Consider the following 57,671-nt stretch of genomic DNA (forward strand, 5'->3'; position numbering starts at 1 on the left):
CCGGGCGATCCCATACTGTATAAAAGTGAAGCGGCGCGTTTTGCCGCTTCACACCTACCGTTCTCACATTACTTAGCGGTCGCTTTCTGGAGGTGGTCGGCGTGACGATCGCCCCATGGCCGTCGGCCAGCAACGAAACGACGTGCCGTCACTGCGGTGCGTACGTCACGAGCCAGTTCTGCCGCGTCTACGGTGACAACGACGATCAGGTCCACCGTTGCGGCGACTGTGACAGCTATCGACGGCTGACCCGCGGGTCCGCCGCCGGCGTCGACCTTTCGATTCCTGATCCGGAGACGTCGCCCGGCCGTCACGGAGGTGAGGCCGATGTGTGACGATTCGTTCGTCCCGGCGAGTCGGCTGTATAACGTCGATAGTCGGACGCCCATAGCCCATCCGGCCCATCAAGCGAGCGACGAGCAGGTTCGACGCGCGCTCGAGCAGCGAGAGATTCGGACTGATGGTGGTTTCTCGAGCGGTACTGACCAAGCCTCGCTATTTCGGAAGCCGGACGAGCGGGAAATCACGCGGCTCGAGCGGGATGGCCGAAAGCCGATGTGTCCCGACTGTGGGTGCTACGTCGGTCACACCAAATCCGGCGGCAAACCGCTACCAGATACGGAGGCAGAAGCGTTCGGATGGTCATGCGCCGACTGTAACCTCACGTTCCCGTCCAACTGTCACGGCCCTAACGCCCCTGGGTTCAACAGCAGCATGGCCGGTATCCAAATCGAGTTCCGCGACGGCGAGACTCGATGGGTCCCGGTTCCTGCGCGGTATGTAAGGCCGGATACTGAACCCGACGACGGGGGTTCGCGATGAGCCGCCTCGTCGAATCTGACGAGTGCGAGCGGTGCGGTGATCGTATCAACGGAATCCGACGACTGTGCTCCGACTGCACGCGCGACGTTCGTGATGCGCGGGAGGGACCGCTATGAGTTCGCGGACGTCCGCCCTCGAGAGTTCGAAAGCAAGCGGTGACGCCCTCGAGGCGGTGCTCATTCAGACCATCGACGCCCTGGAGTACGTGAGCGATCACACCGCGACCTGGCACGACGCGAAGACATCGACGCTCCTCGAGGCGAGTCGATCGCTGACGTTTTTCGGAATCGTACTCGTCGAGCCCGAGACGCCGATCGAGATCAAAGGCTGCCAGATCGAGACGAGCAACGGTGACCGCACGACTCGCGGCCGGTTCTACGTCAAACGCGCTGCTCACGAGCAGCTGCTCGAGGCGGCCGGGATGTACCTGCTCGTCGTCTATCTCCCGCGGCCGGGGCTGCCCCAGGTGGCCCGCGCGATCGTGCCGGCGACGCTCGTCGACGAGTTGCTGGCCGGGCGGTGGTACGACGTCGGCGGGTCGCGCTCCGAACAGGAAGTCGCGAAACTCGCGTGGTCGCACGTAATCGATCCGGCGGGCGTCGACCCGTCGGTAACCGTCGGTGAGTCGCGATGAGTGCCGACGCCAATCACGACGATCGCGACCTCGAGGCCGAACTCTCGAGTTCGGCAGCTGGCCGAACCGGAATTCCCGTCGACGCGATTTGCGTGGGCTGTGGGCGGACGCGAGTCAAACGCGCCCGTCCCGAAGAAATGGATCAACATCCGCACGTCGATCCGACGACCCTCGAGGCGACGGACTGCACGTCGTTCAAACACATCTGCTACCCGTGCCAGGGGGCGACGTGGTGGAATCCGGTGGCTGTACTGACCGGATTGCTCGAGTCGGAGGACGGTGAGTAGTCGTGTCGCAAGTCGAGACGACGCCTCACGAGATCGAGGGTCGTTGGAAGTGGCCCGACTGGGGCCGCGGGCCGTACGATGCGCTGTCCTCGGTGATGCTCGGTCCGCCGTTCGAAGGGTATCTTGAACTGAACATCGAAGTCGACGGCGAGCCCTGGCTCATCAAAGTCAGTTACAGCAAATCCGGATTCGCGCCGCGGCTGTCGGACGGGATCAATGCCGAGCGACTGTACGAATGGGATATTGTGGGCCGTGGGCGCGGCAAGCGAAAGGCGTCATTCAATATCTCGCCGCGGTTTCCGAACATGCGCCACTGGGAAACTGGTGATTCGATACAACTCCCCTGGGAAAATCAGGTGGGCGAGGTCGACGGTGTGGACGTCGAGTTCCACACCAGCAACATCGAAGCCGAGCGCGGTCTCGAGTTGCTACCGGAGTTCTTCGCGGCCATCTTCGAGCACGCCAACGAGCGGATTCATTCCGAGTATTTCCGAACCGAACCGCACGCGGCGAGTCGAATGTGGGCGTACGAGCGCTACGTTCGAATCTGTCGCGAGTGGGCGGAAAAGCTCTCGTCGGCCGGTGTACTCCAGAAGGTCGCGCTTTATCTCTCCGACCTCAAGGGCGTGAAGGCAGAGTTGCACATCGACAACGAGGAAACGATCAACCACCAGAATCGGTTGTTCCTGAATCCAGCGTCAGCGGGGAAACTCATGCCGGGCCATACCTACGGTCGGAAGTTCGAAATCTACCAGCTGAAGGACCCGGACGCGGTATCGAAAAATCACCCATCCTATCACCCGAAAGTAGAGGTACTGGTGAACAAGGCGAGGAACGACGGCGAGGCATGGGCATGGGCCGATCGCCACGAGGTGACCGAGCAGATCGAAGAGACGCTACTGAACGCGCTTCACTGGGAAGACATTCCGCTCGGTCCCGACGGAAACGGCGTGTACATCGCCGACGACCATTTCGACGCCGTTGCTCGAGACGACCTGGTGGAACTCTACGAGGACCCGACGCCGCGCCTCGAGGCGAAGTCGGACCACCTGTTGATGACGACGCTTCGGGATATGGGCGAGACTGCTCGGGACGTCACCGAGACGGTCGCGACCGACGGCGGGGCGACGGTCGACGATCTCGCCGACCAGCTGGGGAAACACCCGGCGACGATCTACCGAGCGATACAGGACCTCGGTGAGATATTCGAGTTAGACCAGGGCGACGTGTCGTTCCGCGCCCGGAAGTACCGCGAGGAACTTCGAGCGCTCGCCGAGTCCGCCGAGTACGCGATCGAGAGCTATGCCGATCGGATGCAGCACATCATGGGGCTGGCCGATCACGTCGCGGAACTGTCGCCCTTCCAGCAGTGGCTCACTGAGAACGGTGCCGACCTCGAGTTCGACGAGAACGGCGAACCCCGACGGATGCGAGTCGATACGATTCTCTCGCAGTTGAAGGCTGATAGCTTCGAGAACCTCGGCACGATCGCCGCGGAGGCCCTCGAGAAGTGGTCGAAGTCGGGGAACGATCCGACGGTACTCCGTGGTGCCGAGTTGACCTGGAGGACTCCCGGCGGCGGAACTGAAACCGGATTCGTCGGCGCTGTCGCCGATCGGTGAACCGGCCAGCGTAGTGGCAACGCTGTCGTTTTGACTGTTTTATGCAAATACACTTGACTAACACGGCTGCTTAGACAAATCTGGTTGTAGTCGAGCCCTCGAGGCCGGGGCCGCCACCGCGATCGCACCGCAACGCCGGCGGGGTCGTTTCGCGCTTCGCGCGAAAGCCCCCTTGGCGGGTGTCCCCAAGGGGACTGAGCCAAAAAATTACAGCGCCCCACCCCATTTCCGCACGATCTCCAGTTGATCCACAGGAAACAGGGCCTACTGGTAATGATGGGTGGGACCTCAGTAACCGGTGTTGTCGAGTCCACTTAGGAGGGGTACGCACGTTTAAATACAATAACGAAGCCACCACCGGCGTGATGCGCCGTCCTCAAGATAATTTACTGATCGTCTTCGCACTCGTCGAACTTGCTCGTGACCAGTGAGAAACACCCACTGAAAACCATGCGCTCAAGCTGGCCGCGGAAATAATACTTTATCTATTTTATCTGCCGACTGTTACGGTTGCAGCGATAATGATACCCAGTACGAACCCGAATATCACTATATCTGCCAGTATATTTTGGATGTAGCCTGTTATTTCGATACCAAGCAGCATCATAATCGGGATTATTCCAACCGCAGCGATTACGATGACTGCAAAGACTGTGTACCCTGGATTTTCACTCATGTTTTCACTTTAGCAGAGCGAAAGATATCTCTCATCATTCTTCCGCTAGTCCCACATATTCGTGTGGTATAGGTCCGCTACCTGTCTTTCGCTCTGTCTAATCAGAGCAGATTCAAATATAAAAGCGTACATCCTTAATAAATCCTAACACTTCAAAATCGCAGGACTGCACCGATATAAGTTATTTGACACATCCGATCATTCTTTATTTCTTTGCCAAAGATTCGTATAGTAATATACATTATGTATGCTGTATACGTGTAGTATATGGTCACAGTTGTATCTGAACAGATAAGTCATGGCTGGGGTGAAACTGTTCACAAGAGACTAGATGGTGAGAGCTACTATTTTGTGTCTTTTGATGAATACAAAGCAAAGCGCCGGGCTGATATATTTGAAAGTCTTTGGCTGGCAATTGACGGTGTAGATATCGTGGATCAGGACGTGATTCCAATAAAAGTAGCACGTGAGGGAAAGGCGGCTATTGCTTCATACCTCTATAGTGTACATCTCAAGTCAATCGGCAATATTGCAGAAATTCTTAAAGTATCACCTTCCACAGTTGAACAATACCTTACAGATGTAAAAGCAGGTAGAAGATTATAGATATAAGACTGATCAGCTAACGATAAATCCTGATGCTTTTCTCTGGCTCAATCCCTACCACTGGTCTTCACCTGTTGAGAGAATCGATTTTCCGAATATGAATACGAGCGATAATCGACTGTTTTCATATCGTGGCAGCTGCCATCGAGATCGGGACTTCAACCGCGCCGATTGGGACGGTCTCCGGTGTCTTCTTAATAGACAATCGGAGTTCCCGTTACCGAAAAACTCCATAATTCCCGATTCATGGTCACGAGATGCCCCCTAAGGGGGCAAGGTAATTGCGCGGCGCGCAGAGCGCGCGCCGCGCTAGCGAAAAATTAGACTGGCCGATACAGGGACTTACGCTGGGTATACCGGCTGGTACAGAGTAGTGGGACCTCGATAACCGATGTTGTCGAGTCCGCTTAGGAGGTAGACAGTGGAACCTTCTTCTTTCGCTCACTACAGGTGCGTACTGAACATCAGCTTGAAACGCGAGAGACTAATGAATCGGCAGTCTGTTGTGCTTGCTCTACAATCGATTCCTCTTCAAGAGTTAGTACTTCACGGTCACGCATGAGGATTCGTCCATTACAGATCGTATGCCTCACATCGCCCCCAACTGCTGCGTAAGCTAGATGACTTACTAAATCGTGCCGAGGCGTCAAGTGTGGCTTCTCAAGATCAATGACGGCTAAATCAGCTGGTTCTCCCTCTTCAATCACTCCTGAATGAAAGCCAAGTGCTGAAGCACTCCCTTGAGTCATCATTTGAACTACCATCTCTGCCGGAACGGCGCTCGCGTCATTAGCAGCAATTTTACCGAGCATTGCAGCATCACGACCCTCATCTAATAACGATAGGTCATTGTTTGCAGCTGCACCATCTGTTCCAAGACCGACCGTCACTCCTGCATCCATCATACGCTGGATCGGAGCCATACCGCTGGCCAACTTCATATTAGAAGCTGGACAATGGATTACACTTGTTCCTGCCTCAGCTAAGAGGTTGATCTCCTGCTCATCAACATGTACTCCATGGGCGACGAAATCTTGAGGTTCCAACATCCCGTGATCTGCGGCATAATCGAGTGGGCGAATACCATGGTTATTGACTACTGGTGTGACTTCGTTCAGAGTCTCATTAGCATGATAGTGGATTGGAATACCTGCTTCACGGACCCGAGGGACGAACTCCTCAAGGTATTCACTTCCCACAGTGACCAAAGAATGTGGCATAAACGCAGTTGAGATTCGCCCTTCTGCCGCACCATCATACTTTTGTGCGAACTCAAGGCTTTTTTCGACATCTGCTAATGCATTATCATCGTCCTTCCCAGTCGTTACAATCCCGTGGCCCAGTAGGGCTCGTACTCCAGCTTGATCAACCGCATTAACGATTTCGGGCACATGGAAGTACATGTCCGCAAAACCAGTTGTTCCAGACTTGATCATTTCTAACAAGCCGAGTTTTGCTCCGGTATGAACATCGTCTGCGGTCATTGTGCTTTCAGCTGGCCAAATATCTTCTTCAAGCCAGCGGTCCAGTGGCTTATCATCTGCATACCCTCGAAGCAATACCATTGGAACATGAGAATGGCCGTTAACAAAACCAGGAGTCACTAGCGAGTTGGAGGCCTGGAGAATGTTCTCTGCTGTAAGACCAGAGCCAATCTTGTCAATCAAACCGCTATCTTGATCAATCAGTACATCTGCTTGAGAGACCGTCATATCGGGACGCAGAACTTGCCCCCCTGCAATTAGAAGTGATGTCATTAGATAGAATGTATATTCGAGGCACATCACAATGTTGCTTTTCGTGTGTTCAAAGAAGCCCCTGTACTTACCGTGATATCCAGGCGAACTCTGACTGAATAGAACTTCCGGAAGCACTGTTTTGATACAACTTCCTGGAGTTACACATAGAATAGTTTGGTCTTCCGTATATACACACGAGCATGGATTATTCGTGTGCACATCTTTCAACCGCTGATCTCACTTGAGACACGCTCATGCACTCATAATCCTTCCCAAATGAGATACAATCAACAATTCTAATCAGTACGGGATAAATTCCGTGTTCACGAGACGGTTTTGAAGCCGTAGATTGGGTGACGAAATCTCGTCACGACGCGTCGGTCGAAGCGTCGAGTTCGCTCGCGTCGAGTTCTTCATCAAGATACGCCTCACCCTCGTCGGTGATCGTATAGAGGCCGGTCACGATTTGCTCGAGAAGGCCGTACCGAGCGAGTTGTTTGCACCTGCGGCTGGCGTGGCTACTTGAGGGGCCACCGAATTCCTCGACTGCTGCAGGGGTGAGATTTCCGCGTTCGCGGAAGATCTCGAGTATTCGGTCGTCGACGGGCTGCATCCACTCCGCAGGTTGTCGAACCACGTTCTCGGTATCTCTGACTGTGCTCATATGCCCTGCGATGTGTATGAAACACTCAGTAGTTTCTATCCTCTGATTAGAGATATAGCGCCTAAACTCAGAGATAGTGATTAACTTATTTAATGCCGACCTGCTATGGGTTGTATGGAAGCCGGTCTATTGGGGACTCATCGAGAAGTGCCCAACGTGTTGGAGCACGTCGGACGCGGCTTCCGATCCTCTCTAGGGATTCTAGAAGCCATGCGACAAGATAGCCTCCGAGCCCATAACTGTAGGGTTCACGAGCCAGATGTATCGGATGACAACCACGTAGGTAGTGACCACGACGAACCAACTCGCCACGCGATCAATCCGGACGACGAAGCCGTCGAACTCCCGCTTCTCGGCCGCGACGCGTGCTTCGTCGCCGGCGAAGACGCGTTTCTCCTCGAGATCCGCCGAGGTGCTCGCCGATGACCGACTACGTCGTCCCCACGGGCCGGGGCTACCTCGGCACGCACGCCGTCAGCCCCGGCCGGACGGTCACGCTTTCGACCGCCGTGCTCGGCGACCGGGACTGGAACGATCGGTCTCGAGTCCACGCCATCGCGCACGAGGACGGCGTCGCGCTCGTTCCCGCGGCCGAGTCGACGGAGCCGTTCACCGCGTACGCGCTGTGCAATCGCCACGACGCCGCTCGAATCACCGTCGGACGGGTCGCCGTGGCCGAACTCGGGCTCGAGCCCGCCGATTCGGTTCGCGTCTACGATCTCGCGGTGATCGACGACCGGCCCGGCGTGTTGCTCGTCGACGCGGCCGACGATCCGCGCCTCGAACCCGACCGCGAACGCGACGCGGGGGCCGAGCCGTGAGCGACGATTCCGGGAGCCCCGATTCGTCCACTCCTTCCGAGGCGATGACCACCGAGCGGTATCTCGACCACCTCGAGGCGCTCGATACCCGCGCGGCATTCCTCCTCGAGTCGATCCCCGACGCGGAGGCGTTCGACGACGAGACGCGCGCCCACGCGAGGCGTCGCCTGCGGGAGATCCGCGCCCAGATCAATCCGCTGCTGGTCACGCTTCGTTCTCGCACCGACGGTGACGCGGGCGACCATCGCTCCCGCGCCGACGCCGACGATCCGCCGCCCGAGTGACGACTCCCGGCGCGGACGACGCCGACCATCTCGCCCGCGGCCGGCCGCTCACGCACGGGCGTTCGCAGTCGGACGCGGGCAACCGCGCCCGGGAGTCGATCACCGACGGCGACGCCCTCCCGTATCGTCGTGTAACCACCTTCCCATTCGACAGCCCAATGCCAACACCGATCGCAGCCGAGACGGACGAATCGACAGCCAGCCAGCAATCCCAGAGCGATCGAGACAGCGACTTCGAGCGGCTCCGCGAGCGTCTCGATTCGCTCGAGGCCGAACTCGAGCGCAAGGACGACCGCATCGCGGCCCTCGAGCGACTCGAAACGCGGACCGAGGATCTCGAAGCCGAAACGGAGCGACTCGAGAGCGTCGCCGACGCCTCGCTCAACAAAGCCGGTGCGAACAAGGAGCGGATCGCGGAGCTACAGTCTCGCGAACTCGAGAAGGGGGCGCACCTCCGCGCGGAGCGCGTCGACGTACGCGCCGTCACCGTCCCGGACGGCCGTCTCGAACGAATCGAGAAAGCGGGCGGGACGACCTACTATCGGCTCCCGGAGAGCGCCGATCCGCTCGAGCGCGGCGGTGACGTCTCGCTCGCCTACGGCGACCTGCTCCCGATTCAGCAACTCGCGCGGATGGACGACGAGCGGCGTCGTGCAGCCGCGAACGCGCTGCCGACGCGGTTGGCGGCGTCGCTCTGGCAGTCGCGAACCGATCCGAGCGTCGGCGATAATCCGTGGGAACGGGGGTGTAAAGACGTCGACGAGTTCGTCACGGCCAGCGATCTCAGACACTGGATCCGTAGGCAGGAGCCCGGCGTTAGCGAGAGCTACGCGAAGAAGTTGGTCTCGCGAACGATCGATGCCCTCCTGGATCTGTCGAAGAACCGGCTCGCGGTACGCAGACGAACTGAACGCAAGAACGGACTCGAGTACACCGAACGACGGGTGATCCTCCCGACGGATGCGGCGTTCCCCGGCGAGTCGAGACGAACCGAGGAGCGCGACGCGACGGATACGGGGACAGCTGACGTCCACGGATAGGACCGTCTCCGGGATCACCACCCCCTCGAAAACTCTCACCGACCGCGCGATCACGCGGCCGCGGTCGGGTGTGTGCCCTGTGGATAGCTGTGCGTCCACCGCTCGAGCGGTCCTCGGCGGTCGGAGTCGGGGGACACCGACACCGCGCTGTCCGGAGACGACAGCCGTCCACGGGCGTCGCAGGAGCGGCCCGGTTCCTGACGTTGCGGCGGGCACGGATGCCGACGCGCGCGGTTCGTTCCCCGTCATAGCCGGGCGGCGGGCACCGTTCTCGAGGCGGTGTTCACCGACGAGCGTCTCGCCGTTCCGGCTACCGTTTAATTATATCTGGCTGGCGCTCCTCTAGAAACGCATGTATCGTGCAATCCTTCCGGAAGGACAGATCGACTGCGAGCGGTATGACCACACCGAGAACGGCGTCGAACTCTACGACGACGACGACGCGTTCATCGCGTTCGTGCCGTACACGAATCTCCACGCGCTCGCGGATCAGGATCTCTATACGGACCGGACGGAAGAAGAGCGCTCGATCATGTGATCACACCGCCGGCTGTTGATCGATCGCCTCGAGCTGCTCGCGATACCGATTCCGCACGGTGACGACCGTCGTCTGTGCGGTGTCGGCGACCGCTCGCTGCGGGATCGTCTCGTCACAGAGGAGTCCGGCGGCGTAGATGGCTGCGGCGGCGAATCCGGTCGGCGATTTCCCCGAGTGGAGTCCCTGTTCCGTCGTCTGATCGATGATCTCGATGGCTTTCGTTTCGACGTCTTTGCTGACGTCGAGTTCGGAGCAGAACCGCGGGACGAACTGTCGCGGGTTCGTCGGCTCCAAATTGATGCTGAGTTCGTCGGCGATGTACCGGTACGTCCGGCCGATCTCTCGCTGATCGACCCGTGAAACGGAGGTTACTTCCTCGAGACTGCGCGGAATGCCCTCCTTTCGACACGCGGTGTAGAGCGCGCTGGTCGCGACGCCTTCGATCGACCGACCCCGTATGAGATCCTGGTCGAGCGCCTGTCGGTAGATGACGCTTGCGGTCTCCTTGACGGGTTTCGGGACGCCCAGCGCGCTGACCATCCGGTCGATCTCCGAGAGGGCGTACTTGAGGTTGCGTTCGCCGGCGTTTTTCGTTCTGATCCGTTCTTGCCAGACGCGAAGCCGATGAAGCTGGCCGTGTTTGTCGGCCGACATCGAGTGGCCGTTGGCGTCTTTGTTACGCCAGTCGATCGTCGTCGTCAGCCCTCGGTCGTGCATCGATTGCGTAAGCGGCGCGCCGACTCGAGAGAGTTCGTCGTGTTCTTGGGCGTTGAACGCCCGCCACTCCGGACCGTAGTCGATCGGATCCTCGGTGAGGACGAGTCCGCACTCCTTGCAGACTCGCTCGCCGCGGTCCGGGTCGTGGATGATCGTATCGGTTTCGCAGTCGGGACAGAGCCCGGGCTCTGTCTTCGCTGATTCGTTCTTGGTGTGTTCAATGATGGACCGCGTCATCAGTAGTAGATGAATCTTTGCCCGCACTGTAAGGGGTTCACATGGTTTCGCGAGAAACGCCGACTTACTGTTTCGGCCGCAGACGTACGAGACGCAGACGAGACGGGCGACGTGTCGCCGTCCTACCCGTCCGAGGGAGTCGGCTGAATCGCGTCGGTTCCGCGCCCCATCGGTAATCGCCGGACGACACGCCGTTGTACTGTCCTTGAACTGTCATGAACTCCGGAAACCCAGCCGATGCGACGCGATTTCGGTTTCGACGTGAACGCTCCGTAAACCCCGAATTCTTTCCGTAAAATCGCCTTTCGGGGCCGAACTGTCGTTCGACTTTATGTCGCAGGCAGCAAACGTTCCGTACCAGTGTCGTGTCGTAACTTCGCCCTTCAGTCCATGTTTCACCCTCTTCACAGCTGTTCCACACGTATGCGGCCAATATCTGTGGACAATCGCTTGATACTGACCGCGTCCGATCACCGTCGCGGTCGAGTATCTCGCCGCCGCCGCAGGTGGTCACGACGCGGCCCAGGTAGTCGGCCTGTACCTGCTTTGCAGCCGGTGCGAAACGTGGCTGTCCTTAAGAGTGTCAGTATTGGTGTACAACTTGGTGTGTCAACCGTGACTGCGACTTGCCGATTGAGAACAATGTGGCTCCCGTCGACCCGACAGTATGGCAGTTGTTCCGTATTCGAAACCTGCCTCGAATGTGGCTCGAATGGGACTCCAACAGTTGGAGGTAGTGCATAATGTCATCCATCGATACCTCGCTTCCCGACGAGATCGCATCGGTGGCTGATTCGGATGAGGAGCAGCGACTCTCGAAGGACGTCATTTTCGAGCTCCTGAAAAACCGACGTCGTCGAGAAGTACTCGCGTACCTACTCGAGGCCGAGGAGACAGTAACCCTCGGTGAACTCGCCGAACAGATCGCCGCGTGGGAGAACGATACCGACGTGAGCGCGCTCAGTTCCGATCAGCGAAAGCGAGTATACGTCGCGCTCTACCAGACCCATCTCCCGAAGATGGACGATGCCGGCATCGTCGAGTACGATCAGGATAGAGGGTTGATCTCGCTCGCGGACAACGCCGACCTGTTGATGATGTACCTCGATACGGATACGCATCGACAGGATCGGTGGGACCGATGGTACGCGACGCTCAGCGTCGTTGGCGCGGCGGTCGTTACCGGGGCCTTTCTCGGTCTCCCGCCGCTGTCGGCTATCCCAACCTTCGGACTCGCTGGAATCGTCGTCGTCTCGTTTTTCCTCCTCTCGGTTGCACACGTCGTGACGAACCGAGAGCAGGAGCGAACCGTCGACGGAAAACTGTCACGCATCAAGTAACTGTTCTGGTGGAACGGGATCGACGGCTCCGCTGACAGCTTCGATGGTTCGAGTGCGTGTATACCGCACGCAGTGACGACGATCGTTTTCACGACTACTGATGGTAGGAAGGACTTTTAATCACGGCTCTCGAACGGACGACTGGCTCCCGACGACCGTCAGCTACTACCGGAGCAGTTCGCGTGCCAGCATCTGTTCCCGTTTCAGGCGCGGGAGCCACTTACTCTCGAACCCGATTCTCGACAGCTGCCGCTCTCCGTACGCACCGCTTTCGATCCCTCTCGGATCGCCTCCGACCGTCTCGTCGTCGGCTCCGGCGGTTCGGCAATTCTGTGGACCGTCGATCCGCTCGGAGGACCGGTATCACGCTGTCGAGGGACGCCTCCCTCGAGAGCGGTCGTCACGACGCTGGCTCACACGCCGTCGACTCGCCGGGTGCCATCCTACAGCTTCCACGACGGCGGCACTACGTTTCGACACTGCACGTCGCGGCCGCCGCTGGCGTTGTTCCTCGAGAGATACCGCTGAGCAGCGGTGTGACCGATCCGCGCGGGATCGCACGGCCACCCGGCGTGTACCGTCGATCGTCGTTACTGATCGCGGACGTTGTACTGTACGTCGACCGCTGCGTCGCCGCGGATCGTGAACTCCGCGAGTTCGCCGTCGAACCAGTAGGCGTCGAGCCAGTTGCCGGCGACGCCGCGAACGGTTTTCCCCTCGATGACGTCGTCTTCCTCGATCCTGGCGTCTCGACAGGTGGACTCGACGACCGGGCCGCTGGCCTCGAAGGAGTACGCGCTCGGCTCCTCGGCTTCGGTGCCGTCGATAACGAGCGCGTGGGGGAGCACTTCGTGCTCGCCGTAGTCGGCGGGATCGATCTCCTCGCCGTCGAGGCTGATCTCGGCCTCGCCGTCGATGAGGGTCACGTCGGTCAGCGCACCTGAGAACCGGAACGTCTGCGTTCCGTCGGTGACCGAACTCTGAACCGTCGAGCCCGAGATCATCGTCGCTTCGTCTTCGGGAGCGCCGTCTCCGTCGAGTTCGATCGTTCCCTCGACCGTGATCTCGAAACTCGTCGGCGAGCCGTCACCCTCGATCTCGAGGACGTGGGGAAGCTCCTCGCCGTAGTCTGCGGGATCGATCTCCTCGCCGTCGACCAGTACGGTTGCCGGGCCGTCGACGGTGAGTTCCTCCAGGTCGCCGCTGAATCGGAAGGCGTCCTTCCAGTCTGCGACGACGCCGTGAGCGAGCGTGCCGTCGATCTCGACGTCGTCGTCGATCGTCGCGCCCTCGTAGTTCGACGGCTCGAGCTCGCCGTCGATCTCGAACTCGTAGCGAGTGACGTCTGAGTCGTCGCCGTCGAAGAGGATGACGTGCTCGAGAAGGTCGTCGAACTCGTCGGGGTCGACTTCGGTTCCGTTGACGCGAACCGTGGCGTCGCCGTCGAGGCTCAGCCGTTCGATCTCGCCTTCGAACCGCCACGCGTCGAGGTGGTCGACGACGGTCCCCCGTGCGTGGGTGCCGTCGACGGTGGCCGCCGCGTCGATCGTCGCACCGTCGTCGGTACTCGCTTCGACCTCGTCGCTGACGACGAACTCGTAGTCGGTCACGTCGGCCGTGCCGTTGCCGTCGAACACGATAGTGTTTGAGGGCTGGTCGGTGCTACTGGTGGTAGCGCTACCGCTCTCGCTTGTTGAGTTTCCCGATGCGGCCGCCTCCGCGGCGGTCGGGACGCCGTCGGGGATGGAGAGGTCGGGATTGCTCCCGGCGTTCGAGGTGTCGACGTTGCCCTGCGTACCGCCGGCGATGGCACCGCCGCTGAGGGCGACCGAGGCACCCTGGTGGGTGAGTACGGCCGCCGCGTAGCCGCCGGCGTCGAAGTGACAGTCCTCGACGGTACAGCCGCCGGGTTGCCAGACCCACAGGGGTCGGCCGGAGCTTTCGCTGTAGTTGCCCCAGCTACCGTAGTCGGTCGAGTAGTCCGTGTCGTCGTTGTACGCGACGCACTCGCGGAGCGTGTCGTTTCCACTGGCGGCGCGGAACGTCGTGACGCCGTTGTTCTTGCCGAAACAGCGTTCCCACGTGATCGACCCGCCGCTGGCGCTGTTAGAACAGTACCAGCCGTTGTTGGGGTAGCCCTGTACGTTGCATTCCCGGAAGACGACATCGGCGCCGGCCTTGGTGTGATAGAAGATCGCTCCCGGACCGTGAACGAAGCCCGCGCCCGATTTGTTCGCGCCGTCGCCGATGTATACGTTTTCGAACTCGACGGTGCCGCTCGAGGCGGTGATCGAGAAAATAAAGCCGTCTCCCTGATACAGCCCCTTGATCCCGATGTTGCGGATGGTCGCTGCGCCGTTGACGACGAACGTGATACCGTTCCCGTTCGTGACGTCGACGAGTTTGTTTTCGAAGGTCTCGTTGCCGATGTTGATAACCTGTCCGCTCGCTTCGATGACGTCGTAGTCACCGTCGCTCGCGCCCGCACCCGTACTCCACAGTGCCGTTGCTGCGGTCGTTGCACCGGCTAGCTTCATATATGATCGCCGATGGAGTAATTCCGAATTACCGTCGTGGTTCGTCGGCTGCTCTTCGCCGCCGACGCAACGATCGCCGTTTGATACCGAAGGTTCGCGTGCCATGCAATCGGGTAATCTGATACTACCACCATAAACTTTCTCCTATACTTTATTTAAAATTTACGTATAATATCTACTACCAGAATATACAGTACGGAAACTATCTACGTATTCACACGAAAGATTATACGTCCTCGCTGGCGCTGCTACCGCGATTAATAGCGTATTACCGCGTTCGTTCGGACCTCCGTCCCTCTCGAGGGGGCTGTGGCGTTCGCCACTCGAGCGGTAATAACCTATTACCACCTGATTTCGACCGATTTCGAGGTGGGACGGGCCGTCGTCCGCCGTCCGAACTCGAGAGTGCCCGCGTGACGAGCTATCGGTCGCGCGAATACCGGGTTTCACCCGGCCGGGAACGACGTGTTGGAAACCGAGTTCGGTGCTCGAGTCTGGTGGCACGAAAAACGGAAAAGCGGCGACGGACCAACGGCGGCGGGTGGAGGAAAAGCGCCAGCGGGGGGAGGGAAAAACGTCAGCGGGGGATTCGGTGGAGGGTGGCTGTGGTAAGCTGCGTCAGCGGGGGCTGATATGTCGGTTCGTTAGTTGCCGCCGGAAGCCGCCGCTTCGGCGCTGGTCGGCGTTCCGTCCGGGACGAACGCTTCGGGGTCGGTTCCCGTGTCGTCTCCGAGTTCGACGGTCGAGCCGCCGGTTTCTGCGATACCGGCTTGCTCGTCGTAGTCGGTGTTCTGGAGCACGACGGTCGTTCCCTGCCCGTTGGCACCCGCGTCGACCGCGGTGTGGTGTCCGTTCATCTCGATCTGGCAGTCTTCGATCTCGATCGTTCCGGGGGCCCACGCCCAGATACCGCGGCCGGCGTAGCCCTCGTCGTCGACGAGGATGCTCGAGTTCGTCACTTTGCTCCCTTCCGTCGCGAGACGGAAGTGAGAGACGCGGCAGTTAGCGGCGAAACTGCTGTCGATGTGGAGCGTGCCACCGCCGCCGTTGCCGGGTGCGGAGCCGTAGATCGCGTTGTCCGCGAAGCCCTGAATGTTGAGATTCTGAAAGTCGATGTGGCCGGAGTGTTCTGGGTTGACCCAGAAGGCGGTCTGTCCGTGGCCGGTCGAACGACCGTTGCGCCCGTCGGAGCCGTCACCGAGATAGACGTTCTCGACGGTGCTCGTGCCACCGGCGTCGGAGACGGCGAACGTGGCGGTGCCGGCACCGGAGTTGTTCTTTCCATCGAATCCGACGTTCCGGACCGTCCAGTCACTCCCTTGGGTCGTGATACTGATGTCCTGACCGGTCGTCATATCGATGAGCTTGTTCTCCCAGGTTTCACCGCTCCCGACGGTGATTTCCTGGTTTCCGGCTTCGATAACCTCGTAATCGTCCTGGGCGGCTGCGGTACCGACTCCGCCTAGGGTGGTCGCCGCAGTCGCGGCCGCCGCGAGCGAACGCACGTAGTTGCGGCGGGTTAATCCGGTGTTACGGCCTGCAGTCGGCGTAGTGTCCGATTCGGACGTACGGGGGTTCTGCGCCATACACTTGCGTAACCTGGGCTTTCATTCATAAACTTTTCCTTGCTAGTATGGGTTAAATTTACAGAATATATTTCTAACGTTGGTCTATGTATCAGAATATACTGCCATTCTTTCACGAATGTATGAACGAAAAACGGGGAGAATTCGCCGCGTAATACCGTCTTTCCGAGTAACGTGGCCGTTTTCGGCCTCGAGAGACGAGCTATAGCGAAACTACGACTGCCGAAAACGCGTTTGAGGCGAGTGGCTCCATCGGGTGTGAGCGTGAAACGAGACGAACAGTCAGGAGTATTTCGCTATTTTCTCCGTTTCACCGGCGGTTCCGCGCTCACCACGTATCCTGCTCGGCGAAGGTTATCGACCAGTTCGACGGGTCGGTGACGGCCCGGCCGGCGACGGTCCACTCGTGACCGCCGTCGTCCGCGAGCGGATAGGTGACCTGCGTCGTCTGTTGGGTGAGCCGGGAGAGCGGGAGCGACTGATCCGAACGGAACCCGAACGCGGTGAGCAGGGACGGCGGGATCGCTCGCCCGCTCGCTGCGAGAACGTCCGCTCCGCGCCGATCGGCGACGATTCGCTCGAGGATCTCGGAGAGTCCGTCTCGACGATGCGGCGTCGTTCCCAGCGGAACCACGTCGGTGAGACAGGTCGTCCGTGAGCCGTCTTCCGTCTTCGTTCCGGTGATCACGCCGGCGACGGGCTCGCCGTGTCGGGTCGCCAGATAGGCGTCGTACGCCCAGTGCGGGTTCTCGAATCGCCAGTCGTAGAAGCGCTCGTCGCGGTGTCCGTGGATCGCTCCGGGTACGGCCGACTCGTAGAGGTCGACGAACCGTTCGGCGGGAACGTTCTCGAACCTGTTGACCGTGATACTCGAGGCGTTTCCTCTGCGCTTCGCACGTGCGCGATGATACACACTAGTAACCGGGCGAGTTCCTTTCGCGAGCGTTTTCAGTCGCTCGCCGTCGACGTCGAGCATGCCGTCCGGCCGCTGGACGCGATAGTACGTCGGGACGTTCTCGACGACCTGCCAGCCGTGTTTGAGGCTTCCCGAGAGCGTCGCGGGATTGGGGAAGTTGAAAAACATCCCCGCCTCCCGGTTCCGGTACCGTTCTTTGAGTCGCTCGGTCGTTCGGGAGTAGAGCCCGCGCCGCCGGTGGTCCGGATGGACCATCACGTCGGACGGCTGAAGCCCCCGAAACGTCCTCGAGCCCGCGCGCAACTCGAGGGCGAAACAGGGTTTCGTCCCGACGACTCGCCCCTCGTGGGTCGCGACGATCATCGGCACGTGGTCGGTGTAGGGGTTGGCCTCGTACTTCCAGCGGAACCACTCGTCGTCGCGCTCGCCCAGCACCTGCTCGTACAGCTCGAGGAAGTCCTCGCGGTCGCCGGGTTCGTACGGCCGGATCACGTAGTGATCGTCCGCGGCCGGTTGCGCCGCGGTGGCGCTGCCGGTCGTCTCGGGTCCCGTCGTGTCGGTCGATTCGTCGGTTCGATCGTCGCGCCTCGGATCGGCGTTTGTTCGGTGGTGTTCTGTTGCCATGGTGTCTTCTTCAATTGGTCGTCTCGTGCGTCTCAGTCGTCATCTAAGCTCCCGTCGGTGAGCCCGACGCGTCCCGTCTCGCCGTCTCGTGGCTCCGGATCGGTCTGCGTCTCGGGCTCCGGTCTGGGGCCGACCGCCGGCTCGAGCAGTTCGCTTCGGTGTTCGTCGAGCAGAGGGGCTCGATCGCCCGGCGTCGGCGGCGTTTCGGCCATTTTGATCGGCGTCCCGGCGATGGTGACGGTTTCGTCGGTCCCCGGAAGCTCCGCCTCGACCAGCATCTCGCGCTGGGAGACGTGATCGCAATCGTAGACGTCGGCGACGTCCTGAACGGGTGCACAGGGAACCGTCCCGCGAAGGGCGTTGATAACGTCCGCGACCGATCGTCGGGCCACCCACTCTGCAATGGCCGGTCGGAGGTCGTCCCGGGCTTCGAGACGTTCGGGACCGCTCGAGTACTCGACGACCCAGCCGGGGCGTTCCATCGCCTCGCAGAGGCCGTGCCAGTGACCGTCGGTGAGTGCGGCGATGACGACGTAGCCGTCGTCGGCCTCGAAGGCGTTGTACGGGAACAGCGTCGGATGGGAGTTCCCGTCTCGGTCCGGCACCTCGTCGGTGTAGGAGTACTGGTAGACCGACCGCTCGGCGAGACTCACCATCGCGTCGTACATCGCCGTATCGACGAACTGTCCCCTGCCCGTCCGCTCTCGGTGGTGGAGGGCGGCGAGGATGTTGACCGCGTGTAACACGCCGGTGAAGATGTCGCCGACGCCGAACCCGACCTTCGTCGGCGGGCCGTCCGCCTGTCCGGTCTGGTGCATGACGCCGCCGAGCGCCTGGGCGACGAGATCGAACGCTGGTTCGTCCTGTTTCGGACTCGAGCCCGTTCGCGGGTCGCCGAAGCCACGCATCGCGGCGTAGACGAGTCGCGGGTTCCGCTCGGCCAACTGCTCGTACTCGAGGTCGAACTTCTCCATCGTGCCGACCCGATAGTTCTCGACGACGACGTCCGCGTCGTCGACGAGCGACCGGAACGCCGCTCGGTCCGCTTCGTCGTCGAAATCGAGCTCGAGGCTTCGCTTTCCCCTGTTAACGCTCTGAAAGTAGCCACCGAAACGCTCGTCGGCCTCGTGAAACGGTGGCGTTTCGCGCACGAAGTCCCCGCCCGGCGGTTCGATTTTCACGACGTCAGCGCCGAGATCGGCGAGCAACATCGTACAGTAGGGACCACCGAGGACCCTCGTCAGATCCAGTACACGTACGTCGTCGAGGGCAGTCATGTGTCGTATCAACGACCATGAGTATCTCGGGCTTTGTTATGGAGCTCGTTCCCGAGTTCGACCGTTCCTACCCGCTGCCGGACACGGAGTACATCCGGAACTCGTCGTTCGAGATCACCTTGTCGACACCCTCGCGGGTCTCGAACTCCTCGAGCGAGTCCTCGCTGTGATGGAGTTCGTCGTAGATCTCGATTTCTCGAGTCAGATCGAACTCGGTGACGACGAAGTAGTAATCGCTCCCGTGATACGCCCCGCTGTAGTTGCCGGCCTCGAACGCCTCGGGATCGACGGTGCCGCTGTCCGCCGTCCCCGCGCTCAGCGTCCCTTCGCGTTCGATGCCGTTGAGACCGTGGTCGTACCGGTAGGGATCGTATCCCATCCCCGCGAGGGGCGTGTCGTCGTCGGTGTGTGTCAGTCCGGCCTCATAGCCGCTGAACTTCTGATCGGTAACGTGCTGATTGGGACTGTAGATGATCGGCGAGGCGAACACCGTCATCAGTCCGAGGACGAGACAGGCCCCGAGTGCGAGCGCGACGACGGCGTTCGCACCCGGTCTCGTGATCACGCTCGAGAGTCCGCCAACGCCGCGTGCGAAAGCGACTCCCGCGAGGATCGTGAGAATGACTGCGAGGAAACCGACCTGTCGAAACGCCATGGTCGGCGTCCCGAAGAAGTAGACGAAGAACATCCCGGTTAGCGGGATCAGCGACAACGAGAGGTAGTTGACGAACGACTTCGTCTCGGGGTCGAGACTGGTCCGACCGAGCCACACCAGCAGGATGAAGACGCCGACGACGAGCGAGATCACTGCGAGTTCGAAGAACATCGTCACGAACAGTTCGCCGAGACCGCCTCCGATCTCCTGGAGCGAGGCCTCGCGTTGGCCGACCTCGGCACCGCCGCCGACGTCGGCGGTGAGGATGCCGGTGAGAAGCCCGGCCAGCGCGTCTCTGAACCGCTCGTTGCTCGTCGCCCAGACGGTGAAGATGACTCCGAGGACGACCGTGTGAGCGTACATCGTCGGATGGTCGAGGATCGGGTGGTCGTCGTAGCGCCGTCGGGCGAGGAACTGGACGGCGCTGATCGCGCCGAGCAGGACGACGACGTTGATCATCTGCTGTGGGTGGACGAACAGGAGCGCGATCCCCGTCAGGAAGATGAGGAGGGTGAACGGCGAAAGGCCGAACGCGAGGCGCTCGATCGCCGCGCGGCGGCGGAGGTACGCGACGAACGCGAAGACGACGACGGGAACCAGAAAGAGGGCGTTCGAGTTCGTGTGGACGCCCATGTGCGTCGCGATGTTGTTGATCGGCAACACCATCCAGGAGATGACCGCCGCGATCCCGACCGCAACGCCGCTCCCGGAGATCTCCCGAACGACGAGCGGAACGAACAGCAGGAACGGCACGAAGAGGATGACGATGCCGAACAGGAGTGCGCGTTCGATCGGGACGCCGCCGACGTAGTGAAAGACCGAGGCGAGCGAGTGAATGCCGGGGTAAAACAGCTCGTGCGGTGCCGTCTGTCCGGTGACGATATCTCGCGTCCAGCCGAGGTGGGTGAGCGCGTCGCCCATTCCAGCAAACCGGTAGTTCCTGATCACCGGGAGACTGACGATCCCCGTGACCGTGGTTGCGCCGAGTGCGATGCCGCACGCCTGCTCGCGGCCACGGCAGGTGAGCGCCGTACTCACGGCGACGGCCAACGCGAGGGCGAACGCGGCCCACGTTATCGTCGGCGTGCCCGTGTATATCGACGGCTCGTAGCTGCTCGCGGGGTTCGATCTCGCGACGAGAAGCCCGACCGCCGTCGCGAGAAAGCCGACGGCGAACGTGATGTTGAGCGTCGATCGTTTCATGATCTTGTAGCTAAATCGCTGTTCAGTCCAGTATCAATACGCATGTCTTGGCCGAAGGTCATCGAACCCAACGTTTGTTATAGGGCTCCTATACCGCCGACTTCCCCGTCTGCGGGGGAGTATATTGCGGGGTTCCGTGCGCTCGACACCGAAACACGACCGCCAGCGTCTCGCTGATGGCATCCCGTCCGTTCCGGCCGTCGGCTCGTCGCTCCTTCGACGACGGTGCGCTCCGCGGTCCATCGATACTGGAGGTTCGCGTGCCATGTCGAGGTGGCCGGGCCGACCGCCTCGAGCGGACCGTCCCCGGAATCGCCGTCGCGTGGCCCGGATCGACCGTCGCCGCGAATGGACCCGTTCGAACGCGCACGCGAGCGAAGGAGGTGTGTCATCGCCTGTGGACCGTCGACCGAGCGTAAATCGGTACTTCTCACACGAGAGGTGACGGAGGTATGCATCCATTATCGACCGTGAATCGATCGGTATCCGTTGCATTCTCACGTTCCGAACGATCAACGGTTCTGATGGTTTTTGTACTAGTTCGTGATCCGTCGAGTCGACAGCGACCAGTGCGTGCAGTAGCCGCTGATCAACGACCCACCCTAACCTATGTCATCCATCGTTATCGACCGCGTCAGCGCCGACGGTACGACCCTCGAGTGTGACGTTCGCACGTCCGCGGACCTCGAGCGTTTTTTCACGACCGAATCGTTTCGAACCGAGTACGACGTCTCGATCGAGGACGTTCCCGAGGGGGTGCTCGCGATCCCGGTCCTCGCGCAGGTCTGTCCCGTCGCGTGGGCGAACGGGGCCGACGTCTACGTCGACGAGGTCGACGCTGCGTTCGCCCGCGCCTTAGAGGACGTGAAGGCGTCGTTGCTCTCAATGTACGACTTCCTCGAGGGCGGTACCCTCTATGCGAAACGAACGATCGACGCCGATCCCGCGGACGGCGGCGAGAGCGGGCTCCTCTTTACCGGCGGCGTCGACTCGACGTGTTCGTACGTCCGCCACCGCGAGGAGAACCCGACGCTCATCAGCATCCGGGGCTGGACGATCACGCCCGACTCGGCCGACGACGAGGACTGGGAGCACCTTCGGTCGCGCGTCTCGTCGTTCGCCGACTCCCACGGCCTCGAGACGGCGTTCGTCGAGTCGAACATGCTCTCCTTCCTCGCCCACCCGATGTTGCTGGCCCACTACAAACGTCACGTCGACGGGGCGTGGTACAGCTCCGTCGGCCACGGCCTCGGCCTCCTCGGCCTCTGTGCCCCGATGGCCTACGCCCGAGGTATCGACGATCTCTACGTCGCCGCCACCCACTGGGAGGGAATCGACCTCGAGTGGGGATCGCGCCCCGACATCGACGATCACGTCCGGTGGGCGGGTACGCAGTGCCACCACGACTCCTACGACCTCACCCGACAGGAGCGCCTCGACGTCATCGCCGACTACGTCGAAACCGAGGAGCCGACGCTCGAACTCCAGACCTGTAACGTCCGGATGGACGGCAACTGCGGCGAGTGCGAGAAGTGCTACCGGACCGCCGTCGGACTGCGACTCTCCGGACTCGAGCCGACGGTACACGGGTATCCGTTCGCTGACGAAGAGTACCGCGAGATCCGGACCGCCCTCGAGGAGGGGCAGTGGGTCCTCGGACAGGACGAACTGCACATGTGGGCGGACATCCGCGATCGCGCGCGCGAAACGGAGCCCGAATCGCTCGAGGAGGAGGTCTTTTTCGAGTGGCTCGAGTCGGCCGACCTCGAGGATCTCGTCTCGGAGTCGGCGTCCCCGCTGTCTCACCGGCTGCTCCGTGCGGGTGCGAGAAACGCACCGACCAGCGTGTACAACACCGTCTACCCCGCCTGGACGACGGCCAAATCGGGGCTGCGGCGCGTTCGATCCGGCCGATAACGGGCTCCCCGTCTCGACCTGTCCGATAGCGCTCGCCGCGTTCTGTCCGTCGCGGGTCTCGAGTATAGGATACGGTTGCATCGCTACGCTGTCAGCTGTCGAAGAAACCGCGTCTCTACTCCGCTCCGTCGAGACTACCGCTTGGGAACGCCGTAATCGACGTGGACGTGCGGAACGCTCGCGGACTCGGGTGCCGGGACGCCGTTCCAGTCGACGAGGCGGACGTTCGTCACCTGCCCGGCGAATCGGAATCGCTGGACGCCAACGTCGATCGTTCCCTCCGCGGCGCCGCCCGAGACGATCGTTGCCTCCTCGACGGGATCGTCCGCGACCATCTCGAGATCCCCGTCGACGGCGATCTCGAAATTCGAGGGAACTCCCCGACCGACGATCGTTACGAGGTTCGGAAGCTGTGCAGCGTCAGTCGTGGAAGCGTGGTTCCGTACTGATGTATCGCGTACCATACTCCGTAACCCGAGCATCTCGGTATAAGCTTTCCTGTCGAATTAATGGTAGCTACTCGAGAAATACAGTCAGACGGATACTGACCACCGCGTAGCTGGTCGCGTACGATGTGATGAATGTAAGATGTGACGGATAGTAGATACTCGCGGGCGGGGTGATGAGTGAAACCGCCAGTGGACGCTCGGTGGCGGATCGTCGGTTATCGTATCTCCGAGAAGGTATTCATGAGGTCGCGAACGAAGGGACGCAGGTCGTCGCGACTGAGGTAGTCGAACCGCGGCTGATCGTAGAGCGATCGCGCGACTGTCGACACCGCGTCGGATATCGACGGCTTCTCGACGAGTTCGATCTCCTTGGTGAGCACCGAGTGGAGATACAGCAGTTCGCCACGGAGGAGGTGGCCGCCGATTCCCGGCCGGTAGCTGTGATCGATCCGGTCTCGTTGTCCGTTGGCCAGCAACCAGTAGTAGTAGGGGAAATCCGCGCCGGTCTGTACGGAGAAGGGGAGCGACGACCAGAACCGGGGATTGACCTCCATGAGCTTGAACTCGCCCGTCTCGTCGTCGCGCAGGAACTCGACCATCGCGAGCCCGTGCCAGTCCAGTTCGTCGAGCAACGCGAGCCCCGATTCCTCGAGCGCGGGAATGTCGACCGATTCTCGAAACGCGCTGGGTCCGCCGGCGTAGCTGTAGCCGCGTCGCTGTCGGTGCTGGAACGTCGCCAGCGGCTTGCCCTCGTCGTAGAGCGCGAAGAAGCCGTACTCCTCGGTCGTCGAGACGTACTCCTGAACGAGGGGGACGTGTTTCATCTCCACGTGGACGTCTTCGGCGGTGGCACCGTGGCACGACTCGAGGTATCGAGTCGACGGCGGGGAAACGCACGTCTCCGGCGTGTACTCGTCGACGTACTCGTCGCCGAGGATCGTGTACCTGGGTTTGACGATCCACTGTCGCTCCTGGTCGGGTGCCGTCGTGAACAGGGCGGTCTCCGGCGCGGCGACGCCCGCGGTTTCGGCGGCATCGAAGAGTCGCATGCGATCCTGCGCGCGCGCCAGCGTCTCGAACGTCGGCCACGGCGTGCGCACGTACTCGGCGAACTCGTCTCGGTACTTCGAGAGAACGTAGACGTCGGGTTCTCGAACGGGAATGATCGTCCGCACGTCCGGACGCATCGCGAGCGAGCGCAACGCGTCCTTGTACGCCACGAGATCGTCGTGCGGCGACGGCACACGAACCGCCTCGTCGCAGTACTTCGACTGAAACGCCGGCGTCGTTTCGTCGCTCGAGACGACGATCGTTCTGATACCGCGTCGGCCGAGCGATCTCACGCAGGCGACGGTACTCGGGGCGGAGATCCCCGGGACGACTACCGATCCGTTCCCGGCCCAGGTGGGATTGTCCATAGCATCACTCTCATATGGAATAGAAATGTTATGACGTGTCTAAACGAGCCTCGCGCGAGGCCGCTCGGTTGTTCGGCAGTTTCGATCGCGATTCCGTCACGGAATCTCGCGCCGTCAGCGTCCGTACGATCGCGTGCATCGGTACCGGGAGCGAACCTCGCGCGGAGGAGAGAACTGACCCCGGACCGGCGGGGGTGTCCGCCCGAACGCGGAAAGCTGCGGATAACCCCCCTTCGAAATCAGCGCGAAAACGAGACCACCAGCAACCGCACCGTCCACGTACTGACCGCTCACTCCATGTAGCCGAGCCCCTTCAGTCGATCCTCGACGTCGGTGAAGTCGTCGTCGACCGCCTCGTCGTTTTCCGTCCGCGACACGCCGGTTCGCTCGACTTTCGTCGAGGAGGGCGTCGCAGCGTCGTCGAAGGCGTCGAACAGTACGCGACCGTCGGCGTTTTCCGGAACGGGTTCGCCGATGCCGTGTAGCAGGGTCGGTGCGATGTCGACGACGCGGGCACCGCGGAGCGTCGCACCGGCGTCGACCGACGGTCCGCGACAGAGGACGATCCCTTCGCTGCGGTGACTCGCCGCGTACGTCCCGGTGTCGCCCGTCGGTTCGCCGGTCAGGGCGTTGCGAGCCTCGTAGACGCCCCGCCCGTTGACGACCAGATCCGGCGAGCCGTCGTCGGTCGGGAACAGCTCGTCGCCGTCGAGTACTTTGAGCATGGGTTCTCCGTCGTCGTTGGTCACCGACTCGAACAGGTCGGTTAGCTCGTCTTTGATCGCTGGGATCTGGCTCGGATCGACGACGCCGCTGTCGAAGCGGTCGGTGTCGTTGATGTACAGACAGCCGGCACCGTGAACGAACGCGACGGTTCGATCGTAATCGACGTCGTAGAGGGCGTGGTCCCCCGGTATCTGTTCGGCGACCGAATCGACGATCGATCGGGGGAGCGTCGAGACGATCATCTCCTCGGAAATCCCGATCCGCTCGAGAGCGCCGGTGATCCGATCGCGCGAGATGCCGAGGCTGGCGAGCGCCCCGCGGGTGCCGTCGTCCTCTTCTCTGAAGAGGTAGCCGTCCCGCTCGAGGTAGTGGTTGACGTAGACGAGTTCCTCGATCGGACCGAAGCCGTGGTCGGAGACCACGTAGAGGTCGGCGTCGTGCTCGTCGGTATACGCCATCACTTCGCCGAGGATGTCGTCGAGTTTCTTGTAGTGTTCGAGGAGCCGATCCATATCCCAGATGAGGTGCTGGAAGCGATCCGGAGCGGTGTAGACGAAGAAGAACAGTCCCCAGTCGTCGCCGGCTTCGTCCATCTGAAGCCGCATGAGTTCGCGACGGTCCGCGAGCATGTCGTCGACCGCGATCTCGAACTCGTCGAGGCGGTCGGCGTAGTCGGGATAGTCGAGGCTGATGCTGTAATCGGGAATTCGCGACTCGATCTCGTCTTTGAGCTCCGGTGGATGGGTGTAGTCCCTGTCCGTCGAGGGCGTCATCATCCCGGTGACCATCGAGCCGTTGATCTCCTTTGCCGGGTACGACATCGGCACGTTGCCGACGTGGGCCGGCGAGAGTTGGTCCCAGAGCGTCGGTTGCCGGATATCGTGGCTCGTGTACATCTCGTGGGAATACCCTGATGAGAGGTTCTGGAAGCCGTAGAGTCCGTGTTTGTCCGGCCAGACGCCCGTCGCAATCGACGGCCACGCCAGCGGCGTCGTCGCGGGTTGGGTACTCTCGAGAGTACCGGACGCACCGTCCTCACGCATTCGGGCGAAATTAGGGAGTTCGCCCTCCTCACTCCATTGTTCGATGAGTCTCCACGGTACGCCGTCGAATCCGAGCACGAATGCGCGCTCGGCTGTCGGGGAAGACATGCTCATGATTGATTATTGAGACGCCAAGGACGCCTGCTGTCCTGCAGATACCGGGACGGCAGCTTTGTTATGGGGAGATTTCACAGGCGCTCGAGTCAGCAGACGGACCGGTTCGGTCGGTTCGCAGCCGAAATACACGGCTCGTGACTGACGGTTCGCGGGACGATATCGCGGACCGTACAGTCCCTGTTACGACCGCGCCCACCGCCACAGGCGATCCATAACAAAACCAGCCCTCGGATACTGTCGCGGTATGAGACGGATGCGTCGGATCACTACCGGTGGTGGGTCCCGTGGGTAGCGTCGTCATCTCCCTCGATGCCGAACTCGGCTGGGGATTTCACGACCTTACGGACCCACCGAGCGAGCGGGTCGAATCGGGCCGCCGCGGCTGGAACGTCATGCTCGAGTTACTCGAGGAGTTCGACGTCCCGGCGACGTGGGCCGTCGTCGGCCACCTCATGCTCGAGTCCTGTGACGGCACGCACGCCGATCACCCTGCACCGCCGGGCTGGTTCGACCGCGAACGCGGCGAGTGGCGCGACCGCGAGGATCTCCGCTTCGGCCCCGACCTCGTCACGGACATCCTCGAGGCCGACGTCGACCACGAGTTCGCCAGCCACTCGTTTTCTCACGTGCTCTTCGGGAGACCCGAGACGGATCGCCAACTCGCCGTCGCCGAACTCGAGCGCAGTACCGAGATCGCCGCCGCGTGGGACCAGACCGTCGACTCGTTCATCTATCCGCGCAACGACGTCGGTCACCGCGACGTGTTGGCCGACTACGGCGTTTCGGCCTACCGCGGCAAATCGCCGACTCGAGACGGCGTTCGCGGCGTCTTCGATTCGACCGTCCGCGATCACTCGATGGTCGTCGAACCCGAGATCGACGAGTACGGACTGGTCAACGTTCCGGCCTCGATGTTCCTCTTCGGCTTCGAGGGGCCAGCACGGACCGTCGCCGAGTCGATCTGGACCGACCCCATGCTCGAACTGGCTCGCCGAGGTATCGACGATGCAGTACGATCGGACGGGATCTTCCACATGTGGCTTCACCCGAACAATCTGACGAACGAACGGGACGATCGTCGCATGCGAGCGATCCTCGCCTATATCGAGCGCCGCCGATCGGAGACCGATCTCACCGTCGAAACGATGTGCGACGTTGCGAAGCGAGTCACGCAGTCGCGCGGGGTCGACGGAACCGAAAGCGGCGTCGACGCGCAGGCGAGAGCGAGCTGGAACTGACCGCCGTCGCCGTCGACGCAACGGTCGAGCAGAGCGCCGTCGTCGGAACCGCTCGCGTGAATGGAGGTGCTACTCGCCGGTTCCGGCGGGTATGGCGACGATAACAAAGCCCGCTGCCGGCCCGGTTTCGGGCAGATGCCACCAACGCTTCTCGGCCGGTGGACCGACTCGAGTGCGCTCTCGCTTGGCGTCCTCGGCGTCGGGAACATCGGCATGGTACACCTCAAGTCGGCACTTCGGATGCCGAACGTCGACGTGGTCGCGGCCGCCGACGCGGTTCCGGAAAACCGCGACCGGGCCGAACGCGCCGGCGCGGCCCGTACGTACGATGATTATGCGGCCCTGCTCGACGCCGAGGACCTCGACGTCGCGGTCGTTGCACTGCCTCCGTTCCTCCACGCCGAGGCCGTCGAGCGAGCCGCCGAAGCCGGCGTCGACGTTTTCGTCGAGAAACCGCTCGCTCGCTCGACCGAAGAGGCAGACGAAATGCTCGAGACGGCCCGCGAGGCGGGCATCGCGGTCGGCGTCGATCACACGCTTCGCTACCAGCCGGATATGGCGGGCGTGAAAGCCGAGTACCAGGACGGCAGCGTCGGTCACGTTCCCTACGCGTCGATCACGAGACTCAACGATCACCCGCTCGGGAAGCCCCCCGCCGACGAGGCACCGCCGGCGTGGCCGATGGATCCCGACGCCGCGGGCGGGGGGTCGCTGGTCGAACTCGGCGTCCACTGTTTCGACGTCCTCGAGTGGCTGTTCGGCGATCTCGAGGTCCGAGACGCGACGATGGGCCAGACGCTCGAGATTCCCGCCGAGGACGCCGCGACGGTGTTGCTGCGAGCGCCGGAGACGGAGACGACGATCACGCTCCACTGTGGCACCTACCAGTGGGAACAGCTCCCCGAGGTCAACACCCGACTGCGACTCGAGGGGGTCACCGGGACGATCAGCAACCAGGATCACCTGCCCGGTAACTTCTACGCAGGGGCGGCCAAGTCCGCACTCTCGAACGTCGCGAGCCGGGTTACGGGCGGCGAGCCGGACGTTTTCGGGCCGACGTTCTACCTCCAGGCCCACTACGACGCCCTCGAGGATTTCTGTGAGGCGATTCGAAACGACGAGACGCCGCCGGTCGACGGTGCCGACGGGCTGCGGACGCTCGAGTTGGCCGAGACCGCGTACGAACTCGCGGCAGAGACTGCCAGCGACGAACTCGAGGTGCCGGAGGTGATGCCGTGAGCGTTCGCGTCGCCGCCGTCGACGGTTCCGACCGACGGGGCGGCTGGCGGCCCGACGTCGATGCACGACTGGCCGCCCTCGAGTCGCCCGTCCGGGAGGTCCTCGAGCCCTACGCGAGTTCGCTGACGGAGACCGACCGGATCACGCTCGTTCCCGACGCACACTACCCGTTCCATCCGTCGACCGGGATGGTGACCGACCCCGCAGTCGTCGGCTCGATCGCCGGTCATCTCGAGCGATGGTCCGAGGCCAACGTCGCCGTTGCGGGGGCGAGCGACGATCGAATCGCGTTCGATCGGACGGCCGAGTACCTCGACTACCCGTCCGTCGTCGAGCGATTCAACGCCGACGTCGTCGACCTCGCCGAGGAATCCCGCCGCGATATCGTCGTCGCGCTCGCAGACGATCGGATTTCGGTGTCCGTTCCGGAACGACTCCTCGAGAGCACCGTCGTCGTCGTGCCGACGCTTCGGCCGAGCGAGGACGGCCCGGTCGCTGGCGGGATACGAACGCTCGGCTCGCACGTCACGGCGGTTGCCGACACCGATCTGACCGCCGTCGCAGCGATGCAGGCCGTCGAACCCGCCGTTTCCGTACTGGACGCGACGACCGCCTACGGCGGCGATCCGGTCGCCGCGGACACCCTGTTCGCGGGACCGACGCCGCGAATCGACGCGATCGGCACGTCGCTGCTCGATCGCTCCATCGAGGAGGATCCGGCGCTCAGACGCGCGTTCGGCGACGAGGATCCGTCGGTTACCCTCGAAAACGGTGCGAACGGCTCCGGCCCGGACGTCGACCTGACGGCGCTCAGACGGCGCCTCCCCGACGGCGAGCTACCGCCGCCGGACGACACCCACCCGGCCGTCACGACCGCTTACCGACTCTACGCGGCGGTGGCCGGCGACGCCGTCCCGCCCCAGCTCGAGAGTAAACGATGACCGGGGCGAAAACGGCCGCCGTCACCGGCGCGACGGGATTTCTCGGCTCGCACCTCTGTGAGCGCTTGCTCGACGACGGCTGGGCGGTTCGCGGCCTCAGCCGACCGACGTCGGATCGCGGTGATCTCGACGGCGTCGACTGGTACGTCGGCGATCTCTTCGACGACGAGACGCTGCGCTCGCTGGTCGACGGTGCCGACGTCGTCTTCCACCTCGCCGGCATCGGCCTCTGGAGCGCCGGCCCCGAGACGGTCGAACGGGTCAACGTCGACGGGACCGAGCGCGTTCTCGAGGCCTGTCGAGAGAGCGATATCGGCCGGTTCGTCTTCACCAGCACGTCCGGAACGCGCCGCCCGCCCGACGGTGCGTCGTTCGCCGACGAGACGGACGTCGCCGAACCGATCGGTGCCTACCAGTCCTCGAAGGCGGAGGCGGAACGGCTCGTCGATCGGTACGCCGAGACGGACGGCGACGCGGTTACCGTCCATCCGACTTCGATCTTCGGCCCCGGCGACGAGGAGTTCACCGCCCAACTGCTGGCGATGGGCGTCGAACCCACGATGCCCGCCCACCTCCCCGGCGGGTTGAGCATCGTCGGCGTCTCCGACGTCGTCGACGGCCTGTTGCTCGCCGCCGAGAAAGGGGCCACCGGCGAACACTACATCCTCGGCGGCGAGAACCTGACCTTCAACCAGGCGGTCTCGCGGATCGCCCACGCCGTCGACGGTTCCCCCGCTCGGATCCGCGTCCCGGCCACGGCGATTCACGCCGCCGGGCCGGTCGCCGAAGCCGCGAGCGCGGTCGCCGGCGTGCGAGTGTTCCCGTTCGACCGCCAGATGGCCCAACTCGCGACGAAGCGCATGTTCTACACCTCGAGAAAGGCCGAGGCGGAACTGGGTTACGAGTACCAGCCGATCGAGGCGCACTTACCGGAGACCATGGCGTGGTACCGGGCGGAAGTGAAGTAGCGGTCGGTACCGATCGCCGTCGAGGGACGCCGCTGCACACTCGATGCGCGGCTACTCGATCAGGGCTTGATTCCCACGTAGGGTCTCGACGTAGGGCTCTCTTCGTATCATCCTACTGAACCGGCTCTGTTGAAATCCTATTATTCAGACGTGTTTTTGCGTGAAACACACGAACACTACACGTGCGAACTGAGCGATTTCACTCAAACCGAACCGACCAGACGATTAAGCCTAACACGGCAAATGCGATAGTTGTCAGCCACACTGCTGTTGTCTCCTCGGAGACGAAGTGAGTCGTGAAGAAGAACCCGAATAGGCTTCCAAACGGTGCGGTAGCGATAACAATTGAAACTGCATTCAGGAGCGATATTTCTGACCGTCCCACAGCGGTCAGAGTATCTCCAACGCTCATACCATACGTATTTGTTGAGATACTATATACTTTGATGGAATGTTGTTTGCTCACTACTTCGCCTGTACTGAACGGTAACTACGTGTGCCAACCTTTTGCTCTGCGCTCCCTCGCTGGCGCTCGGTCGCTCGGCAAAACGTTGATGAAAAGCACTCCTCCCTCCCCTACGGGTCGGTCGTCGGCCCGCTCGCTCCCTTCGCTCGCTCGCGGTGAGTGCACTGTTCTTCGCCTGTACTTACCGCAGAGGGTATTGAGCCTATCACTACCTGAGGGTTTCAACAGAGCCACTGAACCGAATACGCGCCGTACGCGGACGTGCGAATCGAGTACTCGCTACCTCTTGTCCGACAGCGGTTGCTGATTCGTCGCGTTCTTCCCGGCGTCGTTCGGGGACGTTCGCATCGTGCTCCGTGCGACTCGTTCGTAAATTTCGAGCATTCGGTCCGCCGTCCGTTCGATGCTCACCTCTCGAGCGGCCTCTCGGCCGTTCGACCGCTCACTGCGTTCGAGAACGTCCATCAGCCCGACGATCAACTCCTCGTCGGTGGTTCCGATCCGCGACGGCTCGACGCCCTCGAGACGCTCCCGGACGTCGCCGACGTCGACGGCGACGACGGGGAGGTTACAGGCCAGCGCTTCCTTCACCGAGTTCGGCGACCCCTCGCTGTGAGAGGTCAGCAGGAGGGCGTCCGCGGCGTTCATGTAATCGGGGACCGCGTCGTGGTCGACGCCGGAGACGGTCCGGAGTTCGACCGGCCGCTCGAGCAAGTTGTCGGCCGTGGCGACCACTCGTTTCGCCCGCGGGTAGTTCTTGACCTCGCGCTCTGGCGGGTACGGAAAGAGCACCTGGTAGGCGTCACCCGCATCGTCCCAGCCGACTTTCTCGCGGGCGCGGGCCCTGGGTTCCGGTCGAAACGTCTCGAGGTCGACGCCGTCGGGGATCACCCGGCAGTCCCGCCCGAGCACCTCGCGCATCTCCTCCGACATGACGATGACCTCGTCACACAGTGGCGCACACGCGCTGCTTACGGGTTTGACGGGGCCGTGCACGTCCGAACCCCACAGCGACAGGACGACCGGCGTGCCGAACTGGGCGAGCGCCATCGGGGCCATCAGCCCGTAGTGGGCGTGGATCAGGTCGTAGCCGTTGCTCGTCTCCGCGAGGACCCGTGGAACCGTCCGGAGGTAGTCCGTCGGGCCGCGCGCCGTTTCGGCGTCGACGTCCCCCGAAACCGCCAGCGTGGTAAAGGAGACGCCGCGCTCCTCGAGCGCGGTCATCTGCTGGTTCATGAACGGTGCGTCGGCGCTGTTCGTAAGGGTGAGGACGTGCATTACCGACTGGCTGGTCGCTACCAGTCCGCGCCGTTTTGTTATAGACGGAACAGCGACGCTACGACGGCGTTCAATCGTTCAATACGTTCATTGTCACCGCTGAGAATCCGAACAACGACCGGCGGAACGTCGTTTTTATTCACGTACTCTTATGAATCGCGGCGCTCGACGGTACCGCTCGATGGCGGTCGCTAGAGGAGCTGATCCGCCGACCTCGAGGCGCTATCCGCGTCGTATCGAGTTGGTATCCGGACGCTGATCTTCCTCCGTATCGAACTATCACGACGGTAGACCCTCGCTGAATGGCGATCGCGAGACGCCCGCTTTCGACTCGAGCGGGCGACGTACCGCGTCGCTGTGACCCGAAAACGACTCGGATCGGGTAGCGGTGTGATTACAAAGGGTCGATTCCGGGTACAGTATTCCGATGCGGATTCTCGTCTTTGCAAACACACCCGCGCACGTTCATCTGTATCGACACGCAGTCGACCGCCTTGAGACCGCGGGACACGACGTGCTCGTTCTGACCCGAGAGTACGCCTGTACGACGGACCTACTCGAGTTCTTCGAGATGCCGTACCGGGTGTACGGCGAACACGGAACCGACCGCTACTCGAAGCTTCGGTTCGTCCGCGAACTCGGCGACCAGATCCGTACGATCGGTCGCGAGGCGCGTCGGTTCGACCCGGACGTCGTCTTCGGTCGCGGCCCGTACGCCGCCTACGCGGGCACGCTCACGCGGACGTCGATCGTCCTCGTTCTCGACGACGAACCGGGCGAGTTCAACTACGCCGTCTCTCGCCCGTTCGCGGACTGCATCCTCTCACCCGAGGTCACCCGTCGCGATCTCGGGGACGCCCACTACACCTTCGAGGGGTTCAAGGAATGTGCGTATCTCCATCCCGAGGTATTCGAGCGGGACGAAGACGTTCGCAGCGTCCTCCGCGTCGACCCGGACGAACCGTACGTCATCGTCCGGTTCAACGCGCTCGATGCGCTCCACGATACGAATCTCGAGGGGTTCAGAGCCGACCAGCGTCGGGACCTGATCGAACGACTGAGCGAGCACGCCACCGTCTTCGTTTCGGACGAGGGCGACGACATGGACTTCCAGGACCTGCCCGCTCGCTCCTACGACCTCCATCCCGCGTTGATCCACGATGCGATGGCCGAGGCGTCGCTGCTGGTCGCGGACACGGGCACGATGGCAACCGAGGCGGCGCTGCTCGGAACGCCGACCCTTCGGTTCCGCGGCACCGACGATCACGAGTACGGCGAGTTTCAGGAACTCGAGCGCGCCGGCCTCGCCGAGCAGTTCGCCGAGTACGAGACGGTTCGAGATCGAGCGCTCGAGGTGCTGACGGCGGACGACGCATCCGCTCGCTGGCACCGGCGGCGCAAGGCGTACGTGACCGACATGGTGAACCTGACGGAGCTGCTGGTCGAGGTCGCGGAGTCCTGCGGGTCAGTTGACCGACTCAGTTCGTCGACGCGACAGACGTTACGACACCGACGACGGGAGCAACCCCAGATGTAGCCCGCTTCCGATGACCTTCTGATTTCGTCTGTAGACGGTTCATCTCCTCACAGCCGGATGAATTCCAGCAGGAAGTTCAAACGACCACTACTCTCGAAGTAACGCTCGAGGTCGCCACGGTCGTGGTGCGCGTGACGAAGCTCTCGTTCGCTCCGCTTGCGAGGGCACGGAAGACGAACACTGTGGGGCTTCCTGAGAAGCACGTAGCCGGCGGGTGAGGTCTCGGTATGGCCGAACGAGAGGGGTTCGTGCCGCTGATTTTCCAGGGCTGTCCACCCCGTGATCCAGTCTCTGGACACCTGGCCGTTCCGGTCGCGAACGCCCTCACGTGCTGCCGGCACCCGCAAGTACGAAATGTATCCGATTTCCTGTTGATTGTTCGATCACACAATGTATCAGGATCTACTCCTCGCGACGGACGGAAGTGACAGCGCTCGTCAGGCGACCGAGCACGCGATCGCACTCGCCGGACAACTCGACGCGACCGTACACATCGTTTCGGTCTCCGAGGACGGTCCGCACAGTTCGGAAAAACGAGACGAGATGCGCGCCGACCCGGAAGATGAGGCCGTTCAGACCGTCGAGGAAGCCGAACGAGCCGCGGCCAAAGAGGGGCTCGAGGTGACGACGACCGTCCGACACGGCGTCGCCCAGGAGGAGATCGTCGATATGGCCGAGACGAACGGGATGGACCTGATCGTCATGGGAACGCACGGACGCACCGGCCTCGATCACCTGATCGTCGGGAGCGTCGCCGAAGAGGTCGTCCGGAACGCGTCGATCCCGGTCGTCACCGTGCGGGAGGGAACGTAACCGGTTTCACGCCCGTTCCGAGCGCCTCGTTGCTCGATTCGAACCTGTCGGCTCGGCGCCGTTGGAAACCGGGGCCGATCGCGGGTGACCACACTGCCGATTCGTCGCCGCGTTGCGTCGTTGCGGAGCCGCATCAACCGGATCTTACTCGAGGATACGCGATCGATAATTAACCTCCGACGCTCGGAACCCTCACCATCGTGACCGTTCTCCTCGCGGACGGAAGCGCTCGATCGGTCGGCTCCCGGACGGATCGACGGCCGTCGCACGCGCGCGCCATCGAGTACGCGGTCGGTCGACCGTTTCGAACGGAGGTGCCGGTCCGGTGAGCGAAGAGTCCGCGACCGTCGTCGGCGATGTTCTTCGGATTCTGGTTGTCGGCGATTCGGAGTCGATCGAGACCGCGATGGACGCACTCTCCTCGCAGTTCGAGTCCGTCTCGCTCGTCAGGGAGCGAACGCTCTCGAACGCCGTCGAGCGCCTCGCACACCTCGATATTCACTGCGTCGTCTGTTCGTTCGAGACGGTGGCGAACGGGCCGTCGACGATCGATCGCCTCCGGGGCCGGTCCGAAAACTTGCCGATCGTCGCCGTGAGCGACGAGGCGTCGATCGATTCCGCGGCGATCGAGACGGTGCTCGAGGCGGGGGCGACCGACGTCATCGAATCCGACACTCCGCGGTCGCTCATCGCCGCACGCGTCAGAAACGCGGCCGAGCGCTTCCGTCTGGAGAGCGCGGCGGACCGGCGCAAGCGGTCGATTCTCGAGCGATCCGACGCGCTCGTCTGGGTGGTCGACGACGAGGGCTCCATCGAGTACGCCAGTTCGACCGCCGAGGCCCGAATGGACTACACGCCGGACGAACTCGAGCGAACGTCCCTTCCGAAACTCGTTCACCAGGACGATCGCGAGGCGGTTCGCGGGACGCTCGAGACCGTCTCGGCGGCCGCGTTGGGGGCGACCGAACGCGTTTCCGTGCGGATCGGCCACGGAGACGGCACGTGGCGTGCGTACGAACTCACCGCGACCAATCGGCTCGCGGATCCGCTCGTCGACGGTATCGTGCTCACGCTCTCGACGGCGACGGCGGCTGATTCGACGGCCGGCATTCGGGCGGCACTCGACCGACTCGAGGATCCGATCTTCAGCCTGGGGCCACGGTGGGAGCTTCGGTACGCGAACGAGGCCGCGAACCGGCTGTTCGTCTCCGAGACGACCGCCGAGCCCGGAACCGTCGTCTGGGATCTCCTCGACGACACCGTTCGAAGCCAGTTCTACGAACGACTTCTCGAGGCCGAAGCGACGGGGACGGTGGTCGAATTCGAGACCGACCCGTCGACGCTCGAGACTCGGCTCGTCGTGTCCGCCCATCCGGGTGACGCCGGCGTCACGGTGTACGCCCGCGACGCGGCCGACGGCGAACCCGCCGCCGTCGACCAGGACCGATTCGAACTCCTCGAGTCGGTCGTCGACGCGCTCGAGGACGGCGTCGCGGTTCTCGAGGGATCGACGATCACCGTCGCCAACGCGGCGCTGTTCGAGTTGGTCGACGGGGCGACGCTCATCGGTCGAGCGATCGATGCCGTCTTCGACGACGAACTCGCGGCGGCGATCCGCGAACGGTCGCGGTCGCCGGTGGTCAGGTGGATGGAGCCCGTCTCCGGCCAACTCACCCTCGGAGAGTCCCGCCGCGCCGTCGACGTGCTCGTCACGCCGTTGCCGGGTGACGACCGAACGCTCTGCGTGGTTCGCGACGGACGCCGATCGTCGGCCGCTGCGCTGTCGGCGATCGACCGGACGGTCGCTGCAATGCGCGAGGCCGAGGGTCGTCCCGCCGTTCGCCAGTCGGCTGTCGATGCGATACTGGCCTGTAGCGGTGCCGACCTCGTCGGCTGGTATCTCGTCGAGGCGGACGTCCTCAGGCCGGCGGCGGTCGCGACGGCAGCGGCAAACGATTCCATCGATCTCCCGCCGATCGATCGCGCGAGAACCGACTTGGTAGAGCGCCTCGAGGCCGATGCGGACGCCACCGGCAGCGGAGTGGTCTTCGACCGGTCGGAACTGGGGCCCGCACTTACCCGCTCCGGGATTCGCGCCGATCGGGTGCTCGCCGTTCCGGTTGCCGGCCACGGTATCCTGCTCGCGACCAGTACCGATCCGATGGCCTTCGAGGCCCTCGATCGCACGCCCCTCGAGATAATCGCCGGGGCGACCGCGACTGCGCTCGATGCCTTCGAACGGGAGTCGACGATGCGGACGTACCGCAACGACCTCGAACGACTCGAGTCCGTCGCGGCTCGCTGTCGGCACCTGCGCGATGTCGAGCGGACGCTGCTCGCCGGCGAGACCCGCGCCGAAATCCACCAGGACCTCTGCGAGGCCCTCGTTTCGCTCGAGACCGACGATTTGCCGTCGCCCGTCGAACTGGCCTGGGTCGGCGGCGTCGCGACCGGTGCCGAGCGAATCGCGCCGGACGCGTGGGCCGGCCGAGACGAGGACGCCCTCGAGTCGGCGGCGATCCCGATGGAGATCGACAGCGAATCGGACCATCCGGCGACGCGGGCCGCCGGGTCGCTCGAGTCGGCCGTTGTCGACGACCTCGAGTCCGGCGACCTCGGCGGCACGGAGCCGGAGTGGCGGCGGCGCGCGCTCGAGTCCGGCTTTCGGTCCGTTTTGAGCGTCCCCCTCGTCGCGGACGAGTTCTGCTACGGCACGCTCACCGTCTACGCGACCCGGCCCTCGGCGTTCGACGACGCCGCGCGACGGCTGTGCGAACACCTCGCGACGGTGGCCAGTCACGCGATCGTCGCGATCGAACGGAAACGCGCGCTGGTTTCCGACCGCCTCACCGAACTCGAGGTCGTCCTCCGGGACGACGACGAGCCGCTGTCCTCGATCGCTCACCGACTCGATCGACCGCTCGAGGTGCAGGCCGTCGTCCCCCGATCGTCGGGCGGATCGACGGTGTTCTGTACCGTCCCGGAACGGAGCGAGGAGACGATCCACGCCGCCATCGAGTCGCTATCTGCCGTCGAATCGGGACGGATCGTCGGCGAGCGTGCGAACGAGTCCGCGGTCGAATTCGTCCTCGCTGAATCCGCCGTTACGGAAACGCTCGCGGACCACGGCGGGGTGTTGCGATCGATCACGCCGGTCGATGACCGCACCCGTCTCGTCGTCGACCTCTCGAGTACCGTCGACGTTCGATCGTTCCTGCGGATGCTCGAGCGAACGTATCCGGGGGCGGAACTGGCTGCGCGCCGCGAGCACGACCGGTCCGCTCGTCCCGCCGGGGCGTTCGATGCCGAACTTCGGCGTCGACTGTCGGAGCAACAGCTCCGAACCCTCGAGACGGCCCACTACGCCGGCTTCTTCGAGTGGCCCCGCGAGAGCACCGGCGAGGACGTCGCCGACTCGCTGGGCGTGTCACAGCCGACGTTCAGCCGCCACCTGCGCCTCGCACAGCAGAAGCTGTTCGCGTTGCTGTTCGACGAGCGCGACGCCGGGGAGGAGTGAGCTGGCCGTCCGACCGTTCGAGTTAGCGACGGCCGAGGTGTACTGCGGCCCTCAAGGGCGGCTGATTCTTCGAGTAGCCCGCTCTTACTGTCTCGATCACCGTCGGAACCGGGGGTAACACGCTATTTCTTTCCGCGAGCGATTCTCAGGTGTAACGACGCGTGAATAGGTATAGCGGTAGTTTCGCATCGCCGTTTTCTGTATAGCGTCTACCATCTTGTACTCGCGGTCGAATCTGACGGGTAATGAGTGAGTTGGCGGTAACAGCGTATTACACCGGTCATCCGATCGGATGGCGGATCGATCCGTGAGCATCGAGAGCGCGAAGTACGAGGGAGATGGAACCGGGGTTCGATCGCAAGCGGACGGCGGAATCGTCACACAGCTCCGTCTCAACCAGTCGTCGCTCTTCTTGGGGCCGACGCTGCGTCGCGCGCCCGCCGTTACCGTCGAACCGGAGTACTGGACGCCCGTCGGAACGGGCCGAACGCTCGTCTTCTGTAGCGTCTACGGCGATTCCTTCGACGGCTTCGAGACGGCGCTCGAGATAGATCCGACGATCACCGATCCGGTCCTCGCGGACCGCTACCCCGACCGTCGCGTCTATCGGGTCGCACTCACGGACCGCGCGGTCCCGTTCATCGAGCAAACGGCGGAAGCCGGCGGTCGACTGCTGGACCTCTCGAGTTCTCGCGACGGCTGGCTCGTCCAGTTGCAGTTCCCCAGCCGTGACGACCTCGTCGCGTTCAACGACTACTGTCGCGACCGGGGCATTTCGGTCACCGTCGACCACCTGCGCCTGTCGAACGACGAGGACGAGAGCGTCGTCGCTCTGACGGAAAAACAACGGGAACTGCTCGTCGTCGCCCACGAGGAGGGCTACTTCGACGTTCCTCGAGGGATCTCCCAGAACGAACTGGCCGACCGACTCGGCGTCTCGAAATCGGCGGTTTCCCAGCGTCTCCGTCGTGCGATCGGCGAACTCTGTGCGTCGAACCTGTGCTGACCAGTCCACCTCGAGCGGCGTTGTTGAAAGACGCGGTGAGTACGAGGCTCGATTTCTTCGGCGGTATTGACAGGTGAGAGGGCGATCAGACGTATCCGCCAACGGCAACAGTTACTCTCTCCGGGATTTCGTCTTCTGCATCAGTTACCCTGATAAGAAGTACGTGAGATCTGAATCCGATTGCGTTCCGTTCTGGACAACGGTGCTATCCGACCCCGAAACCGGTGGTAGTACTGAAATAGTCCGCCATCTGTACGTTCTTCGTCCGCGGTTTTTGCGTCTTCGAGAACCGCGTTCCTCTCTCGTCGCCACGGACTCGCCGTTTCGGCTCACTGTCGGCTCGGCTGTAACGGGTCTGGGTTTCACTCCGGACAACTGTACTGTCTGGGTCACACGCGCGAAAAGACGAAATCTCGTTCAGCCCCTCCGTTCGGCCGGTTTCGGTCGGTTATTCGTCTTCGTCGTCCGGCTCGTCTTTCATCGAGCCGAGCTGTGAGACGAGTTCGTCGGTCGAGGCGTCGGACTCGAAGGACAGCTGTCCGTCGTGATCGTGCTCGTGGACGTTGACGGCTTCTACAGTGTCATCGTCGTCGGCCGTCTGTTGCTGTTGTTCGGATTCGTCGTAGCTACCAAAACCCATACGCCGTACTGGTATCGCCACCGGCAAAGGTGTGCCGATTCAACCGCTCCCAACTGCGCCGATTCAACCGCTCACAACTGTCCCGGTCTCTCATCACTTCCTCATCAGTATCACGCCGACACCGACCCGAGGGGACGTCGTTTCCGGCTCCCCTTCGAGCGCCTCCCCGCTCGTGGTTTCGACCGGAAACGCGGTGTGCTCGAGCGGAAACGCGCCGCCGCTGTTCGGCTCGAAACTCCGTCGCTCGAGACAGATCCGGGGTAGTTCAGCCGGAGATACCGTCGGTCGTACTCGGTTCGCCCTGCCGCGAGTGGATCGTGATCCGCGCGGACTGTAATCGTCGCGAGATAATGTCTGCCGTAACGACCGGTGTATTTCCGCTGTATCGCGTAGATAGAACCCTTTCGTGATCTCCGTTCGACGGTGTCCACGATTCTCGAACTACGTCCGCTGTTTGGATGTGGATACCGTTCGCTCACCATCCCGTCCTCGCGTACCGTTCGGCTGTTTGGTTGACATACTTCGTTTTGAACCGTGCTTTGAACGATCTCCCGTAAATCTTCGGCCGCAAATTGGACGAATATCGTAAAAACGATCAGTTACCGATCACTGGCGCGGTGCTCGAGAGTTCGCTGTAGCGGCCACAGACAGCCCGTTACCGGCCAACTACCGCCGCCAGTAGCCCGTCTATAGTAATGGGTTCGGGTAGGCAGTTCTGTATCATGTCCGTGCACCGTTCGCTGTCTCGAACAGTCGCCACGGACGAACAACTACCCATGTCACGATCACCATTGTCACGGGCGACCGTTCGACACTTCGTTCGCGCTTGTTCGAGCCTGAGTTCGGAAACCGACACGTCGTTCCGGGGACTGCGCGTCCCAGAACACTCACACGGGATGAATTACTGATGTGTGGGATTATCGGCCGCGTCGGCGATGGGAACGCCCTCGAACCGCTGTTAACCGGCCTCGAAAACCTCGAATACCGAGGCTACGATTCGGCGGGAATCGCCGTCCAGAACGGCTCCGGCATCGACGTCCAGAAACGCTCGGGGAAGGTCGACGAGTTGAAAGAGTCCATCGGCGATGCGACACTCGATGGGAAAATCGGTATCGGGCACACGCGCTGGAGTACCCACGGCCCGCCGACCGACGAGAACGCACATCCGCACACGGACGGGACGAAAGACGTCGCCGTCGTTCACAACGGGATCATCGAGAACTACGTCGAACTCAAATCGAGACTCGCCGGATACGGCCACGAGTTCACCAGCGACACCGATACCGAGGTCATTCCACACCTCATCCAGTTCTACCTCGACGAGGGACTGACCAACGAGGCGGCGTTTCGCCGAGCGGTCGAGGAGCTCGAGGGGAGCTACGCCGTCACGGCGATGCTGTCGGGAGAGCACGTCCTCTACGCTGCTCGACAGGGATCGCCGCTCGTCGTCGGCATGGAAGACGGCGAGTACTTCCTCGCGAGCGACGTCCCGGCGTTTCTCGAGTACACCGACAGCGTGGTCTACCTCGAGGACGGCGACGTCGTCATCGTCGACGAGGACGGCGTCGAGTTCACCGACCTCGCGGGGAACCCGATCACGCGCGAGTCAGAGACGGTCGAGTGGGACCCCGAACAGGCCGGGAAGGGTGAGTACGACCATTTCATGCTCAAGGAGATCCACGAGCAGCCGACCGCGCTGGCCCAGGCGCTCGAGGGACGGATCGATACCACAAACGAGCGGATCGCCCTCGCGGATTTCCAACCGGGGACGTTCGAAGCCATCGAGAACGTCCAGTTCGTCGCCTGCGGAACCTCCTATCACGCCGCGTTGTACGGTTCGCTCACGCTGAATCAGGCCGGTATTCACTCGAGCGCGCTGCTCGCAAACGAGTACAGCGTCTCGGCACCACCGACCGACGAGAACACGCTGGTGGTCGCGGTTACGCAGAGCGGGGAGACGGCGGATACGCTGAGCGCCCTTCGGCAGGCCAACGAGGCGGGTGCAACGACGGTCACCGTCACGAACGTGGTCGGCTCGACTGCTGCTCGCGAAGCCGACGAAGCGCTGTTCATCAGAGCCGGCCCGGAGATCGGTGTCGCCGCAACCAAGACGTTCTCCTCGCAGGCCGTCATGCTCACGCTGCTCGGCCAGCGAATCGTCGGCGATCAACACGGCGAGCCGTCGGCCGACCTCGGCGTACTCCTGCCGGAACTGGCCGGGATGCCCGACGCGCTCGAGGAGATGCTCGAACGCTCCGACGCCGACGCCATCGCCAGCCGGTATGCGAACAGTCAATCGTACTTCTTCATCGGTCGAGGGCTCGGTTTCCCCGTGGCGCTCGAGGGGGCGTTGAAGTTCAAAGAGATCACCTACGAGCACGCCGAAGGGTTCGCCTCCGGTGAACTCAAACACGGTCCCCTGGCACTGGTAACGCCCGATACGCCGGTCTTTGCGGTCTTCACCGGCGAGGAAGACGAGAAGACGCTGAAAAATGCCGCGGAGGCACAGACTCGAGGTGCACCCGTGATCGCGGTCTGTCCCGCGGGCCATCGCGCGGTCGACGTCGCGGACGCCCACCTCGAGATTCCCGAGACCGAATCCGATCTCTCGGGGCTGCTCGCGAACGTACAGTTACAGCTCGTCTCCTACTATGCGGCGGACCTCCTCGATCGATCGATCGACAAACCCCGAAACCTCGCCAAGAGCGTTACCGTCGAATAGCGTTCCACTCGAGCGTGGCTGTTTTCTCCGGCCCGTCGGATACTCGTCTCGCGTATCCGCCGCCTCGAGTACGAGTCATCGAGACCGCGGGATCCGGACCACCCCCGTAGACTCGGATCCGCACGGTGTCGTCAGGTGACGACCCGTACTCGAACGAGTTGGAATCGTCCTGGAGGGGACCGTCGTTGCGTCGTCCGAACGACGCCCTCCGCCTGCTAGGGCAGTCGGTCATAGGATAAAGCCCGCACTTGCTACTGACGGTTCGCGGAGCAGCGAAAAGAGCGGCTGTAATCGCCGTCGCAGATTCCGTCTCGAGCGGGTCAAATCACGTGACGACGTCGCGTCGGACTCGCCCGGCTGACCCGAGCGATCGTTTCGGCGGCTATTCGTCGTCGCGCTCTACGACTTCGCCGGGGCCCGTCGTCGTCCCGGGCTCCAGTTTGAGCCCCGGGGTCAGACTCGTGTTGATGCCGGTCTCGACGCCGGCCCCGGCGACGACGCCGAATTTGCGCCGGCCGGTCGAGACGCGCTCGCCTTTCACGGTGAACTCGATGTCCGCGCCGTCGTGGCGACGGTTCGCGACGGTCGTTCCAGCGCCGAGGGCGACGTTTCGACCGAGAATACTGTCGCTGACGGATGACAGATGATCGATCGACGTCCCCCGCGAGAGGACGCTGTTTTTCACCTCGACTCCGTTACCGACCGAAACGTTCTCCTCGAGCAACGCCGGGCCGCGGACGACCGCGTTGGGGCCGACGGTCGCTCCGGATCGAACCAACACCGGCCCCTCGATTACGGCTCCCGGCTTCACCGTCGCGCCCGCTTCGATCACCACGTCGCCCTCGAGGTGGGCGTCGTCGCTCACCGTTCCGACGAGTCGCCGGTCGAGGTTCGAGAGCTTCCACTCGTTGGCCCGGAGCAACTCCCAGGGACGGCCGACGTCCAGCCACCGCTCGAGCGTCACCGGCGTCACTGCGAACTGCTCGAGGACCGTTGCAAGGACGTCGGTAATTTCGTGTTCGCCGCGTTCGCTCTCGGGGACGGCGAGCCACTCGCGGGCGTCCGCCGGGAAGGCGTACGCGCCGGCGTTCACGAGGTTCGTCGGCGGATCGGACGGTTTCTCGGTGATGTCGACGATGGTACCGTCGTCGGTGTCGAGAACGCCGTAGTTCTCCGGATCGTCGACCGCGACGGCACAGACGGCCGGACACTGTTCGAACAGCCGGCCTATCGCTTCCGGATCGTACAGGTTGTCTCCGTTCAGCACGACGAAGGGGCCCTCGAGATATTCGCGGGCGGCGGTAACGGCATCTGCCGTGCCCGATTGCTCGGCCTGAACGGCGTAGGAAACGGGGGTGTCACGATACTCCGAGCCGAAGTACTCCCGGACGGTGTCGCCCTCGTAACCGATCACGAGGACGATTTCGTCCGCTCCGGCGTCGACGGCCGCATCGACGGTGTGTGCGGCGAGCGGTCTATCGGCGACGGGTAACATCGGTTTCGGCAGCGTTGCGGAGAGTGGACTGATTCGCGTTCCTTTACCCGCCGCGAGAACAACGGCTTTCATACCGGTTTGATACCCCGATCCGGCGGATAATTATCCGGCTGTTACTGACCGCGGGCGGTTTTCGGTCGGTCTCGGGCGAACCCGACACGCGGTGTACCGTCTGACAACACGATCTGTATACCGATCGTACTCGAGCGATCGATGCCACCGAAATTGATCCAAAACACGAAATTTGGATAGCTGTCATATCTGGGCTACTCCGACCCACTCGACGAGAGCGGGAATTCCGGTCCATTAATTACAAGAAAAATTGATTGATGCAAACTGCCGTCGAACGGCGATGCTCGCATCGTCGCTCACGTCACGGCCTGGTGGGAACGCACCCGGTGAAATAGGAGATTATACGACATAAATATTGAATTTCCGGTGTGTCGAGCCTTGACACTGCTGTTTTCCGAACTGTCTTTCATTGATGACGTTTCGGACCGTGTTTCAAACGAACTTGCATACACCGATATTATGCTGTCTATATTAAATACCGTTCTATGGCTACGATTTGATGATGTCGACGGAATCAACCGATACGAAATGGACACCGATGACGTCCGGCCAGCAAACGACCGCCCCCCGCTGTGTCAACTGTGGGAACCAAGTTACTCGACAGTTCTCTCGTGTCTTCGGGGACAACCGCGACGTCGTCCACGCCTGTCCCGACTGTGCAACGTATCGAGAGATGAAAACGTCCGATTTCATCCCGGAAGAAAAGCGATAACGACTTCGGTTAGTGTGTTTCGTTGACGACGCTGTTCTCGCCCAGTTTACTGCTGGCCTCCGCCTCGGTGGTCGGATCGCATCCTCCCGCGTCCTCCGCTCTCGAGACGGGCACGCCGTCGGACGACAGTCGGTGAGCACTCGAGCGATTTCTCGCGACCGGTGCGTGTCACCGACCGTTCGATCGCGAACGGCGGGTAGTCGTGTCGTCCAGCGGTACCGCTCCACGTCCCGTCGTTCCGGCACCCGAGTCGGCCCCAGTATCGAACGAACCCGATTTGAAATCGCGTTAGTGCCTCCCTATATTTTTGAACTGTCGATATCGTATATACGAACCACTCGCGTTGGACCGGTTGTTCATGCACACAGCGCTACCACCTCGTCGTCGACGGGTCGAGCGTCGCGGCTCCCGCGGGGAGCGACCGAGAACCGAACCGACCGCTCGAGCGCCATCGCGTCGCGGCGCGGGAGCCGACCCCGTCGATCGACGGGCCGAGCTATGAGCGCGACCGAACCCGACTCCGAAGTCGAGGGTGAGGTCGACGAACCGGAATCGACGACCTCGCTGGCCGAACTGCCGCCGAGTGCGAAACTCGTCTACAAGGTCCTCGAGTACGAGGGATCGATGACCCAGGAGGAGATCGCCGGGGAGTCCCGGCTCTGTGCCCGGACCGTTCGGTATGCGCTCGGCAAACTCGAGAACGAGGACCTGGTCACCAGTCGCGTCTGTCTCGAGGACGCCCGCCAATCGAAGTACCGGATCGTCGACTGAGTTCGCCGCGCGGTTCGGACGGCCGTGTGTCGATCGTTCGTCCCGCCGTCTCCGATCCGGACGGTTCCGTGTCGACTCGCGTCCACCGTGTTCGGCCCGAACGGTCGATAGCGATCGCAGCCGTGCCCGCCGACTACCTGAGTTTTCGGTAGCGATCGATCACGTGGTTGAGTCCGAACGTCCCCGACGTAATTTCGTAGTGGGTCTCGAGTCGCGGGTTGAACTTCGCCTTGTATCGGTTGATGCTCGGAACGCCCGCGCCGACGAGATCGTACTTCTCGAGTCCGTCACGGAGTCCATCGCGCATGACGTGCCAGTCGAGGAGGTCGTTGATCGGGAGGTCGAGGTCGGTATCGGGTTTGACGCCCCCTTGCCAGCGGTATCTGGTCGTCTCGGACTCGACGACCAGTATTCCGCCGACGAACTCGCCGTCGACCCGGCAGACGTAGGGCCGAATCGAGCCCTCGGGCAACTGCTCGTGAACGTCCCGTGCGAACTGGGGATTCAACTGGAACGATCTGCCTTGGTTCTCGTATCGTTTCGTGACCTGCTCGACGATGTGCTCGACGTCGTCGTTGTCGCCTTCCTCGATCACGTAGGCGTCCTCGTCGGCGTTCCGAACGTTGTTCCGCGCGTCGCTGCTGAAGCGTTTCAACAGTTCGTCCTCGGTCCGCTCGAGGTCGACGACGTAGGTGTAGCCCGGATCGACGTCGTACTCGTTCCACATGAACGGCCGCACGTCGTCGAACTCGGCGGCGACGAACCTGGAGTACAGCGGCGAGATCTCCCGCTCGATCGTCTCGAAACAGCCCTCGAGGAACCGCTTCGTTCGACGGTCGGCCTTTCGCTGTTTGAGCTTATCGACGTTGAGCAACGACGGCCCGAGGTAACACGACCACGAGAACGGGGCCGGCGAAAACACGCCGGTGATGGGGCCCTTGCTGTACTCGAAGACGGGGAAGAGGCCGACGGCTTCCTGCCCTTTGAACCCGGCTAGCAGGTGAAGCACCGATCCGGTGTCGGCTGCCTGCAGGCGAAGCGCTTCGGCGCGACAGAACGGATTCGTTCCGTCCGATCGCTCGACGTAGCGGTTCCACTCGTCGGCGTCGGTCCGCGGATCGAGTTCGGTTACCTCGATACTCATCGTTAGAGATACCCCAGATCGGAGAGCCGATCTTCGACGGCTGCGTCATCGGTTTTGGTAATCGGATCCGGTTCGTAGGCCGGATACGCCGCTTCCGTGCCGCCGTCGATAATCGGCAGCGTCGCCCCGTCCATCTCGGTATCGACCGGCACGTCGAACAGCGTACAGATCGTCGGCGCGACGTCGAAGAGCGTCGCGTCTTCGAGGACGACCGTTTCGTCGAAATCGGCTCCGGTGGCTGCGACGACGCCGGTCCGTTTGTGATTCCACGACTCCATCGGCTCGCCGAACTGCGGTTTGCCGACGTCGGCGACGATCGCGTTATCGAAGCCGGCGGGTACCGTCAGGATGTCGGGTGCTTTGTCGATGTGCGGGCCGTCGAAGTACGTCTCCCGTGGCTCGACGGCCTCGAACATCGGCTCGCCTCCGGGGGTTCGAACGCCCTCGAGTTGTTCGATGAGCTCCGACCGGACCGCTTCGTAGTCGGACTCCGGAACCTGCCCGTTCGGCTCTCGGCCTCGAAGGTTGATCCGGACGCCGAGTTCGCTCTTCGAGCGAACGTACGCCTTCGATTCGGGGAAGTCGACTTGCTCGCTCGCCGCTCGGATCATGTCGTTCGGAACGCGTCTCCCGATCGGCTCTTTCAGGCCGACCGTATCCAGCGCGTTCGCGACCCGTTGCGTCGTAATTCCGACCTTCGCGGCGAGGTTCATGGCCCTCTCGAGGGGGCTTTCCTCGTGTTTGCCGGCGTCTTCACCCTCGAGAAGGTCGTTCTCCCAGGCCGTCGACCAGTTCGGCATTCCGTCACCGCCGCTCTGAACCTCGAGGAGGCCCCGCTCCCGGAGGAACTCGTTGACCCGGAACTCGTCGCCGGGTACCTTTCCGATACCGTGATCGCTGACGACAAGGATTGTGTCCGGATCGGTCGCGTCGATCGTCTCGGCGACCTGGCGGTCGACCTCGCGGTAGACGGCCTCGATCGCCGCCCTGTCGCCCGGTCGTTCGTGAAACACGGTATCGGTTTGCTGGAACTGCAGAAAGCCGAAGCCGGGATCGACCCGCCGGCACAGGTACCGAAACGCCTTCCCGCGCTGTTCGATCGTCCGTTCGTATCCCTCGATCGACTGGTCTGGTGCGTCGGTGCTCTGTGGATAGACGTGATAGTCGCCACAGGCCAGCTCGACGTCCTCGAGGATCCCCCCCGGATGGCAGGGCGGATCCTCCGGCGCGGTCATGCCGGGGATCAGAACGCCGTCGAACTCCCGGGCCGGATGGGTCACCGGAACGTTGACGACGACGCTCGAGACCCCGTGTTCGCTCAGTAGCTCCCACACCGGCCGCTCTCGAACGTGCGTCGAGTTCACTACGTCCCAGTCGTAGCCGTCGAAGGAGAGAAAATCGAAGACGCCGTGTTTTCCCGGATTCTTTCCCGTATACATCGACGGCCACGCGCTCGCCGTCCACGGCGGAATCTGTGACTCGAGCGGTCCACTGGTCCCGGTCTCGAACAATTCTCGAAGCGTTGGGATCTCACCCGCCTCGAACAGCGGCTCGAGCACTGACCGACAGCCGGCGTCGAGTCCAACCACGAGTAGACGAAGATCTGTTTCATCGGTCGAATCTCCCATGAAGTCATAGGTCGCCCTACCCCTGTTTTGTTATTTGACTGTTGGGCCCCTGTAAGCACGCACTGTCTACCTATCACCGATTCGTGTGAGTAACGAAATCTGGCGTGTAAGCAACGATTGTCCGTGACACCTCCGCAGTATCGCCCAAATCACTAAGGAGACGTTCAGCTATTTTTGACATAGAAATTGTGCTATGTGGCAACATCGTTTCGGGGAGTCGAAACGTATGATCAGTGAACGTCCGTCGCTGTTCGGCCGGTCGTTGTCCGCGCCACAGTCGGCCGGTATCGGATCGTTCCTCGAGCGCGCCCCGGCCGACGTCACCTTTTATGGCTCCGGGAAAGCCGCGCTTTACGACGGACTGTCCGGACTCGTCGAACCCGGAGAGAACGTTCTCATCCCCGCGTACCTTCCCGATGCGGTCGGTGAACCCTTCCGCGATCTCGGGCTCGAGGTCCGCCACTACCGCCTGCAGACGAATCTCGCGCCGGATCTCGCCGATATCGAACGACGGCTCGACGACGAGACGTGTGCGGTCATGTCCGTCAACTACTTCGGATTCCCACAGCCGGGGCTCGATGAGTTTACGACACTCGTCGACGAGTACGACTGCTACCACGTCGACGATAACGCTCACGCGCCGATCAGCGTCGACAACGGGACGGTACTCGGAACCCGCGGCCATCTCGGGATTACGAGCTTCTGGAAGTTGCTGCCGGTTCCCAACGGGGCGGTCCTCTACTGTACCGACGACACCGTCGCCGAGGCGGTCACCCCCTCGTCGTTCGCCGGCGTCCGCGACCAGCTCGGGGTCGCCGACTGTTCGTTCGTTCTCAAGTCGATCGTCACCGACCTGCTCGACACGAACGCCCTGCTCCGCCAGTCGGTCGACGGTCTCGTTTCCGGCGCGGCCCCGTCGGTTCCGGAACCCGGCATGCGATACGAGGCCGGGAAGACGCCGATGTCGAAGCTCTCGGCGTACATCGCCGAAGACGCGGATCCCGCGACCATTCGAGCCGCTCGCCGGGATAACTATCTCGCGTGGCAACGCGTGCTCGAGAGTCGCGAGGATATCGAGGTCCTCTACGAATCGCTTCCCGAGGGGATCTGCCCGCAAGTCTTTCCCGTCCGAACGTCGGCCCCACAGCGGTTGCTCGCAGAACTCGAGCGCTGTGGCGTCGGGACGCACACGTGGCCGCGACTGTCCGCCACCGTTCGCGAGAACGCGGAGTACGAGGTTGCGACGCAACTGTCCCGGGAGCTCATCGTCCTTCCCGTCCACCAGCATATCGAGCCGTCCTCGATCGAAGCCGTCGGCGATCGCTTCCGGTGGTGACGCGTCTACTCGGCGTTCGCGTTCGCCATCGCGGTGAGCTTCGATCGCACGCCGTCGCTGAGCGTGTAGGTCCGCTTGCCGGGCCGGTCGAGGATCCCTTCCGTCCGCAACTCCGAGCAGAGCCCCTGGACTGCAACCGCCGAGCGCCCGACCCTGTTGGCGACGGTCTTCGTCTCGAGGGGTTCGTCTCGAGCCAGTACGACGAGCGCTTGTCGGGCCGTCGTCGCGGTACACTGCGATCGCTCGGCCGCACGCGTGAGTCGGTCGTCGATCCACTCGCCTTCGAACAGCTCCTCGGGAGCCGCCGATTCCGTCGCGGTGGTAATGTCCGATCGGCTATCGGCACCGTCTGAGGACGCGCTGTCGACCGACGTGTAGCCGAACTCGATGTCGTTGCCGCCGGCCTGGACGATCTCCGCCATCGACTTCGATTCCGACTCCGCTGTCGAGCCCGATTCCGCTACCGAGTTCGCTTCTCGTTTCGTATCGTGTTCGCGAACTCGCTCCCGCAGTCGCTCGTTTTCTTCCCGTAACCGCTCCATCGTATCCGTCCGCGACGCGAGTTTCGCTTCGAGCGTCTCGATCCGCTCGCCTCGCGCTTCGAGTTCGTCCTCGAGTTCGTCCCGCTCGGCCTCGAGGTCGAGGAGTTCGTCGTGGAGCCGACGGCGCTCCTCCTCGTCGCCCGGCAGTTCCGTCTGGACCGTCTCCGGTTGCATCAACGCGTCCGCCATCTGCTTGGCCGCACTCGAGACGTCCCGCGCCGACTCGAGTTCGTTTTCGAGGGTCTCGATGCGTTTCTCCTTCTTCTCGAGTTCGTTCTCGAGTTCGATGATCCGATCCTCTTCGCGTTGCTTTCGCTCCGAAATATCCTGCAGGTCGCCGACGAGTGCGTCGGAGACGGACTTGAGTTCCGGCCGCTTGAAATCGTCGAGCCCGGGCGTTGCGCCGGCGTCGAAGGTCCGCTTGCGGCGAAACTGGACCTTCCGAACGTCGACTTCGGTCCAGTCGGTCTGGACGAACGCCTGTCCGTCGTTCAACTCCGAGACGAGTTCCGAGTACTCCGTGTCGATGATCCGGCCGACGACGTTCGTATCGTTATCCCAGGTCAGCCGGTGCCAGACGAGCCAGTTCGCCTGCGTGATGAAGTCCTTTTTCACGTCCGCCGGGCGCTGGCTGATGCCCAGAATCCCGAGACCGTGCTTTCGGCCGCGCTTGCTGATCTTGATCAGTAGCTTCCCCGTCTCGCCGACGCCGCCGCCCTCCGGAATGTACTCGTGGACTTCCTCGACGACCAGCAGGAAGGGCTTTTTGAGCTTCTTCTCCTTGACAAACAGTTGGCGCGCGATCTTCCGAAGGAGTTCGTTCGCCACGTCCTCGTCGAGGTAGCCCGAGACGTCGAGGATCACCGGGACGTTCTCCTCGAGGGCGAGCGAGGCCATCTGCTCGGCGTGCTCGGGGCCGATCTGGATGTCACACTCCTCGTCGGCACCGGCGTGGAGCATCTCGTACTCCTCTTTGAGCCCGTAGTACTCGCCGTCGGTGTCGACGATGAGGAGGGGATAGCCGGCCTCGAGCAACTCCTCGGCGATGACCGATGCGGTGTTCGACTTCCCCGATCCCGACTTGCCGGTGACGAATCCGCGGCCGGTCAGTAGTTCGACGACGGGCAGTTGCAGATCCGATCCGTCGTCCGTTTCGCCGACGAGGATTTCACGCTGGTCGCTCACCGACCCGCCACCCCGCACGCACGCGATTCGTTCATATATCAGTATACTTCGAATACGGCACCTTGAATATTGGCCTCGCTGATGCGGAGCGCTCGCCCGGGTAGATCCAGTGGAGGCGGCTCGAACTGTTTAAACAGTGTACACGGTTTAGACATCCTAAAACGCCCTCACTGTGCGAACTGTGTTCTGTAGGCCGTCTCCGTGCCGATCGGACGTTCGACGCTCGAGCAGTCGACTAACGCACCTTCCACACAGTTTACAAGGTGTGAACGGTACGCGATGTGTAGAAGGTGCCCCACTCTCCGGTGTCATCGACCGCGGTGACCCCCAGTCGAACGCCGCCGCCGCGTTTCGTTCGCCCGTATGCGAGCCCGACACGGTTCTCGATTTGTAAACGGCTTTTACTTTCTACACCGTGTACACATCTCACACTGTCTAGACGGTTCTCAATTTTCACTGTTAGCTGTTCTCCCCCGATATTTCGCTAAAATAGCCCTCCGTGACTTCTGGCGGTTGAAATGCGGATTTTCAGCTCACGCTGTCTACACCGTTCGGGCTTCGACTACGCCAGAACCTTCTACACTGTCTACACTGTGTAGACGGTTTCCGCTACTGTTAAGTCACGTTACTTGGATGATAGACGTGTCGCTCGCCGCGTCCGATCGAGTCGACTCACGGTCGAACCTCGTACAATGTCCACACCGTGTACACGCTGCACACCGCCGGCACGTCCCAGACCGTTCGGACAGTCGGGTGTGCGACTCGCAGTCCGATCGCGAGAACGGTTTGCACAGTGTACACTGTTCGAACGTTGTAGATGTTCTGAACTGTCCGAACTTCGCTGGATGGCGATCCGGTCGAAGGCTACCACCGCCGGCTGTTGCACGCTCGCCCGGGCGACTCCGTCACCGTCCGTGCATTCCAAACGGTGTACAATTCTCACACCGTCTACACTGTGTAGATTGGTTCCCGCTCGAGGGCGGTGCTCGAGGTTCGAACGGGTTCTCCCGCTTCGAGGGCAGACGCGGCGACCGAGGTGTACCCACGAATGACGACACAAACCCCACGCGCCGTCAGCGTCGCCCTCCAGAAGGGCGGCGTCGGCAAAACGACGCTCGCGATCAATCTCGCCGAACGACTCGCCAACCGATCGAACGACGTCTTGCTCGTCGATTTAGACCAGCAGGGCAACGCCACCGAAGGCGTCGGGCTGAGCGACGCCTACAGCAGCGACCGCCACATCGGTGACGTCCTCGAGGACGGTTCCGGGACCGCACTCGAGGACGTGATCCGTTCGACGGACTCCTTCGACGTACTCCCGGCCCACGAGGACCTAGACAGCGTCGAAAACAGCATCCGGAGCGCGACCTTCGGCGAACTGTGGATCAGAAACGAGATCGTCGATCCCGTACTCGGCGAGGAGTACGACTACGTCGTCGTCGACTCGCCGCCGAACCTCGGGCCGCTCGCGGACGCCTCGCTCATTTCGACGCAGAACGTCATCGTCCCGCTGCGGATGAGCGAACCCAGCGTGAGCGGGTTCGAACGCATGTACACCCAACAGATCGGCCCGATTCGCAAGGAGATCGACCTCGATATCATGGCGATCGTCCCCAACTCGCTCGCCGGAGACAACGAGGAGAAGCGAATTATCGGCGATCTCGAGGAGTCCCAGTTCGGCGAGTTCCTCCCGCAGTTCGCTCGCTCGGTTCACTTCGACGATCCGGACTCGCCGGGTCCGGGGCTGCGCGAACGTATCGCCTTCCGCCGGGCGTGGCGCGAGGGCGTCCCGCTCGCGGCGTACGATCCGGAGAGCGATATGCTCGATCGATTGGACGAGCTGGCCGCGATCGTCGAACGCGGAGGTGTCGCCGATGCCTGAGGACAACCGGTTTGCGGGATTGAGCGAGGCCGTCGACGACGATGGTGGATCCGCGGACAAATCGGAGAGCGAGCCGACGGCCGACGACGACTCGAGCGTCCGATCGGACCCGGCGGAACACGAGTTCGACGAGTCCAGTGTCGCTCCTGATTCCGAGAGCGGCGATACCGCGGCGGACGGGTCGAACGGGGCGGACTCCGACTCCGAACCGAGCGAACCCGACGATCCGACCGCGTTTCCGTTCGATGCCGCGGAGAAGAAGACGGTGTACGTCCGCTCCGAGACGCTCGACGAACTCGAGGACGCGCGCGCGTTAGTCGACGCCCAGTTGCGAACGGAACACGACGTCCGCGATCTGACCGGCCGGGAGTTCTACGACGCGGCGTTTCGACTCGCCGCGTCGGATACGGGCGGGCTGATCGACGAAGTTCTCGAGGCTCGCGACGACTGACGCGGAGACCGAATCGCGGTCTCGTCCAACGGGATTGCGAGCACCTCGAGCCGACCCAGCTACTCCTACTTGTCGGTGGAGTCCGCGGTGTCTGCAGCTTCACCGCCGGTAGCTGTTTCCGTGCTATCAGCGAATTCGGCGCTGTCTCCCGTTTCGACCGTCTGTTCCCGAATCGTCATTCCCTTTCGGCCGAGGTGCTGGAGCTGTTTGCGGGCGAAGTCCTCCTCGCGAGTCCCGTACGTGGCGAGTACGTACACCAGCGCACCGCCCGCCGGACGCATCGTCCGACCGGCTCGCTGGGTTCCCTGTCGCCGAGAGCCGCCGAGACCGGAGGCGATGATCGCGAGATCGGCCGTCGGCAGGTCGATTCCCTCGTCGCCGACGCGGGAGATGACCAACAGGTCGCGTTCGTTCCGCCGGAACTCCTCGAGCAGCCGCCGGCGCTCGTGGTGGGGCGTCTCGCCGCTGAGGAAGGGCACGTCGAGGGCGGCTGCGAGCTCCCGGCCCTGTTCCAGATAGTCGACGAAGACGAGCGCTTTCGAGTCGGGGTGGGCCGAGAGCAGGTACCGTACGTCGTCGATCTTGCCCCGGTTTTTCGCCGCGATTCGGTACCGCCCCCTGCCGTCGGCCGAGCCGTAGGCGTTTCGCTGCTCCTCGTCACCCCACGGCACGTAGCGGATCTCGAGTTCCGGTTCGGCGACGAAGCCGGCCTCGAATAGCGCCTCCCAGTCGGTGCCGATCGGCGGGCCGACGAGGGTAAAGATCTCGGTCTGGCGGTCGTCCTCCCGGATCGGGCTGGCCGAGAGCCCGAGTCGGTGTTTGGACTGGAGGTGCGTACTCCGCCGGTACACGTCCGAGGGAACGTGCTGGCACTCGTCGAAGATCACGAGCCCCCACTGCCGGTCGTCGAACAGCGACCGGTGGCGATCCATTCCGGCGATCTGGTAGGTGGCGATCGTCACCGGACGGACCTCCTTTCGGCCGCCGTGGTACTGTCCGATCTGTTCCGGCTCGAGCGAGGTGTACTCCACGATCGTCTCGGCCCACTGTCGGGCCAGATCCCGGCTCGGGACGAGCACGAGGGTTTCCCCGCCGACGTGGGCCATCGCACCCAGCGCGGCGACGGTTTTTCCGCTTCCCGGCGGGCCGACGAACACGCCCTCCCCGGCCTCCGCGAAACGATCGACCCACGTCTGCTGGTAGTCCCGCAGCCGAACCTCGAGGTCGATCGGTAGCTCCTCGCCGGACTCGAGGTCGCGGTGGTCCTGCACCGGGTAGCCCGCCTCGTAGAGAATTCGCTTGATCGCGGCCTCTGACCCCTCCCGGACCCAGTCTTCGGTCTCGGAGATGGGGGCGTGAACGTGTTCCTCGTCGAGTTTCTGGCGGGCGACATTGCCCATGATCTCCGGGCTCTGGCCCTCGAGTACGGTGTAGCCGTCCTCGTGGGTCGCCAGCCGGAACTGGTGGGCGCGATCCCACTGGCTTTCGACCCAGTCCTCGAGCGGTTCGGAGCGCTGTCCCAGCGCCTGGCGCATCGTCCGGGCGAGGTCCTCGAAGGAGTCGTGGGGTGCCTGCCAGATATCCTCTGGCCTGACGACGTAGCGATAGCCCTGCTCGCCGTTGCCGTCCGCGTGGTAGGCGAACTGAGAGAGCTGTGCGCGGGTAAACTGGTCCGGCCGGTCGACGATAATCTCGCGACGCTTCGGAAAGACGATCACGCGCTCCCGGTCGGTCAGATCCTCGAGTTCGCTGGGGTACCAGACGACGGGGTCGGTGTCGACGGAGAGTCGCCGGACAGCGCCCCGATCTGCGAGGTTCTCGAGCGCCTCGGTGGCCGTTTCGTGGGGGAGGTCGAGCGCTCGAGCGACGGCCGCGGCGGTGAGGACCGGTCGGCCCGCCTCTTGCGAGGCATCGTGGAAGTCCGCGATCGTCAACTCCTCGCGCTGTTCGTCCGCAGCGTCGTCGTTCGGCTGCTCCCGTAGCTCGTCACCAGTTGCGTTCGAGGAGGGTTCGTCGGTCACTGCCCGGGCGTAGCGGCGGTGCGGGTAAACCGATTTCGTTCGACTCGACATGTAGCAGTGGTGTGTGCCAGGCGGGAAGAACACACGAAACAGCGGTGGGCGCGAGCCTTCCTCGAACCGCTCTCACCGCGTCGGCATCCCGTTCTCCCGCGCCGCTTCGAGATGCCGTCGCTCGATCACGACCTCGTCCGCCTTCTCGTTCGCCTCGTCGGGATCGTACTCGTCGGCCACCTCTCGAATCGCCTTCATCGAGGCCGTCCGAACGAGGGCCTCGAGATCCGCGCCCGTGTAGCCCTCGAGTTCGGCGGCCAGTTCCGCCACGTCGATATCGTCGTCCAGTGGTTTCCCGCGCGTGTGGACCTCGAGGATCTTCTCGCGGGCCTCCTGATCGGGTTCGCCGACGAGCACGTGCGTGTCCAGCCGACCGGGCCGGAGCAACGCGGGATCGATCTGGTCCTTGCGATTCGTCGCGGCGAGCACCACCAGATTCGGATTCTCGCGCATCCCATCTAACTCCGTCAGAAGCTGTGAGACGACGCGTTCGGTGACCTCGTGGCCCTCCCCTCGAGCGGCCGTGATCGCGTCAATTTCGTCGAAGAAGACGATCGACGGCGCGGACTGTCGGGCGCGTTCGAACACCTCCCGAATCGCCTTCTCGCTCTCGCCGACGTAGCGATCGACGATCTCGGGGCCGTCGACGCGGACGAAGTTGACGTCGGTCTCGCCCGCGAGCGCTCGGGCGAGCAGGGTCTTTCCGGTTCCCGGCGGACCGTACAACAGAACGCCGGAGGGCGGGCTGGTGTTCGTCTCTTCGAAGAGCCGATCGTAGGTCAGCGGCCACTCGACCGACTCCCGGAGGATCTGTTTTGCGTCCTCGAGGCCGCCGACGTTCGAAAAGTCCGTGTTCGGCGACTCGGCGACGTACTCGCGCATCGCCGACGGTTCGATGGTCGCGAGCGCACTATCGAAGTGGGACTTCGTGACGGTGGGATTTCGGTTCCACTCCGACCGATCGTCGGCTTCGGTCGGTCGACCGCGGATCGCGGCCATCGCGGCCTCGCTCGCCACCGCGTCGAGATCCGCACCGACGAACCCGTGCGTTCGTCGGGCGATCGCGTCGACGCTGACGTCGTCGTCGAGCGGCATCCCGCGGGTGTGGACCTCGAGGATTTCCTTGCGCCCCTCCGCGTCGGGAACGCCGATCTGGATCTCGCGATCGAACCGACCGCCGCGACGGAGTGCGGGATCGATCGTATCGACGCGGTTGGTCGCGCCGATGACGATCACCTCGCCGCGGGCGTCCAGGCCGTCCATCAGCGTCAGTAGCTGGCCGACGATTCGGTTTTCGGCGTCGCCCTCGTCGTCGCGGGTGCCGGCGATGGAATCGATCTCGTCGAAGAAGATGATCGTCGGCGCGTTCGCTTCCGCCGTTTCGAACACTTCGCGCAGTCGCTCTTCGGACTCGCCCTTGTACTTCGACATGATTTCGGGGCCGGAGATCGTCTCGAAGTGGGCGTCGACCTCGTTCGCCACCGCGCGCGCGATCAGCGTCTTGCCGGTCCCCGGCGGTCC

47 protein-coding genes (1 of these 47 running past the window's edge) are annotated in these 57,671 nt (G+C 62.6%); 26 read left to right on the forward strand and 21 right to left on the reverse strand.

All coding sequences use genetic code 11. The features are described from left to right. The first annotated feature begins 92 nt into the window (after window positions 1-92). The 4 genes from DWB23_RS22010 to DWB23_RS22030 all read left to right on the forward strand — a co-directional run bounded on the left by DWB23_RS22010 (window position 93) and on the right by DWB23_RS22030 (window position 3,365). Entirely contained in the window at window positions 93-335 is a 243-nt protein-coding gene (locus tag DWB23_RS22010; protein WP_121743866.1) for a DUF7563 family protein, read from the forward strand. 599 nt (window positions 336-934) lie between these two features. Next, a complete protein-coding gene (locus DWB23_RS22020) occupies window positions 935-1,456 on the forward strand; it encodes a hypothetical protein (RefSeq protein WP_121743868.1) in 522 nt (173 codons plus the stop codon). Then, complete coding sequence (locus tag DWB23_RS22025) at window positions 1,453-1,743, forward strand: hypothetical protein (RefSeq protein WP_121743869.1); 291 nt, start codon at window positions 1,453-1,455, stop codon at window positions 1,741-1,743. The genes DWB23_RS22020 and DWB23_RS22025 overlap by 4 nt, the downstream gene beginning before the upstream one ends. A 2-nt stretch (window positions 1,744-1,745) precedes the next feature. Then, window positions 1,746-3,365 (forward strand): DUF7845 domain-containing protein, encoded by a 1,620-nt coding sequence (locus DWB23_RS22030; RefSeq protein ID WP_121743870.1) that lies wholly within the window; start codon window positions 1,746-1,748, stop codon window positions 3,363-3,365. 490 nt (window positions 3,366-3,855) lie between these two features. Here DWB23_RS22030 and DWB23_RS23340 read toward each other — a convergent pair whose 3' ends face one another. After that, entirely contained in the window at window positions 3,856-4,041 is a 186-nt protein-coding gene (locus DWB23_RS23340) for a hypothetical protein (protein ID WP_137288072.1), read from the reverse strand. 267 nt (window positions 4,042-4,308) lie between these two features. Between DWB23_RS23340 and DWB23_RS23345 the strand changes: the two genes are divergently transcribed. Continuing rightward, window positions 4,309-4,647, forward strand: coding sequence for a hypothetical protein (locus DWB23_RS23345; protein WP_162989935.1), 339 nt, complete (start codon window positions 4,309-4,311; stop codon window positions 4,645-4,647). A 464-nt stretch (window positions 4,648-5,111) separates the two neighbouring features. Here the strand turns inward: DWB23_RS23345 and DWB23_RS22035 are convergent, their stop codons facing one another. Both DWB23_RS22035 and DWB23_RS22040 read right to left on the reverse strand, forming a co-directional pair. Beyond that, entirely contained in the window at window positions 5,112-6,404 is a 1,293-nt protein-coding gene (locus tag DWB23_RS22035; protein WP_121745042.1) for an amidohydrolase, read from the reverse strand. Between the two features lie 349 nt (window positions 6,405-6,753). Beyond that, window positions 6,754-7,050, reverse strand: a complete 297-nt coding sequence (locus DWB23_RS22040) for an ArsR family transcriptional regulator (protein WP_121744931.1) — start codon at window positions 7,048-7,050, stop codon at window positions 6,754-6,756. A gap of 422 nt (window positions 7,051-7,472) precedes the next feature. Here DWB23_RS22040 and DWB23_RS22050 point away from each other — a divergent pair, with 422 nt between their 5' ends. From DWB23_RS22050 to DWB23_RS22065, 4 genes are all read left to right on the forward strand, one after another. After that, entirely contained in the window at window positions 7,473-7,871 is a 399-nt protein-coding gene (locus DWB23_RS22050; protein ID WP_121744933.1) for a hypothetical protein, read from the forward strand. After that, window positions 7,868-8,155 carry a hypothetical protein gene (locus tag DWB23_RS22055; protein WP_238717552.1) on the forward strand — a complete coding sequence of 96 codons (288 nt, stop codon included), beginning with the start codon at window positions 7,868-7,870 and terminating at the stop codon, window positions 8,153-8,155. Before DWB23_RS22050 ends, DWB23_RS22055 begins: the two co-directional genes overlap by 4 nt. Before the next feature lie 158 nt (window positions 8,156-8,313). Then, window positions 8,314-9,195: a hypothetical protein gene (locus tag DWB23_RS22060; RefSeq protein ID WP_121745044.1), complete on the forward strand. Its 882-nt coding sequence runs from the start codon at window positions 8,314-8,316 to the stop codon at window positions 9,193-9,195. Window positions 9,196-9,547: 352 nt separating this feature from the next. Further along, window positions 9,548-9,733, forward strand: coding sequence for a hypothetical protein (locus tag DWB23_RS22065; protein WP_121744934.1), 186 nt, complete (start codon window positions 9,548-9,550; stop codon window positions 9,731-9,733). Here the strand turns inward: DWB23_RS22065 and DWB23_RS22070 are convergent, their stop codons facing one another. Continuing rightward, window positions 9,734-10,687 carry a transcription initiation factor IIB gene (locus DWB23_RS22070; RefSeq protein ID WP_121744935.1) on the reverse strand — a complete coding sequence of 318 codons (954 nt, stop codon included), beginning with the start codon at window positions 10,685-10,687 and terminating at the stop codon, window positions 9,734-9,736. It lies immediately after the preceding gene. 743 nt (window positions 10,688-11,430) lie between these two features. On the opposite strand from DWB23_RS22070, the gene DWB23_RS22075 reads away from it, so the two are divergent. Continuing rightward, window positions 11,431-12,027, forward strand: coding sequence for a DUF7344 domain-containing protein (locus DWB23_RS22075; RefSeq protein WP_121744936.1), 597 nt, complete (start codon window positions 11,431-11,433; stop codon window positions 12,025-12,027). Window positions 12,028-12,617: 590 nt separating this feature from the next. On the opposite strand, the gene DWB23_RS22080 is transcribed toward DWB23_RS22075, so the two are convergent. The 5 genes from DWB23_RS22080 to DWB23_RS22100 all read right to left on the reverse strand — a co-directional run bounded on the left by DWB23_RS22080 (window position 12,618) and on the right by DWB23_RS22100 (window position 20,825). Next, entirely contained in the window at window positions 12,618-14,669 is a 2,052-nt protein-coding gene (locus tag DWB23_RS22080; RefSeq protein ID WP_121744937.1) for a hypothetical protein, read from the reverse strand. A gap of 539 nt (window positions 14,670-15,208) precedes the next feature. After that, entirely contained in the window at window positions 15,209-16,150 is a 942-nt protein-coding gene (locus DWB23_RS22085; RefSeq protein ID WP_121744938.1) for a hypothetical protein, read from the reverse strand. A 328-nt stretch (window positions 16,151-16,478) separates the two neighbouring features. Beyond that, on the reverse strand, window positions 16,479-17,690 hold the full coding sequence (locus DWB23_RS22090; RefSeq protein ID WP_121744939.1) for a GNAT family N-acetyltransferase: 1,212 nt from the start codon (window positions 17,688-17,690) through the stop codon (window positions 16,479-16,481). A gap of 32 nt (window positions 17,691-17,722) precedes the next feature. Further along, window positions 17,723-18,967 carry a succinyl-CoA:mesaconate CoA-transferase gene (gene mct / locus DWB23_RS22095; protein ID WP_121744940.1) on the reverse strand — a complete coding sequence of 415 codons (1,245 nt, stop codon included), beginning with the start codon at window positions 18,965-18,967 and terminating at the stop codon, window positions 17,723-17,725. A gap of 67 nt (window positions 18,968-19,034) precedes the next feature. Further along, a complete protein-coding gene (locus tag DWB23_RS22100) occupies window positions 19,035-20,825 on the reverse strand; it encodes a hypothetical protein (protein WP_121744941.1) in 1,791 nt (596 codons plus the stop codon). Window positions 20,826-21,085: 260 nt separating this feature from the next. Here DWB23_RS22100 and DWB23_RS22105 point away from each other — a divergent pair, with 260 nt between their 5' ends. Both DWB23_RS22105 and DWB23_RS22110 read left to right on the forward strand, forming a co-directional pair. Continuing rightward, complete coding sequence (locus DWB23_RS22105) at window positions 21,086-21,244, forward strand: hypothetical protein (protein WP_162989936.1); 159 nt, start codon at window positions 21,086-21,088, stop codon at window positions 21,242-21,244. Between the two features lie 190 nt (window positions 21,245-21,434). Beyond that, entirely contained in the window at window positions 21,435-22,742 is a 1,308-nt protein-coding gene (locus tag DWB23_RS22110; protein ID WP_121744943.1) for a hypothetical protein, read from the forward strand. Between the two features lie 134 nt (window positions 22,743-22,876). Here DWB23_RS22110 and DWB23_RS22115 read toward each other — a convergent pair whose 3' ends face one another. From DWB23_RS22115 to DWB23_RS22125, 3 genes are all read right to left on the reverse strand, one after another. After that, a complete protein-coding gene (locus tag DWB23_RS22115; RefSeq protein WP_121744944.1) occupies window positions 22,877-23,206 on the reverse strand; it encodes a hypothetical protein in 330 nt (109 codons plus the stop codon). Between the two features lie 200 nt (window positions 23,207-23,406). Then, window positions 23,407-24,609, reverse strand: coding sequence for a carboxylate--amine ligase (locus DWB23_RS22120; protein WP_121744945.1), 1,203 nt, complete (start codon window positions 24,607-24,609; stop codon window positions 23,407-23,409). A 290-nt stretch (window positions 24,610-24,899) separates the two neighbouring features. Then, on the reverse strand, window positions 24,900-26,492 hold the full coding sequence (locus DWB23_RS22125) for an alkaline phosphatase family protein (protein WP_121744946.1): 1,593 nt from the start codon (window positions 26,490-26,492) through the stop codon (window positions 24,900-24,902). A 287-nt stretch (window positions 26,493-26,779) separates the two neighbouring features. Here DWB23_RS22125 and DWB23_RS22130 point away from each other — a divergent pair, with 287 nt between their 5' ends. The 4 genes from DWB23_RS22130 (at window position 26,780) to DWB23_RS22145 (ending at window position 30,881) form a co-directional block, all read left to right on the forward strand. Continuing rightward, window positions 26,780-27,733, forward strand: a complete 954-nt coding sequence (locus tag DWB23_RS22130; RefSeq protein ID WP_121744947.1) for a polysaccharide deacetylase family protein — start codon at window positions 26,780-26,782, stop codon at window positions 27,731-27,733. Between the two features lie 135 nt (window positions 27,734-27,868). Beyond that, window positions 27,869-28,972: a Gfo/Idh/MocA family protein gene (locus DWB23_RS22135; protein WP_121744948.1), complete on the forward strand. Its 1,104-nt coding sequence runs from the start codon at window positions 27,869-27,871 to the stop codon at window positions 28,970-28,972. Beyond that, window positions 28,969-29,913 (forward strand): DUF362 domain-containing protein, encoded by a 945-nt coding sequence (locus tag DWB23_RS22140; RefSeq protein ID WP_121744949.1) that lies wholly within the window; start codon window positions 28,969-28,971, stop codon window positions 29,911-29,913. Before DWB23_RS22135 ends, DWB23_RS22140 begins: the two co-directional genes overlap by 4 nt. Further along, window positions 29,910-30,881, forward strand: coding sequence for an NAD-dependent epimerase/dehydratase family protein (locus tag DWB23_RS22145; RefSeq protein ID WP_121744950.1), 972 nt, complete (start codon window positions 29,910-29,912; stop codon window positions 30,879-30,881). The genes DWB23_RS22140 and DWB23_RS22145 overlap by 4 nt, the downstream gene beginning before the upstream one ends. Before the next feature lie 199 nt (window positions 30,882-31,080). Here the strand turns inward: DWB23_RS22145 and DWB23_RS23350 are convergent, their stop codons facing one another. Together DWB23_RS23350 and DWB23_RS22150 are read right to left on the reverse strand one after the other, a co-directional pair. Next, on the reverse strand, window positions 31,081-31,293 hold the full coding sequence (locus DWB23_RS23350; protein WP_162989937.1) for a hypothetical protein: 213 nt from the start codon (window positions 31,291-31,293) through the stop codon (window positions 31,081-31,083). Window positions 31,294-31,626: 333 nt separating this feature from the next. Next, window positions 31,627-32,625 (reverse strand): glycosyltransferase, encoded by a 999-nt coding sequence (locus tag DWB23_RS22150; protein WP_121744951.1) that lies wholly within the window; start codon window positions 32,623-32,625, stop codon window positions 31,627-31,629. 427 nt (window positions 32,626-33,052) lie between these two features. Between DWB23_RS22150 and DWB23_RS22155 the strand changes: the two genes are divergently transcribed. The 4 genes from DWB23_RS22155 to DWB23_RS22170 all read left to right on the forward strand — a co-directional run bounded on the left by DWB23_RS22155 (window position 33,053) and on the right by DWB23_RS22170 (window position 39,498). Beyond that, window positions 33,053-34,162: a DUF354 domain-containing protein gene (locus DWB23_RS22155; RefSeq protein ID WP_121744952.1), complete on the forward strand. Its 1,110-nt coding sequence runs from the start codon at window positions 33,053-33,055 to the stop codon at window positions 34,160-34,162. Window positions 34,163-34,552: 390 nt separating this feature from the next. Beyond that, a complete protein-coding gene (locus tag DWB23_RS22160; protein ID WP_121744953.1) occupies window positions 34,553-34,975 on the forward strand; it encodes a universal stress protein in 423 nt (140 codons plus the stop codon). A 325-nt stretch (window positions 34,976-35,300) separates the two neighbouring features. Beyond that, window positions 35,301-38,492: a bacterio-opsin activator domain-containing protein gene (locus DWB23_RS22165; protein ID WP_121744954.1), complete on the forward strand. Its 3,192-nt coding sequence runs from the start codon at window positions 35,301-35,303 to the stop codon at window positions 38,490-38,492. 292 nt (window positions 38,493-38,784) lie between these two features. Next, window positions 38,785-39,498 (forward strand): helix-turn-helix domain-containing protein, encoded by a 714-nt coding sequence (locus DWB23_RS22170; RefSeq protein WP_238717553.1) that lies wholly within the window; start codon window positions 38,785-38,787, stop codon window positions 39,496-39,498. Window positions 39,499-39,946: 448 nt separating this feature from the next. Here DWB23_RS22170 and DWB23_RS22175 read toward each other — a convergent pair whose 3' ends face one another. Continuing rightward, on the reverse strand, window positions 39,947-40,138 hold the full coding sequence (locus tag DWB23_RS22175; RefSeq protein WP_121744955.1) for a DUF5786 family protein: 192 nt from the start codon (window positions 40,136-40,138) through the stop codon (window positions 39,947-39,949). Between the two features lie 907 nt (window positions 40,139-41,045). Between DWB23_RS22175 and glmS the strand changes: the two genes are divergently transcribed. Next, entirely contained in the window at window positions 41,046-42,860 is a 1,815-nt protein-coding gene (glmS, locus tag DWB23_RS22180) for a glutamine--fructose-6-phosphate transaminase (isomerizing) (protein WP_121744956.1), read from the forward strand. Window positions 42,861-43,242: 382 nt separating this feature from the next. Here the strand turns inward: glmS and glmU are convergent, their stop codons facing one another. Beyond that, on the reverse strand, window positions 43,243-44,427 hold the full coding sequence (gene glmU, locus DWB23_RS22185) for a bifunctional sugar-1-phosphate nucleotidylyltransferase/acetyltransferase (RefSeq protein ID WP_121744957.1): 1,185 nt from the start codon (window positions 44,425-44,427) through the stop codon (window positions 43,243-43,245). 502 nt (window positions 44,428-44,929) lie between these two features. Here glmU and DWB23_RS22190 point away from each other — a divergent pair. After that, on the forward strand, window positions 44,930-45,139 hold the full coding sequence (locus DWB23_RS22190) for a DUF7563 family protein (RefSeq protein WP_121745046.1): 210 nt from the start codon (window positions 44,930-44,932) through the stop codon (window positions 45,137-45,139). 498 nt (window positions 45,140-45,637) lie between these two features. Continuing rightward, complete coding sequence (locus DWB23_RS22195) at window positions 45,638-45,910, forward strand: ATP-binding protein (RefSeq protein ID WP_121744958.1); 273 nt, start codon at window positions 45,638-45,640, stop codon at window positions 45,908-45,910. Between the two features lie 133 nt (window positions 45,911-46,043). Here DWB23_RS22195 and DWB23_RS22200 read toward each other — a convergent pair whose 3' ends face one another. Both DWB23_RS22200 and DWB23_RS22205 read right to left on the reverse strand, forming a co-directional pair. After that, window positions 46,044-47,054 carry a lipid II:glycine glycyltransferase FemX gene (locus DWB23_RS22200; RefSeq protein ID WP_121744959.1) on the reverse strand — a complete coding sequence of 337 codons (1,011 nt, stop codon included), beginning with the start codon at window positions 47,052-47,054 and terminating at the stop codon, window positions 46,044-46,046. 2 nt (window positions 47,055-47,056) lie between these two features. After that, complete coding sequence (locus tag DWB23_RS22205; protein ID WP_121744960.1) at window positions 47,057-48,682, reverse strand: alkaline phosphatase family protein; 1,626 nt, start codon at window positions 48,680-48,682, stop codon at window positions 47,057-47,059. 226 nt (window positions 48,683-48,908) lie between these two features. Between DWB23_RS22205 and DWB23_RS22210 the strand changes: the two genes are divergently transcribed. Next, entirely contained in the window at window positions 48,909-50,018 is a 1,110-nt protein-coding gene (locus DWB23_RS22210) for a DegT/DnrJ/EryC1/StrS family aminotransferase (RefSeq protein WP_121744961.1), read from the forward strand. A 5-nt stretch (window positions 50,019-50,023) separates the two neighbouring features. On the opposite strand, the gene DWB23_RS22215 is transcribed toward DWB23_RS22210, so the two are convergent. Continuing rightward, a complete protein-coding gene (locus DWB23_RS22215; RefSeq protein WP_238717554.1) occupies window positions 50,024-51,745 on the reverse strand; it encodes an ATP-binding protein in 1,722 nt (573 codons plus the stop codon). Window positions 51,746-52,793: 1,048 nt separating this feature from the next. On the opposite strand from DWB23_RS22215, the gene DWB23_RS22220 reads away from it, so the two are divergent. Further along, a complete protein-coding gene (locus DWB23_RS22220; RefSeq protein ID WP_121745047.1) occupies window positions 52,794-53,627 on the forward strand; it encodes a ParA family protein in 834 nt (277 codons plus the stop codon). After that, a complete protein-coding gene (locus tag DWB23_RS22225) occupies window positions 53,620-54,078 on the forward strand; it encodes a hypothetical protein (protein WP_121745048.1) in 459 nt (152 codons plus the stop codon). The genes DWB23_RS22220 and DWB23_RS22225 overlap by 8 nt, the downstream gene beginning before the upstream one ends. Window positions 54,079-54,143: 65 nt before the next feature. Here DWB23_RS22225 and DWB23_RS22230 read toward each other — a convergent pair whose 3' ends face one another. Both DWB23_RS22230 and DWB23_RS22235 read right to left on the reverse strand, forming a co-directional pair. After that, window positions 54,144-56,099, reverse strand: coding sequence for a DEAD/DEAH box helicase family protein (locus DWB23_RS22230; protein WP_121744963.1), 1,956 nt, complete (start codon window positions 56,097-56,099; stop codon window positions 54,144-54,146). Window positions 56,100-56,222: 123 nt separating this feature from the next. Then, window positions 56,223-57,671, reverse strand: the 3' portion of a protein-coding gene (locus DWB23_RS22235) for an AAA family ATPase (protein ID WP_121744964.1). 777 nt of this gene lie beyond the right edge of the window; only the last 1,449 of its 2,226 coding nucleotides appear in the window; its start codon lies off the right edge, out of view; its stop codon occupies window positions 56,223-56,225.

Origin of the sequence: Natronorubrum halophilum, assembly GCF_003670115.1 — an archaeon.
Taxonomy (GTDB): domain Archaea; phylum Halobacteriota; class Halobacteria; order Halobacteriales; family Natrialbaceae; genus Natronorubrum; species Natronorubrum halophilum.

What these genes read in the sequence shown, in the direction of transcription:
- DWB23_RS22020 (WP_121743868.1), top strand. Translation starts at nt 935, where the DNA reads ATGAGTTCGCGGACGTCCGCCCTCGAGAGTTCGAAAGCAAGCGGTGAC.
- DWB23_RS22025 (WP_121743869.1), top strand. Translation starts at nt 1,453, where the DNA reads ATGAGTGCCGACGCCAATCACGACGATCGCGACCTCGAGGCCGAACTC.
- DWB23_RS23340 (WP_137288072.1), bottom strand. Translation starts at nt 4,041, where the DNA reads ATGAGTGAAAATCCAGGGTACACAGTCTTTGCAGTCATCGTAATCGCT.
- DWB23_RS23345 (WP_162989935.1), top strand. Translation starts at nt 4,309, where the DNA reads ATGGTCACAGTTGTATCTGAACAGATAAGTCATGGCTGGGGTGAAACT.
- DWB23_RS22035 (WP_121745042.1), bottom strand. Translation starts at nt 6,404, where the DNA reads ATGACATCACTTCTAATTGCAGGGGGGCAAGTTCTGCGTCCCGATATG.
- DWB23_RS22040 (WP_121744931.1), bottom strand. Translation starts at nt 7,050, where the DNA reads ATGAGCACAGTCAGAGATACCGAGAACGTGGTTCGACAACCTGCGGAG.
- DWB23_RS22050 (WP_121744933.1), top strand. Translation starts at nt 7,473, where the DNA reads ATGACCGACTACGTCGTCCCCACGGGCCGGGGCTACCTCGGCACGCAC.
- DWB23_RS22060 (WP_121745044.1), top strand. Translation starts at nt 8,314, where the DNA reads ATGCCAACACCGATCGCAGCCGAGACGGACGAATCGACAGCCAGCCAG.
- DWB23_RS22065 (WP_121744934.1), top strand. Translation starts at nt 9,548, where the DNA reads ATGTATCGTGCAATCCTTCCGGAAGGACAGATCGACTGCGAGCGGTAT.
- DWB23_RS22070 (WP_121744935.1), bottom strand. Translation starts at nt 10,687, where the DNA reads ATGACGCGGTCCATCATTGAACACACCAAGAACGAATCAGCGAAGACA.
- DWB23_RS22075 (WP_121744936.1), top strand. Translation starts at nt 11,431, where the DNA reads ATGTCATCCATCGATACCTCGCTTCCCGACGAGATCGCATCGGTGGCT.
- DWB23_RS22080 (WP_121744937.1), bottom strand. Translation starts at nt 14,669, where the DNA reads ATGGCACGCGAACCTTCGGTATCAAACGGCGATCGTTGCGTCGGCGGC.
- DWB23_RS22085 (WP_121744938.1), bottom strand. Translation starts at nt 16,150, where the DNA reads ATGGCGCAGAACCCCCGTACGTCCGAATCGGACACTACGCCGACTGCA.
- DWB23_RS22090 (WP_121744939.1), bottom strand. Translation starts at nt 17,690, where the DNA reads ATGGCAACAGAACACCACCGAACAAACGCCGATCCGAGGCGCGACGAT.
- mct (WP_121744940.1), bottom strand. Translation starts at nt 18,967, where the DNA reads ATGACTGCCCTCGACGACGTACGTGTACTGGATCTGACGAGGGTCCTC.
- DWB23_RS22100 (WP_121744941.1), bottom strand. Translation starts at nt 20,825, where the DNA reads ATGAAACGATCGACGCTCAACATCACGTTCGCCGTCGGCTTTCTCGCG.
- DWB23_RS22110 (WP_121744943.1), top strand. Translation starts at nt 21,435, where the DNA reads ATGTCATCCATCGTTATCGACCGCGTCAGCGCCGACGGTACGACCCTC.
- DWB23_RS22115 (WP_121744944.1), bottom strand. Translation starts at nt 23,206, where the DNA reads ATGGTACGCGATACATCAGTACGGAACCACGCTTCCACGACTGACGCT.
- DWB23_RS22120 (WP_121744945.1), bottom strand. Translation starts at nt 24,609, where the DNA reads ATGGACAATCCCACCTGGGCCGGGAACGGATCGGTAGTCGTCCCGGGG.
- DWB23_RS22125 (WP_121744946.1), bottom strand. Translation starts at nt 26,492, where the DNA reads ATGAGCATGTCTTCCCCGACAGCCGAGCGCGCATTCGTGCTCGGATTC.
- DWB23_RS22135 (WP_121744948.1), top strand. Translation starts at nt 27,869, where the DNA reads ATGCCACCAACGCTTCTCGGCCGGTGGACCGACTCGAGTGCGCTCTCG.
- DWB23_RS22145 (WP_121744950.1), top strand. Translation starts at nt 29,910, where the DNA reads ATGACCGGGGCGAAAACGGCCGCCGTCACCGGCGCGACGGGATTTCTC.
- DWB23_RS23350 (WP_162989937.1), bottom strand. Translation starts at nt 31,293, where the DNA reads ATGAGCGTTGGAGATACTCTGACCGCTGTGGGACGGTCAGAAATATCG.
- DWB23_RS22150 (WP_121744951.1), bottom strand. Translation starts at nt 32,625, where the DNA reads ATGCACGTCCTCACCCTTACGAACAGCGCCGACGCACCGTTCATGAAC.
- DWB23_RS22155 (WP_121744952.1), top strand. Translation starts at nt 33,053, where the DNA reads ATGCGGATTCTCGTCTTTGCAAACACACCCGCGCACGTTCATCTGTAT.
- DWB23_RS22160 (WP_121744953.1), top strand. Translation starts at nt 34,553, where the DNA reads ATGTATCAGGATCTACTCCTCGCGACGGACGGAAGTGACAGCGCTCGT.
- DWB23_RS22170 (WP_238717553.1), top strand. Translation starts at nt 38,785, where the DNA reads ATGGCGGATCGATCCGTGAGCATCGAGAGCGCGAAGTACGAGGGAGAT.
- DWB23_RS22175 (WP_121744955.1), bottom strand. Translation starts at nt 40,138, where the DNA reads ATGGGTTTTGGTAGCTACGACGAATCCGAACAACAGCAACAGACGGCC.
- glmS (WP_121744956.1), top strand. Translation starts at nt 41,046, where the DNA reads ATGTGTGGGATTATCGGCCGCGTCGGCGATGGGAACGCCCTCGAACCG.
- glmU (WP_121744957.1), bottom strand. Translation starts at nt 44,427, where the DNA reads ATGAAAGCCGTTGTTCTCGCGGCGGGTAAAGGAACGCGAATCAGTCCA.
- DWB23_RS22190 (WP_121745046.1), top strand. Translation starts at nt 44,930, where the DNA reads ATGTCGACGGAATCAACCGATACGAAATGGACACCGATGACGTCCGGC.
- DWB23_RS22195 (WP_121744958.1), top strand. Translation starts at nt 45,638, where the DNA reads ATGAGCGCGACCGAACCCGACTCCGAAGTCGAGGGTGAGGTCGACGAA.
- DWB23_RS22200 (WP_121744959.1), bottom strand. Translation starts at nt 47,054, where the DNA reads ATGAGTATCGAGGTAACCGAACTCGATCCGCGGACCGACGCCGACGAG.
- DWB23_RS22205 (WP_121744960.1), bottom strand. Translation starts at nt 48,682, where the DNA reads ATGGGAGATTCGACCGATGAAACAGATCTTCGTCTACTCGTGGTTGGA.
- DWB23_RS22210 (WP_121744961.1), top strand. Translation starts at nt 48,909, where the DNA reads ATGATCAGTGAACGTCCGTCGCTGTTCGGCCGGTCGTTGTCCGCGCCA.
- DWB23_RS22220 (WP_121745047.1), top strand. Translation starts at nt 52,794, where the DNA reads ATGACGACACAAACCCCACGCGCCGTCAGCGTCGCCCTCCAGAAGGGC.
- DWB23_RS22225 (WP_121745048.1), top strand. Translation starts at nt 53,620, where the DNA reads ATGCCTGAGGACAACCGGTTTGCGGGATTGAGCGAGGCCGTCGACGAC.